We start from the raw sequence: 57,154 nt of genomic DNA, 5'->3' as shown, positions 1-57,154 counted from the left end.
CAAGGGGTGCAATGCGGCGATGGCAGGGATGAGGTCCCGGTTTCCGGCTTTCCTCACTTTCGTCGCTACCGATCTGAGTGGCCAGCCCTTCTGCGATACAAACACAGATCGCAAGCCGGTGAATGTCTCCGGGCGTCCCTACTTTGCGGATGCGTTGAAGACGGGTGCGTTTACGGTGGGACAATTCTCGATCGGTCTGTCCGTCGATCGGAAACTCATTCAGTTTGCGCTGCCTTTCTACGGAGATGATGGTCAGCCAGGGGGCGTCATCATTGCGCCTCTCGGCCTGGACTGGTTAGCGGACTACATCGCGCGCGCGGGTGTTCCGGCGGGAGACGCGCTGGCCATCACCGATCGCAACGGCACCTACCTTGCCCGCTATCCGGACAATGACCGATTTGTCGGTAAGAAATTGGTTCGCGCTGGTGATGAGAGGCAGTATGGCGACGGTCTCGCAGCCGACCTGGTAGATGTCGACGGCGTCGAGAGGATCGTGGGTTTCTCGGCTCTCGGGCCCGATTCTGGGGGACTTCGGGTCAGCTTCGGCCTCGACAAGGCGAACGCCTTTGCCGAGATCCAGAGCCGGACCCGACACGACATCTTCCTCATCGCCCTCAGCGCTATGATGGTGCTGGGCCTGACGCTGCTCGGCGCCCGGCAATTCATCCATCGGCCGCTCGGACTATTAGTTGACGCCGCGAACCGATGGCGCCTCGGCGACTATGCTCGCCGTGTGAACATCCGCGGCAGTTCTGAAATCGCAGGCGTAGCCGGCGCCTTCAACACCATGGCCGATGCGCTGGATCGCCGCGAGCAGGAATTGTCCGACGCAAAAGAGAAGGCCGAGGACGCCGCGGCCCGGCTTACGATGCTCTTCGAAAGCACGACAGACAGCGTCGTGATCGTCGACCACGATTGGCGGATCAGCTTCTTCAACCAGAGGGCCTGGTCTCAGATCGCTCAGGGGCGTGATCTGATTGGAATGCACCTGCAGGCGTCGCTTCTGGATGCCGCCGATACGGGAATCGTCGAGCAGCTTCGGGAAGTCATGTCGGACCGCCGTCCGGTTTCGTTCGAAGCGCACTGTCCTCGTCGTGCCGCATGGTATGCGATCAACGCGTTTCCTTCTGGCGAAGGGATCGCGATCTTCTTTCGAGACGTCACCGAGCAAAAGCATGCTGTGGAGGCGCGCCAGCGCATCGAGGAGCAGCTTCATCAGAGCCAGAAGATGGAGTCCGTCGGACAGCTCACGGGCGGTGTTGCCCATGACTTCAACAACCTGCTTGCCGTCGTTTCGGGAAACCTTGATCTCATCGAGCGCGCGGCAAATGACGGCAAGATCCGGCGCTTCGCCGCGACTGCGCGGCGTGCCGCCGACCGGGGGGCGAAGCTCACCGCACAGCTCCTCGCTTTCTCTCGACGGCAAAAGCTCAACCCTAAACTGATTAATGCCAACGAGCTGATCTCCAACTTCCAGGGGCTCGTCCGTCAGGCGGTCGGCGCAGAATGCGAGGTTAGGCTGAAGATCGACGAGCGATTGTGGCTCTGTCAGGTGGATCCATCCCTGCTGGAGACTGCCCTTCTCAATCTAGCGCTGAACGGCCGCGATGCGATGCCGGGCGGCGGAGTGCTCGAGATCGAGGCGCGGAACGTCGTTCTGGATGGGGAAGTCGTCGCTGGATGTCCGGCCGGATCATATGTGAGGCTGTCCGTCTCGGATACGGGGCAGGGGATGTCTCCCGAGGTGCGAGACCGGATTTTCGAGCCCTTCTTCACTACCAAGGAAGTTGGCAAGGGCACTGGCCTCGGTCTCAGCATGGTGTATGGCTTTGTCCGGCAATCCGGTGGCTATATTTCAGTCGAAAGTGCCCCTAACGCCGGCACCACGATCTCGCTGTACCTGCCGAGAGCCAATCAGGAGGCTCGCGACGAGGTGGAAACTGAACAGACCCGGGCTATGCCGGGAGGTTCCGAGCGAATTCTTTTGGTCGAGGACAATGAAGATCTGTTGGAAGTCGTGTCTGCAATGCTGACGAGCTTTGGCTATCGGATTCGCCTTGCTCACAACGGTACCGAAGCCATCCGAATTCTCGACAGCGATCAGGGGTTCGATCTTCTGTTCAGCGATGTCGTCATGCCGAATGGTCCCAATGGCGTCGAGCTTGCTCGCGAAGCAAAGCGGCGGAACAGCAGGATCAAGATATTACTTACGTCGGGCTACGTGGGAGACGTGCTCGCGCGTCACGGGGCGACAGACGAGTTCCCGATTATTCACAAGCCCTTTGGCGTGTCCGAACTCGCTCAACGTCTGCATTCTCTTCTTCAGAAAGAAGATGTTTAGGCAGGCACGAAGCCAGACGGCATCGCCGTCCATAGCGACAATGCGTATTCGTCTCTAGAGCCAGCCATCTCACGGTTCTTGCGGATCAGGTCGAGGCAGCCGTGCTCGAACGCAAAGTCCCTGACGTCGCGAGGGGCACCAAGACCGAGGGACTTAAGAGCGTGCTTGCAATGTTTAGTATATAGTGTTTCACTAAACAAATCGAGCTTGGCTGAATCCCTAAGAATCCAGGCAGGCGCGAGGAAACGTCCGTTTAGTCGTTCAGCCCGTGAAGGACTGTATCGCTCTGCTCGAAGCATTCGAGCGGGTTGGAGAGTCGCGCCATGTCGATGGCCGGCCCCACTGGGAGGGAAAGCGTTATGAAACAGACAGTAAAGGCGCTTCTTACTACGTTCGGAGTTCTCGCATCCGCGCTCGGTGTCGGAGTGGGGACTACTCCTGCGCATGCGCAGGCCAAGACCATCACGCTGTGCTGGGCCGCGTGGGATCCTGCCAACGCCTTGGTCGAACTGTCGAAGGATTTCACCGCCAAGACCGGCGTCGGCATGAAGTTCGAGTTCGTGCCGTGGACCAACTATGCCGACCGCTTCCTGAACGAGCTCAATTCGCATGGCTCGCTGTGCGATCTCATCATCGGGGATTCGCAATGGATCGGGGGCGCCGCCGAGAACGGTCAGTACGTCAAGCTCAACGATTTCTTCACAAAGGAAGGAATCAGCATGGACGACTACATGCCGGCGACAGTGGTCGGCTATTCCGAGTGGCCGAAGAACAGCCCGAACTATTGGGCGCTGCCCGCCATGGGTGACGCGGTGGGCTGGACCTATCGCAAAGACTGGTTTGCGCGGCCTGAGATCCAGGCGGATTTCAAGGCCAAGTACGGCCGCGATCTCGCCGTGCCGAAGACGCTCGATGAACTGCGCGACATCGCAAAATTCTTCCAGGGCCGCGAGATCGACGGCAAGAAGGTCTATGGCGCTTCGATCTATACCGAGCGGGGCTCGGAAGGCATCACCATGGGCGTGTCGAACTACCTCTATGATTACGGCTTCCAGTATCAGGATCCGAAGAAGCCGTATTCAATGGACGGGTTCGTCAACTCGCCCGGCGCCGTGAAGGGGCTCGAGGCCTACAAGGAGCTCTACAAGTGCTGTACGCCCCCCGGCGCCTCCAACTCCTACATGTCCGAAGGGCTTGATGCGTTCAAGTCGGGGCAAGTCGCGCTGCAGATGAACTTCTTCGCCTTCTTCCCGGGCCTCTACAAGGATCCGAACGTCGGTGGGGACAAGATCGGCTTCTTCAGCAATCCCGCCGGCCCCGCGACCCGGGCGACGCAACTCGGCGGGCAGGGCATCTCGGTCGTTTCTTATTCCAAGAACCAGGCCGAGGCGCTGCAATATATCAAATGGTTCTCCGGTGGAGATGTGCAGAAGAAGTGGTGGGCGCTGGGCGGCTATTCCTGCGCCAAGTCAGTGTTGAACGATCCGGGCTTCCCGAACAGCGCGCCGTTTGCCGGCGAGTTTTTGAAGTCGATGGGAATGGTCGTCGACTTCTGGGCCGAGCCTTCCTATGCCCAACTCCTGCAAGCCGAACAGAAGCGCGTGCATGACTACGTGGTGGCGGACAAGGGCACCGCGCAGGAAGCGCTCGATGGCCTGGTCAAGGACTGGAAGGCGATCTTCAAGGAAGAAGGCAAGAAGTTCTAGGGCAAACGCCTGGAGCGCACGCCGAGCGCGCTCCAGGCTCTCTTCGGTAGAACCCGTAGGCGTCGCATAGTCGACAATCGCGACGCCAGGATTGACCAAGGCCATGAACGATTTGAGCACTTCGTCGCAGATCACCTACCGGGCCGTCCCGATCCGACCAGGCGTGATACGTCGTATCCGCGGCCTTTCGGACCAGGCGCTCGCATGGCTCTTCATCACACCGACGATCGTGCTGCTGCTGGCGATCAATATCTTCCCGCTGGTATGGACGATCTACCTGTCATTTACCAACTACCGCGCCAATCGGCCGAACGCGCCGACGCTATGGCTGGGGACCGATTGGTACCAGTCGATCCTGACCGATCCGGATATCTGGGCGGCAATGCAGGTCACGGCGCATTTCGTGGTTTGGACCGTGCTGATCGAGACTGTGCTCGGATTCGGCCTTGCGTTCCTGATCGACAAGAAATTCCGTGGCCATGGCCTGTGGACCACGATCATTCTGTTGCCGATGATGCTCTCACCAGCGGTTGTCGGCAATTTCTGGACCTTCCTCTATCAGCCGCAGATCGGGCTGTTCAACTACGTGGTCGCCTTCTTCACGGGGCGCGGCGCTTCGTCGTTCCAGATGCTGGGAGACGTGACCCTCAGCCCGTGGGCCATCGTCATCGTCGACGCCTGGATGTGGACGCCTTACGTGATGCTGATTTGCCTGGCGGGGCTGCGGTCGATCCCGGATTACATTTATGAGGCAGCGGAGGTCGACCGCGCGTCGAATTGGCGGCAGTTCTGGTCGATCACGCTGCCGATGGCTCTGCCGTTCATCATGCTCGCGGTGCTCTTTCGCGGGATCGAGAATTTCAAGATGTTCGACATGGTCAACCTCCTGACCGGAGGAGGGCCGGGCTCGACCACGGAAGTCGCTTCGATCACACTGAAGCGCGCAGCCTTTGAGAGTTGGCGAACCGGCTATTCCTCGGCCTTCGCGATCATTCTGTTCGTGACAGTGTTTGGCCTTGCCAACATCTACGTCAAGGCGCTGAACCGGGTGAAAAGCAGATGAGCGCCTCAAATGCAGCCCACTCAGTCGTCGAACCGTCGACCGGCACTCGCCGCTTTGCCGGCCTGCTCGTCATACTCTATGCCATCATAACGATGGTTCCGCTGATATGGATCGTGCTCACCTCGTTCAAGTCGCCTGACGATGCGATCTCCTATCCGCCGAAGGTCCTCTTCAAGCCCTCCCTTGAAGGCTATTGCAATGTCTTCACAACACGCTCGCGTCAAACTCAGGAGTTTATCCAGACGCTGGGGCCGCCGCAGGGGCTTTGTGACAACATCGCGCGCAGCCGCAACATGGTTGTCGCCGGGCCGTCGAACTACGTGCCGCGCTTCATCAACTCGCTGATCATCGCCTTTGGCTCGACGGTGCTTGCCGTCGCGCTCGGTACGCTCTCGGCTTATGGTTTTTCGCGCTTCCGCGTGCCTCTCAAGGACGACCTCCTGTTCTTCATTCTGTCGACCAGAATGATGCCGCCAATCGCGGTCGCGATCCCGATCTACCTGATGTACCGGACCGTCGGGCTATCGGATACCCGTCTCGGGATGATCCTGCTCTACACTTCGGTGAACGTCTCGCTCGCTGTCTGGCTACTCAAGGGCTTCATCGACGAAATCCCGCGTGAATACGAAGAAGCGGCAATGATCGATGGCTATACGCGCTTTCAGGCGTTCGTGAAGGTGGTTCTACCGCAGGCGACGACGGGGATCGCGGCGACGGCGATTTTCTGCCTTATTTTTGCGTGGAACGAATACGCCTTTGCTGTGCTTCTGACCTCTGGCAACGCTCAGACCGCGCCCCCATTCATTCCGATCATCATTGGCGAAGGCGGCCAGGATTGGCCGGCCGTAGCCGCCGGCACGACGATCTTTCTTGTGCCGATCGTCGTGTTCACGGTGCTGCTTCGCAAGCATCTTCTGCGCGGGATTACCTTTGGGGCCGTTCGCAAATGAACCTTGATGTGAACACGTCAACGCCGCACGCCAGCCTGACGAGCAGAATGTTGCGGCGCGGTCCGCTCGAGGCCATCGCGACGGCGATCATTGCCGCAGGCGTGGTCATGCTGATGCAGCCGTTTTTTCTAACGCTTTATTCCTGGTCTTTCGCGGTCACTCTCTTTGGGACGGTGATGTTCATGATCGTCTCGAAGGTCCGGGAGTAGCGCTCGATGGCACAGATCAGGGTCGAAGCGCTCAACAAATCCTTTGGAGAGTTTCACGCAGTCAAGGGCGCGAGCTTTACGGTGGATGACGGACAGTTCCTTTGTCTGCTTGGGCCGTCCGGCTGCGGCAAAACGACAACGCTACGGATGATTGCAGGACTGGAATTGCCGACATCCGGCACGATCAGGCTCGACGGTGAGGACGTGACGATGAACCGTGCCTCGGCGCGAGATATCGCCTTCGTCTTCCAGCTATTTGCGCTCTATCCGCACATGAATGTCCGGCGCAATATCGGCTTTCCGCTTAAATGCGAGGGCATCGGAGCCGCGGAGTGCGACCGGCGCGTGGTGGAGGCCGCTCGGATCCTGCGTATCTCCCACCTCCTTGATCGGTCGGTTTCGACCCTCACCGGCGGCGACCGTCAGCGCGTCGCGCTTGGGCGGGCGATCGTCCGCAAGCCGAAGTGCTTCCTGATGGACGAGCCGCTCGGAGCGCTCGATACCGAGATGCGCGAGGCGATGATCCAGGAATTGCGCGCGCTGCATGACCGGCTTGGCGCGACCACCGTTTACGTCACGCATGATCAACTGGAGGCCATGGCAATGGCGGACCTGATTGCGGTGATGAACAACGGCGTGGTCGAGCAGATTGCGAGTCCGCGCGACATTTATGACCGGCCTGTTTCGCTCTTCGTCGCGGACTTTATCGGTTCTCCAGCGATGAATTTCCTGCCGTTTCGCGGCAGCCTGCAAGCCGGGGCGCAGGCGATCCGGCTCGGGGATCGCGACGTTGCGATACCCACCGCACGCGAGGCTCTGGTGGAGAGCGACCTTGTCCTGGGCGTCAGACCCGAGCATGTGCGTTTTTCCGATAGCGGCATGGTGCGGGGCGAGATCTATGGGTCGGAATATCTCGGCACGACGCAGATCGTGACGGTGACGACGCCTTACGGCGCTCTCAAGGCCCGCTCGCCCGCCAGCATGCCCTTTCGGATTGGGATGAATGTCGGGCTCGATTTTCGGCCCGATACGTTGTCGCTCTTCGACCAGGGGTCGGGACGGGCAATACGCACCGCATTGCACGAGGGAGGCAAGCATGGCTGACGTCGAGATCGGGGCGGTCTCCAAGGCGTTTGGCAAGACGCAAGCCGTCGTCGATCTGTCCCTCACCATTGGAGATGGCGAATTCGTTGCGTTGCTGGGGCCGACCGGCGCCGGCAAGACAACGACGCTGCGTCTCGTTGCCGGATTAGAGGCGCCCGACAGCGGCTCGGTCCGCATCGACGGACGCGATGTGACCAGTGATGCGCCGGCGGATCGTGACGTCGCCTTCGTATTCCAGCAATATTCGTTGTACCCGCATCTGACCGTGTTCGAGAACATGGCCTTTGCGCTACGCGCGCCGACTCGGCGCCTGCCGGAGGCCGAAATTCGCGCAAAGGTTGAACAGGTTGCGCGTCTTCTCCATATCGAGGCCAAGCTCCACAGCAAGGCGACCCAGTTGTCGGGCGGGCAGATGCAGCGCGTTGCGATTGGCCGCGCTCTGGTGCGCTCGCCCTCGATCTACCTGATGGACGAGCCGCTTTCTTCGCTCGATGCCAAGCTGCGCGGTGAAATGCGCCTGGAGCTTAAGCGCATCCAGATCGATCTCGGCGCGACGATCCTCTACGTCACCCACGATCAAACCGAGGCTATGACCATGGCATCGCGCATCGGCGTGATGGAGGCCGGGCGGCTGATGCAGATCGGCACGCCGCGCGAAATTTACGAGAACCCGGTCAACGCCTATGTCGCTGCCCGGCTCGGCCAGCCGATGATCAACCTGCTGCCGGCAACTCTATTTGCCGGCGTTCCGCCCGGCGTTAAGACGATTGGCGCTCGTACCGAGCACCTGGCGATCGCACGCAGCGGCGGGGACGTGTCGGCCACCGTCACGCGGGTCGAACATCTCGGCGACCAGAGCCATGTCCATCTCGATCTCGGTGGCCAACCTGTCGTGACGTTGGCGGACCCTGAGGCGAGGTTAGACGTCGGCGACGTCGTGTCGCTACGCCTTAACAGGCCGCTGTTCTTCGATGCGGCCGGCGGGAGGGTCGCGGCATGAGTCTCGATCGGACCTCTAGGGAGAATCTGGTGCGGGCGCTTGCGGAATCGGTGATCCAGCACGCCGACGAACTGACCAGCCTCGACCAGGCGATCGGTGACGGCGATCATGGGCTGAACATGAAACGCGGCTTCGAGGCCGTGCTCGCGACGTTGCCCGGCCTTGCGGACAAGTCTCTGCCAGAAATGCTGAAGTCGATCGGAATGACGCTGGTCATGAAGGTTGGCGGAGCTTCTGGGCCGCTGGTTGGCACCTTCTTCATGGAGTTGGGCAAGGCGCTTCCAGAGCAGCCAACACGCGCGGAGTTTGTCGCGGCTACGGATATGGCAATCAATGCCGTAAAGGCGCGCGGACGCTCGGAGGCAGGACAGAAAACCTTGCTGGATGTCCTGGTGCCCGTGCAAGCGGTATTGGCTGCAGGCGGCGATGCGCGGGCGATTGCGTTAGAAGCGGTGCAGGCGGCCGATCGCACGACGCCGATGCTCGCTATTCGCGGCAGGGCTTCTTTTCTCGGCGAACGCTCCATTGGTCACATGGACCCCGGTTCGCGCTCAACGTCCCTGTTGATCGGGGCTGCAGTCAAAGTATTGGAATTCGAGGCAAGGTCATGAACAATCCAAATGGCGGCAATGTCGGAATCGTTATCGTTTCACATTCCCCCAAGATAGCGGAAGGCGCGGCAGATATGGTGCGCCAGATGGTGGGCAATGCGGTGCCGCTCGCCTGGACCGGCGGCGATGTCGATGGAGGGCTCGGCACGAATGTTGCTGGAATCCTGGAGGCGATCGAGGCGGCGTGGTCCGCAGCAGGTGTGGCTGTGCTCGTTGATCTCGGTGGAGCGGAGACAAATTCCGAGATGGCGGTGGAAATGTTGGCTGAAGATCGAAGGGCGCGCGTCGTCGTCTGCAATGCTCCGGTGGTCGAAGGAGCGGTGATTGCAGCGACGGAATCCTCGGGTGGCTCATCGCTCGCAGCCGTCAAGCGTAGCGCGGAGGAATTCTATGCATGATGCCCACGCCAGCCGGGCAGGTGAGACGTCGGTGCCGCTGACCGCCTCGGCGGTTCTCGTCAACAAGGTCGGACTTCATGCGCGGCCGTCGGTCAAGCTCACGCAGTGTGCGAAGAGGTTTGCCGCAAAGATCGAACTCGCCCTCTCTGGAGACGGGCCTTGGACGGATGCCAAGAGTCCGGTGAAGGTGATGCGTGTAAAAGCTCCGCAGGGGGCGACGCTGCATTTCCGGGTCGCCGGACCGGACGGAGAGGTGGCGCTTGCTGCCATGCTTGCGCTTGTGCATGACGGTTTTGGTGAGGCTTAACGGCAGTGGCAGAGATCCAACTTATCGGCCGTGCCGCATCGCCGGGCCTCGCGTTCGGGCCGGTCGCCGTGCTGACTGCGGCCGTGGCGGGGCGAATGGCGAGCGAGGATCCGGAGCAGGAGGCTGCAGCGCTGCGGGCGGCGATTGGGGGGGCGAGGGCGCAACTCGCCGAGCAGATCAAGACGATTCAGAGTGAGGCGGCAGACATTCTGGAGTTCCAGGCCGCCATGTTGGAAGACGATGCACTCACAGATACGGCATATGAACTTATCGCGATCGGGATCGCTGCCGACCATGCCTGGCGCCGGGCGCTCGACCTAGAGATCGCCGGCTATCGCGCGGCTGAAGATGAATATTTCCGTGCCCGGGCCGTTGATATCGTTGACATCCGCGATCGCGTGCTTGCGCATCTGGGCGGTGTGGATGTTGTCGCCGGAATCGCGGGCGGTTCGATTGTTGCGGCTGAAGATATCACGCCTTCGACCTTTCTTGCGACTGACTGGTCGCAAGGCGGCGCGATCGCGCTGGCCAGTGGCTCACCTTCCTCGCATGTCGCCATGTTGGCGCGTGCGCGCGGGGCGCCGATGGTCGTTGGATTAGGTCCGTTGTCGTGGCATGGACAGCCACCAGTCTTGGCGCTGGTAGACGGCGACGCCGGAAGGGTCATCTTCGATCCGGAGCCGGAGACCATCCGTCTCTTTGAGCTGCGTATGGCGGCTGCGAAGGCCGAACTGGCTGTCGCCGAGGAGACCAGCCTTGCGCCTGCCTTCGTCGCCAATGGTCGGCGGATAGCGGTTCTGCTCAATGTCGCCGGGCCTGAAGACCTTGCAAACCTTGATTCCGCAATTTGCGACGGCATCGGCCTTGTACGCACGGAATTCCTGTTCGAGGCGGCCCACGGCCTGCCGGACGAGGAAACGCAATACAGGGTCTATCGAGACATTCTCGTCTGGGCCCAAGATAAGCCGGTGACGATCCGGACCTTGGATGCAGGCGGAGACAAGCAGGTTCCCGGTTTGACGGTCGAAGGTGAGAGCAATCCGTTTCTCGGCCTCCGCGGTATCCGCCTCTCGCTCGCGCGGCCGGAGGTGTTTCGCATGCAGCTCCGCGCGCTCTGCCGTGCGGCTGTCCATGGCACGCTGAAAGTGATGTTGCCCATGGTTGCGGTCCCGTCGGAATTGGACCGCGCGAACGAAATACTTGACGCGGAGTTCACAGCCCTCCAAGCGAAAGGAGTTGCCTGTGCTCGCCCGCCGCTCGGCATTATGGTCGAGGTTCCAGCGGCGGCGCTCTGTGCAGCGGATTTTGGCGCTGCATTTTATTCCATCGGTTCGAACGATCTAACCCAGTACACCATGGCGGCGGCGCGCGACATCGGCGCAGTCGCTGACCTCAATGATACCAGCAATCCGGCTGTGCTGGCACTGATAGCCGCGACCGTCGAGGCTGGGCTAAAGCGTGGCGTCGAGGTTTCGCTCTGTGGCGACGCCGCGGCCAACACTCACCTGACGGCGGCGCTGCTCGCGACCGGATTGACAACTCTGTCTGTGTCGCCGATTGCCGTCGCACGGCTCAAGGCCGCAATCGCAAAGGTGAGTTCATGAAGGACGATGTCGGCAAGGACACGCCCGGTGACAAGAATGTCGCAGAATACAAAATAATCCTGCGAAAGGTACTCGACAATCGGCCCTCGGGGACGCGCCTGAAGCTTGCGGCGGCGCTGGGCAAGAATCGTTCGTTCGTGAGTCAAATCACGAATCCGGCTTATCTGGTGCCGATCCCGGCGAAGCATGTCGCGGTCATCTTCGACGTCTGCCATCCGTCCAGCGCCGAGCGTGCGGCATTTCTCGATGCGTATGGCCGCGCGCACCCCGGAAGACTGCGCGCACCCCACCGCGAAGCGCGCACGCGTGTCATTACCGTGACCGTTCCTGAACTTGGTGACGACAAGAAGAATCGTGCGCTCGAGCAGCTCATCGTGGATTTAGCCGCGCAGCTCGCGCGCTTTGCGGAAAGCGTCGGTTAGCCATTGAATCGAACTTTAGACCGGACTGGGAGAACGCTCATGAAAAAGCTGATCAACAGCGCCGATACTGTACTCGAAGAAAGTCTTGACGGCCTCGCCGCAGCGCACGCGGATATCCTGCTTCTCGGCGCCGAGCGCAAATTTGTGCGCCGTCGCACGTTGAAACCGGGCAAGGTCGCGCTGATTTCGGGAGGCGGCTCGGGACATGAGCCGCTGCATGCGGGCTTTGTCGGCCTGGGCATGCTCGACGCGGCTTGTCCTGGCCAGGTCTTCACCTCGCCGACGCCAGATCAGATGATCGAGGCTGCGGAGGCCGTCGACACCGGCGCAGGTGTGCTGTTCATCGTCAAAAACTACGAAGGCGATGTGATGAATTTCACCATGGCAGCCGAGATGGCCGGCCGAGAAGTCGCAAGCGTGGTGACGAACGACGACGTGGCGGTCGAAAAGTCGACCTACACGACCGGTCGTCGCGGTGTCGCTGGAACGTTGATCGTGGAGAAAATGGTCGGCGCCGCTGCCGAGACCGGAATGCCGCTTGCCGCGCTCAAGGCGCTCGGCGATGAAGTCAACCGGCGTACGCGCTCGATGGGTGTAGCTCTATTGCCATGCACTGTGCCGGCCGCCGGACGGCCAAATTTCACGTTGGCCGACGATGAAATGGAAATGGGCGTCGGCATTCATGGCGAGCCTGGCCGGCGCAGGGTACCGTTGGCTTCCGCCGATGCGATCGCCGCCGAGGTGCTCGACGCGATCCTGAAGGATCTTGCGCCGAGCAAGGGCAGTGAAGTGCTGCTTCTCATTAACGGATTTGGTGCGACGCCTCTGATCGAACTCTATCTGATGGTCAATGCCGCAAAGCGGACTCTGGATCGCGCGGGGATCACGGTGACGCGCTTCCTGACCGGTTCCTACGTCACATCCCTCGACATGGCCGGTGTCTCGATCACCGTATCTGTGCTCGATCGCAAAGCCACGGCATTATGGGATGCCCCGGTGCAGACCGCAGCTCTGCGTTGGGGCGTCTGATTTCCGCGCGCGGCTCATTTTTTGCTGCAATCGCAAATCTGCGTCGTGTGGGGAGAGGCGTTAGCGGTCTCCTGACTCGTACCCTGACGCCTCATCTTGTCGGTTCTCGCGAGCCGGTCCGCCCGTGCCGGGTGTGCCCGCCGCCTCCCGTTGTGCCCGGAGCGCCGTCATCCGCTATCCGTAGCGGCTTGCCTGTCCCGCGCGACCGGGCGCATCCTCTCTCGCATGGGCAGCAATCGTTCGAGTAGAGGAGCAGAACAGATGAGCGACCTTGTCGTAATTGCATTTCCAACCGAGGCGAAGGCGGAGGAAGTTCGTCAAAAATTGCTGGCCATGCAGAAGGAGTATTTGATCGAACTCGGCGATGCCGTGATCGCGGTGAAAGACAGCAACGGAAACATCAAACTAAATCAACTGATCAATACCACGGCTGCTGGTGCGGCTACTGGCGCCTTTTGGGGCACGCTGATTGGCCTGATCTTTTTGATGCCGCTTGCTGGTGCTGCCCTTGGCGTCGCGTCCGGCACACTCAGCGGATATTTAACGGATGTCGGCATCAACGATAAATGGATGAAAGAGACCGCTGCCGCCGTTCAACCCGGAACCGCAGCGCTCTTCGTACTGGTGCGCAAAGTCACGGCAGACAAGGTTCTTGAGAGGCTAAAAGGCGAAGGCGGCACGGTGCTAAAGACTTCTCTCGACCACACTAAGGAAGCCGCCTTGCAAGCGGCGCTGGCGGAGGTCAAAGCGGCGGTACCGGCGGCTTCGCCTCCTGATTTGCCGGGCGCTTGAAACGATGGCGACCGCCTGCCGACGACCGCTCTCGGCATTACCGCAGCCCTCTCTGGCCCAGTGACGCCGCGCCGGGTGCGGTCATTGGTGCAGTTCCGGGTCCTTTGTGAGGGCCAGAGGCAAGTGCCGGGACCGCGCGACCGCGCCGTATGAATATATTTGCAATTCATCATACCGCGTTAAATTTAGTGCGATCCGTTCACGTGCCTGAGCCCGAGGCACAGCGTTGACCTAGATCAAACCATTGATGGCGGTGACGTTCTTCTGAACGGAGAGGGCCGCCGGGTGAGTGTTCGGCTGGGCTTGTTCTTTAATTCCCAGGATTTTGATCTATTTCGCCAAATGCGTGAGGGATGCAGATGTCGGACAATCCCATCGACGTGATCGAAGCCGCCATTCGCTCCGCCTTCACCAGTTACCCAAAGGAAGACGACCCGGATTGGAGAAGTCCGCACTGGATCAAGTCTGAAGAGTGCACGCACTTGGCACAGGGCATACTGCTGGAATTGCACGCAAACGGATTTGAAATCGTGAAGAGGCAGACCTGATAGATCGGCGGCGGGCCCGCGCAATTGGTCATTTGAAGTGACCAGATCTCGCGACGTGACACAGGCTCGACCCAGGCGGCCAAGGCGCGCCGCTCGACCGGCACCTTGCGGGCGTTACCATTCTTGCCCGTGCGCTTCCCAACTGCGACAGATGTCGCAGTTGATTTCTTTCGCTCGAACCTTCGTTGCGGCATCGCCTCTGCGCCAGTGCCGCCGGCCGCACCGCCTCGACCGCCTCGATCACGCCAGCGGCGCGTGGGAAAGGGAGGGAGAGCTTAAATGGAGCGGGGCTGATGGCAAGAGCGGTCAGACGCGAACCAACGATGCCCCTATTTGCTTTCCGGGGTCCCTCGGAGACCAGGGCCAAACCGGGGGTGATCGATTGTCGCACTTGCGCCACATCGCGCGCCGCCTTTGTGTACGGGACCGCATAAAAATTAAACCAGGAATGCGCGATGGCAAAAATCCTCGTTGGCGTTGTTGCGATGCGCCGAACAACGTACGCTCGGCGAGCGGCTCAGGCTGTATGTCGAAGAGAACTTCCATAATGCTTGAAGAAGTTATCAAGCTTCACTGGTTCGCCGGTATCTCGCCAGAACAGTCTTTTACCGAGGCTGGCCGCCACTGCGAGGCGGTGGTGGCCGCCGATTAAAGTATGGTCATCGGATGCTGTTGCGATGATCTCGCCGTCTTCGTCCACGATTTTCATGTGCTGCCTCCAATCCAGCGTGCGGCCAGGCCGCCGCGATGGTGCGCAATCTATCTAACCTTTTGCGGGCTCTGGGCGTTCCAACCCATGAAGATCACGGCTTCCGTATTCGACATGCGCCACATCGCCGCCCTTTGTGTACCAACTGGCAAGGTACCAACTGGCAAGGCCCGATTGCGGAGGGCGCGCGCCAGCACTCGACGGTCCCGGACCTGGAAGCCGCCCGGCGATGACAAATGGGCAAATTGTTTGTTGTGGATCAATTCCAAGGTGCCCAGACAGTCGTACGCTGCGCCGAAAACGAGGGAGGTTCCACATGGCATCAATCTTCTCGACGCCCCATCCAGAAAAATGCCCTCAATGTGGTTCTGGGTTGGTCCATCTAGAGTGGCGTGAGCGCGTCAATGCCCAAGAAATCCATGACCTTTGGCGCTGCTTTAACTGCAAAAGCGAGTTTGTCACCGCCGCCACTCCTGATGAGAGAGAACCCTCGGTCGTCGAGATAACCAAGCCCTTCTTTACGAGCCTAATAGTCTAATCGACTGGCGTGGCTCGCGCTTTACTTGACGCCTTGACCGCCGACGCGCGCCGTTCGGCGGAGATCGTGCGGCGTGAAGCGCTTGAGGCCCAATAAATCACAGAGCCGGGGCGTCTTGCTCTTGTCCTCGTTCCGGCGCCAAACGCCACTCTTTGCGACGATTGGGCAAATAGGTCCTTGCCGTTACCTACTGTGAGCTTCGTCAGGCAGGATGCGAACGAGCAAGCGCATCCGGTCCTCCACTGGCCCAGGAAACAGGCTAAGGTCGCAGCCCCCATCAAGGGTCAAAAGGACAAGCTCGATGACCACAATCAAGTTCTTGGCGACTGGATTGATCGCGATCACCGTCCTTACAACGACCGCCGTGGCTCGCGAGAAATTCGCAGCCGGGCCAACGCGCATCACGGTGTACGGCAAGCCCTGTCATATATTCAATACCGGCCCCGGCGGCTGCTGGATTGTCTGGGAGGGCATTCCAATATGGTTCGGTCCGTCGGTCCGGGGCGTGCCCGGTCGCATTTGCGACAATGGCGACAATCCGAGGATATGTTGAGATGCGGACGATAGGAGGTGCGCAGCGGTATCCGAGGCAATCGCTGCGCGGTTCGGCCCTCGGCGGCGTCGGTCAGCGCGGTGGCGGCGAGAAGTACGCGCGGGTGCTTGTGCTCGCGTTTTGGCACCGTCTCGCTGAAGTGCCGGATCGCATCGGGCAACGTGATGAGCTCGGTGCCGCTGGGCAGCACGATCCGAGTGTCAAAGCGGCGTAAGCAACCATCGGATTCAGCCATGCTGACGCCAGTCCGACGGTATCCGTTCGCCGCAATCAAAGCGCGCGTATTTCTCGCGAGTCCACGCCTCATGAACGCGCGAGGCCCGGAAATTGGCCTCTGTGCTTTTGGGCAGATATTCGCTCCATGCCACCTCGAACGCCGCACGGGAGCCGCCTCGAACGACGGCGCCGAGCCTTTGCAGTGCTCGCCGGGCTTCGAGCCGGGATAGAAGCCGCACTGCCATTGCCAAACCTCGGACGAGTCTGGGGTTTCCGACGGCTTTGCTATGCTGCCGACGTGATGTCGTCAGAGTGGATGTGCCAGCAATCGCTGCGGTGCGGATCGCGCCGGCGGGTGAGGACGGGCATAGGCGCATTTAAGCGGGGCCGGCAAGGTGCGGCGACCCGGATTGGCCGCGCCCGCTACTGGTCGAACGGCCCCTTCCAATCTGTAAAGTCGTATACGGCCCACCATCGATGCAGTGTCTGCCCGCACGCTTTGCAATCGAAGCGCCCGCTTGCCACGACCGGCCGCCTTATTTGGATAGCGCTGTGAAGCGCCCCGCAAAACAAGCAACTAAAAAAGACACGCATTGGTCATCGATCCCCGGTCGAAGTGCACCCCGTGCGTTGGGCCAACTGGGTCGCCATAGTAAAAAGGGCAGTTTGTATCTTGGCAGTTCAGGCCAAATATTTGTGAGTTCGCGCCAACGAGGGTCCTTGGTCGCGATGCGGCGCGGTGGGCCCAGGGTGCAGTGAGTGCACATAATTCACAAAGGACAAAAGGCCCGGCTGGGCCGGGCCCCATTGCACGCCACTCGCGTCGGTGACTTGTGAATTCAGAGGCCAAAGGACCAACCGATTGCGAGACGCTGGCTCACTGGCGAATCAGTACCGTAATTTGTCGACACAATTGAGGCCAACGACGGTCGTCCCCGAGCATCTCAAGCTCGGCACTCTGCGGCAGTCGCGGCCATGGCAGCGATCCTCACGGCCTATCCCTTCGGCGGCTGCAATTCCCCAGCAAACCACCTGGCGACCTCGGGCGACGTGATCGGATCGGCTTCCTCGCAATGCAAGCATGTCGGCCGGAGTGGGCCCTTGCCATCCGGTCGCGCTATCAGGACTAGCGGCTTGCCGCAACGCGCACAATTTAAGGTTTTAGATATCCCGTCCATCGCCTCATTATGGCGCGTGGAACCGGAGAGTCCAGATATTGATGGCGAGCTCCGCGACTGACACGCACACAAATTCGCGAACGCCTCATCAGGCTACCGCATCGTCCAGCCACAGTTCGAGCAGCGCGCGATCTGCGTCGCATCCCCTCGGCCGCCAAGAGCACCTGGGCGCGCGCAGGCGCGGCATGCACCGGCGGCAGGTCGGTGCCGGCGAGCGGCGGCACGGTTTTCGGCAACGAATACTTTCCTGACCTCTCGGCGAGCAGGAAGTCGATCCGTGTCCGAACCGCAAACGAGGAAATTGAACTTTGTCTGATACTACAATTTAGCGAGTTTACCTTTAGCTAGAGTGTACGCGAATGGCGGAGCCTAAGCCGACCTCGCCGAAAGAAAGCTGCCACAAAATGAAGACTGCTTCGGACTCATACTCCTGCAGGAGGTGATTTTGGCAACTACACTTGGGGATGTCCTCTACAGGTTTTTCTGGGCGGTAGAGCAAGCATGGATGACGCTTATTGCGGCTGGCTTCGCCTGGGATCGAATCAACATCTATCTAGCAATGGTTGGCCTGGGCCTAGCGGCGGCGTCTTGGCTGATCGGGTACGCGCTTCGATACGTTCTCACGGGCGGAGATGATGTCATGTCGAAATTGAAGAGAGACAGTTGAATAAAGGCCACTTCAGTTGGTAGCTTCTGGACGTCGCCTGTTGGCGGCCCTTAGAACGAGCTGACACCGGCCTCAAACGGCAAAGCGACGCGGATCACTCCATCCGGAACAGCCTCGAAGCCTCTTCTGCGCCGAAAAAGGCCAACTTGGAATGATCACATCAGGTTCACGCGCCTGAAGCTTTACTGGGCCATTGCCGAGGTGTTGCTCTTGCGAAGTCTGTCGAGGTCCTCATCAACCGCCAGAGCCATCGGCGTATTCCGCGGCGTCATCCGGTACGTCTGCAAAGAGGGTGCGGCCGCGACCAAAGCGGGCCACGCCGCCTCGGCGTCGGCGGCATGGCCGGTACGAATAAGCGACGATAGCCAGACCGCCTTGCAGACACCTATCGCAGGTGTTCGATCCATACATTCGCGGGCGAAACGCAGCGCATCCTCGTAATCCTGCACGGAATAGCGCAGCCTTGCCCCGTAGAGCGCGTAGTGTGCTGGGCGTACCGGGTTCCAGGAGATCGCCTTCTCGAAGGCTTCAATCGCTGCCTGGGTTCGACCGGCATAATGCAATGCACCGGCAAGGACGACCCAGTTGTCCGGATCGCCAGGGCCGAGCTCGATCGCCCGCTCGGCCGCGCTCACCGCTGACTCAGGGTCCTGACCTGCGTCGGTTACTAAGGAAAGCACTCGCCACGAACTGGCACGCAGCGGGTCCAGCGCAATCGCGCGCCTGACGTCGGCGATCGCCTGCGGCAAGTCCTGATGACTGAGCCCAGGATCGTGATGGCCAAAAATCAGCATCTTCTTCACCAGTCCGAGTCCCGTCCACGCGGGCGCGTAGTTCGGATCAAGGCGGACCGCCAGTTCGAGTTCCTGCCGCGCTTGGCGGAGGCTCTCGGAACTTGGTGCCATGGTCAGCGCAAGCGTGCGCAGCACGCGCGCATGCACATCAAGCGAGGCCGGCGCGCGGCTCCGTAACGCCGCCCGGTCCGACTCGCGCACGGTTGCACCAAGCGAGGCGCTGATCCGAGAGATCAACGTTTCAGTAACGTCGGGCAGGTCCTGCGCAGTGGGCTCGAACCGGCCGCTCCAGACGATGCGGTTGTTGCCGGAATCGATCAATTGCACGTGGAGCTGCAGCCGGTCGCCGCGTCTCTCTGCGCTGCCATCCACAAGGTAGCGAGCGCGGGTCATCGCGGCGATCTGGGCCGGCGACAGGTTCTTGCCGCTAAGCTCGGCTGTGGCGAGGGTTGAGACGATGTGCAGGTCGGGGTTGCGCGCAAGTTCGGAGGCAATCATGTAGGCTAATCCGTTGCCGTCCGGACTGCCTTCCTGAGAGGTGTTGAGTACGCGCAGGGGTAGAACCGCAACGTCGGCCACCATCCTGTTGTGTACCTTGGGGGGCCCGGAGCCGGCGCCGAGCAGTAGAAGTTGCCAGACCAGCACGATCGCGACTGCCACCATCGCAAGAGCGGCGGCCAGGCGATAGAATCTTCGCACATCGCGCGGCGCCGTGTCGGCTGCGTCAACGATCAGAAGGTAACCACGTCGTGGCATCGTCCGCACGACTTGCTGCCGGCTGTCACCGAGCGCGCGCCGGATCTCGACCACGCATTGCACGAGCGAGTCGTCGGTGACCGAAACGCCCGGCCACACTCGCGCACCGAGATCGAGTTTTGTAACCAGCTCTCCGGGACGGCGCCCCAATTCAAGCAACACTGCCAGAGCCTGAGGCCGCAGCTCAACGGCCTGGCCGTGCCGGTCAAATAACTGCGCCTGATCCAAATTGAGCGTGTATCCGTTCAGCCGCAGGCAGGTCATGCGCACACCTCCCGCCATTGATCTTAGCGGACCGGAAAGTGCGTCTCAAGGCAGCGGCAGAGCCCGATTTCGTCCTTTATCGTGCCTTTTCGTACGGTTTTCCCGCAGACCTGCACTACGTTGACAACCGGAGAGCCGCTGCCCTGAGCCCGCGGTAACCGAATAACGCGATGCCGAGAAAGCTGCACCGCGCTCACAGGGCGCGAAGTGTGTGTCCAGTGCGCAACAGTAAACGGTGGTCTCTTTCTTCTCGCGAGATTGCAAATGCGGAAGAGGTTTTCGATAGCCATCACAGCGGGAAGGGCGCATTGCGGCGGAGTCGACCGTCATTCGCGCGCGCGCCGGGGCAGCCGTTACTTCGTTGTGGCGATACTGTGCGCGGCCTGCATCGTTCAGTTCGCAACCAATCCAGCGCGGGCTCAATGCACGGCTCGCGATGTCTTGCAAAACCAGCTGAAGCTCAAGACGCGCCCCGCCGAAGTGTCCCAGCAACTCATTCAGTCCGGCCGCGATGTGGCGACATGGAAGACCATCACCATTGGTACCTTCGCTGATCCGCTTGGACTGCGCAATAAACTGGACGGCATGGGCTGCGGTATCGGTGGGCAGGCCGCTGAAATACTTGCTCGACCGACATTCATGCTTGGCTCTCGCACGACAGACGTGGAGCTTGTCCTCGTATCGCCAGCCCAGCTTGGATTCACGTCCGATACTGTGACCTTGGCCGATGTTTACGCGCGTGCTCGACAGCTCGGCTTCGAACTCGCGGCAGCCGAAGTCGGTCCGCAATTGCGCATCCAATATCTTGACCAGCCTATCGGCGAATTTCTCATCATCGGAATGGAGCCAATCAAGACGTGGAGTGGCGAGCCGATGGTTCTGAATGTAGCAAATGGCGGCGCCGGATTGATCCTCATCGGCCAGGACGGCAAAGCCGCCTCCGAAATACATGTGACATCTCGGTTCGTCTTCGCGCGCTCGCATCAATCCGCACCCGGCACTGGACCGATCGATCAGGCAGCGGCGTTTCTGCCACCATGAAGAGGAACCAGCAGCGAGGCCACCATGCTTCATCGTGTCTCCATCGCAGCGGCATTGATCGCCGGAGTGATCGCCGGAGGTGAAGTCGCCAACACGGCCGCCCTCAATTCGGGGTACCGAGTGGTTGCCGGCAGCGAGCAGCCATCGGTTGATGTCGAACTCGTTCTTGCTGTTGATGTCTCCTATTCAATGGATCCTGGCGAGCTTTTGCTTCAGCGCGAGGGTTACGCGGAGGCCATCGTTTCCAACGAATTTCTCCAGGCGCTCAAGGCCGGGCCGAACCGAAGGTTGGCCCTGGTCTATGTGGAATGGTCTGGACCGAACGATCAGAAAATCATCGTGCCGTGGAGATTGATCGACAGCCGCGAATCTGCAGCTGTGGTGGCGGCGGAAATCGCGAAAGCGCCGGTTCGCACGGGCTCACGCACCTCGATCTCTGGCGCGATAAATTTCGCATTGCCGCTGTTCGATGCGGATCCGTATCGTGGACTGCGGCGTGTGATCGACGTTTCCGGCGATGGCGTGAACAACGACGGAAGCCCAGTTACCATCGCACGTGATGCGGCGCTGGCAAGGGGCATTACCATCAACGGATTGCCGATCATGCTCGAAGGAAGGCTTCCGTCGCAAATGGACATCGACGACCTCGATCTCTATTACGAGGATTGTGTGATTGGCGGGTCAGGCTCGTTTATGGTGACGATCAGAAGCCGTGATGGGTTCAAGGAGGCGATCCGAACAAAGCTCGTGCTCGAGGTTGCCGGCGGCGTGCCCAGGGACCGGATCGTTTCGGTGACCGAAAGGGAGCCGCGAATATCCTGCCTTATTGGTGAGGCAATATGGGCGAAACGAAGCCGGTGGTGAGCGCTTCGGTACCTTTTGGAAGGCGCACAGTTCGATCCGCGTTGAACGAGCGTAGTACGTCTGCTCATGGCCCTCAGCCGACATAATTGGCGTTATGGCTGACTTCCGCTTTACCGGAGATGTCCGACTTCATCATCAAATGCGGAAACCGCTTCCGTCGACCGGAAAGGCAAGGATCGTGGATGCTGTCACCTCCCACTCATCAGCAGGCGAGCTTGCCTGACACCCTCGCGGGCCGTGCACGAACGAAAAGAGCACGTATCCGGTGTGGTCGTCGCGCTGGGGGTAGCGAAGCACGCTCCGTGCTGTTGTATTGGCGCGGCAGCTTCGGGCCTGGTGACCCGGAACGGACCTCGTCAAGCGAACGCGGCCGTTGCAGACGATCGGTACAGCGCGTACCGTCGCCGATGCCGATACAAGGAGCCCCAATGACTGATCGAGAAAAGATTCTGATTGCCCTTGGCGAAAAGCCTCTGAAGGTTTTCGAAATCATGAAGCGCGTGAACATAAAGCATGAGGACGATTGCCAATCGCTCTTGTTGAAGATGCGTGACGACGGCGCCGTGAAGTTCGATATTCACAAGGGATATTGGCTCGCTGTCTGACAATTTTCGCTTGATCACCAGCGGCTGGTAGAGTTGCTTGCAAGTTTCCTTAGCGAAGAGAAGACTAGCCGCGTTCAACGACACTCTGAGTCAATGTGGCGCCAGTTTCGACTGAGGCATGGCGCGTGGAACATCACCGACGTCGTCAAGATCGGGCGCCTGGCCGTAGCCCATGCGTTTCATCTGTTCGTGGACCTGTGCCATTTCGGTCTCGCTGAGGCGCGGAGGTTCGCCGATCGCCAGCGCGTGGACATACATCTTCGCCAGGGTCTCCACCTCCACGGCAAGCCAAAGCGCCTTTTCAAATGTCTGCGCCGTTACGATCAAGCCATGATGGCCGAGCAAGCAGGCATTTCGTCCTTCGAGCGCATCGACGGCATAATCCGACAGCGCTTGTGTGCCGAAGCAGGCATAAGGCGAACAACGGATATCGTTGCCACCGGCTACCGCGACCATGTAGTGGAAGCAGGGAATGCCACGCTCGTGCACGGCGAGAATGGTGCTGAAGGTGGAATGCGTATGAAGCACGACGTTTATGTCGTCCCGCGCTCGCAGAATATCGCGATGAAAACGCCATTCTGAAGAAGGGCGATGGTTGCCCTGGTAATTCGCGGCAAAATCCATCGCGACAATGTCTTCTGGCCGCATGTGCTCGTAGGGCAAGCTTGTCGGTGTGATTAGCATGCCGTTTGGAATCCGGTGCGAAAGATTGCCGGAAGTCCCTTGGTTGAGACCGTTTCGGTTCATCTCCTTGCAGGTATCGACGATGCCCTGGCGGAGATCGGCATGATTGCGGTCTGTCATGATGGGTGCTCCGAAAAAGAAATCCAGGATTGATAGGCGGCGGAAAGGGTGCGTTTGCACTCATCCTCGCCGAGCGGCGTGACAGCTTCAAGCACCACGCTCGAAACCGGAATCGTACGCGAAAATCTCCGCCACAGCAGCGCCGCGCCGAGCGCCGTTCCATCCCGAGATTGGCTCACCGAGACGCTCTGCGATGGCCGCAACGCGGCCAGAGCGCGCGCGAAGGGCAGGTTGGCGGCGAAGCCACCGTCGATGACGATGTGTTTCGAGCTGCCAAGCGCATCTAGACAGCGGTTTGCACTGAATGCGGCGTAGAGGACTGCCAACCCCTGCCATTCGGCTGGCGTCTCGGGCCGCGGTCCGATAATGCGTCCGCGGTGAGCTGCACCGGGGAACAGTCCGTCATCCCCAACGAAGGAGGGGAGTGCCAGGGTTCCAAGGGCCAGTAGACTCGGCAATGCGGTGAGGACGGCTGCATCAGAAGCGTCGTGGTCTCTGCTGATCAAGTCGTATTCGCGGCCTGTCGCGATCAGCGTGGAGGGTACGTTCTCACCGTCGACATCGATATTGAGCACCATGCCGCGTGTGGCGTCGAGCTTGTCTAGCGCGAGGCCGCGCTGAAAGCCGATCATCCAGGTGCCGGTTGATAGGATCGAGGTATCGGCCATGCCGGCGGCCTTGTAGCGGAACAGGTTGGCGTTGGAATCATGCACGCCGCAGAGGATTTCGGTCGAGCGCGCCAGGCCGGTACGCTTGGCTACGGCCTCCGAAACCCTCCCTAGCACCGCACCGGCGGATGCCCGCTCCGGCAGAAGACGGTCCCAGCCGCGCTTGCGCATCAGGGAGGAAGGCTGATGGTGGCAAAGGTCCCAGATATGGCTCTGAGCCGCGAGCTGTGAAATTTCACTTGCAGCACACCCGCCGAGCCGCAAGGCGAAATACTGCGCAGTCGTAAGATAGATTTTCGCGCGGGCGAATTCGGCGGGATATGCGCTTTCCTGCCAGAGCAATTGCTTGCCGAGCCGCATCGCGCCGCTGATACCGCAAAACACTTCATCATAGGCAGGCGCAATCCGGGCGTAGGCCTGGTCGATCTCAGGCGGCGAGACCGCATCATAGTCCATCATCGGCAGCACTGGCTCGTCACCTTCGACAAGAACGGCGCCACACCCATGCGCGGTCGCGATCACCGCGCCGATGGTGTGGCGTTGCGTCACCACGGCCAAAGTGTCGAGGAACCACTCTTCCAGCCCGGCAAGATCATAGGCGAGGTATGGTCCTGCCGTGGTCGGCACATTCGGGATCGAAAGTGTTTCGAGCGGCCAGCCGTCCTCACTCGCGACCAGCAGTTTCAGATTCGTCTTGCCAATGTCGAGAACCGCGATCCGGGGAGAGGCTTCCGATCTTGTCATCGTTGTCTACCGGGGCGCTTTGCCGCCCAGATGAGGAACCGCAGCAACGGCAATCAGGATGCCACCCCAGATCGCCAGAGTGAGGAACTGGCTGAGATTGAGGAGGTTGAACGCCGAGGAGATCACCTGAAGGATTATCAGCGCAAGCAGCAATCCGCCGACTTTGCCAAAGCCGCCAAATGGATCGACGCCACCGAGCACTGCTGCAAGAATGGTGACGAGCAGATAGCTCTCGCCATATGCCGCGTTGGCTGAATTGAAACGTGCCAGCATGACGACCGCTGCGACACCGGCGAGCAGGCTCGAGAGGACATATAGCTTGAGCAGGACGGCGCGGGTATCGACGCCGGAGTAGCGGGTTGCCTTCTCGTTCGAGCCGATCATGTAAACCCTTGCCCCGAAGGGCGTTGCGTTTAGCATGAGCGCGACCGGCAACGCACAGAGCGCCAGCACGATCAGGGCAAAAGGCACCCCGAGAACCGTTCCATTGCCGATGAAAACAATGGGCTCCGGAAATCCGGAGATGACATTGCCGCGCGTCAGGCCGATCGCAAGTCCCTTGCAGAGTGTCATGGTGCCGAGGGTTGCGAGGATCGGCGAAACGCCGAGATAGGCGATGACAAATCCGTTGACAAGGCCGACCAGCGCCGCGACGGCAAACCCTGCCGCAATCGCCAGCACCTGTACGCCGGCCCAGGCAATGCCCTGAGTGCCCGGAATGTAGTGCGTCAGCAGGAAGGCAATGGTCAGTCCGGAGAGATTAGCGGTGGCGATGATGGAAAGGTTGAGGCCGCCAGATAACAAGGCCAGCATCATCGCAAGCGAAAGGATGCCGAGCTCCGGCATCTGGAAGGCCATCGATTGCAGCGTGTTGACGGAGAAAAACCGGTCGCCGATGGTAATGGCGAACACCAACCAGAGCGCGACCAACAACAGCATCAGGGTTGCGATCGTCCCGCTGCCGGCAAAACGGATCAGGCGTCCGCGAAGGGCGAGGGTGGACTCATTTCTCATGGCCGCGCGCTCCGGGGCCGCCGTTCTCGCTGCGACCAGGCTGTTGCCGAGACCGAGATCAGAATGACCAACCCGACAAAAAATGGCGACCAGTAGGACGAAACGCCCAGCAAAATGATTCCATTCTGCAGGATGGCGAGCAGTGCCAACCCCAGAAACGTGCCGAGAACGGTGCCGACGCCGCCCATCAGGCTGGCGCCGCCGAGCACGACGACTGCAACCACATCGAGCTCCTTGCCCACCAGCACCGTCGGAGCGACGGACTGTGCAAGCTGCGCCTGGACCAGTGAGGCGATACCGGCCATGACCCCCATGTAGCAATAGACCAGCATGTTGAGGCCGAAGACATGGAAGCCGAGTCGCTGCGCGGCATCGGTATTGCCCCCCATGGCGTAGATTTGACGACCGATATTGCTACGATTGAGCAGGAGCCAGGTGAAGAGAAATGAGAACCCGAGCGCGAGGATCTGCAGGTTGACGCCGTAGGACGTATCCTTGCCCCAATCGAACTCGAACCAGAATATCCCGGTCGCGAACCAGTCGGGTAACGAATAGATATATTTACCGCCCGTGAAGAAAATCAGCAGCCCATAGAAAATGTTCAACGTTGCGACGGACACGATGATTGATGGTATCCGAAGCTTCTGGATGAAGATCGCGTTGAGGGCGCCGAGCGCACCGCCAATGCCGATCGCGATCGCAAAAACGCAGATCCAGTTCGCGCCGTATGCGTTCGCCACCGTAAGCGTGACATATTGCGCCACCGATGCCGTCGCCGTGAAGGAGATGTCGATTCCGCCGGCGATCAGCACCACGAGCAGCCCGAGGGCGAGGATGCCTACGAATGCGTAGGAGGTCAGCAGGTCGAACAGATTCTGCATGGTCAGGAACTGGCCGTTCGCCGCGCCCAGGCTGGCGCAGAGCACGAGGATCACGATCAACAGCCAGAACTCATGGCTGCGCCGAAACCTGCCAAATGAAGCAAACCGCGATTCAGGCATTGACTGCCTGCCGAAGCGCATCTTCGGAGGTGTCTGCGGCCATCACGTCAGTAGTCAAACGCCCTTCGCGCATCACCAGCACGCGATGGCTGTGATAAAGCACCTCGGGGATTTCGTCTGATATCATCAGCACTGCGACGCCCTCGCGGGCCAGCCGCCGGATGATCTCATAAATCCCATCCTTGGCGCGGATGTCGACACCGACCGTTGGGCTATCGAGGATAAGCACCCGCGGGTTGGTCGCCATCCATTTGGCGAGCACGATCCGCTGCTGATTGCCGCCGGAGAGCGTCTTGACCGGGTTGTTGGGATCAGAGACCTTGATTCCGAGTTCGGCGACCCATCGCGCAACATGGCTTTGCCGCGCGCGTGCGCCAATCAGGCCGAACGCGCCAGCGAGACGTTCCAACACAGTCAGCGTGACGTTCGAGGTGATCGACTGGTCAAGGATGAGGCCAAGTGTAAGCCTGTCCTCAGATACGTAGGCGATGCCTCGACGGATCGCGTCTGCATTCGTGTTCAGCGCGATGCGGTGGCCGTCAAGCGCCATGGTGCCTCGATCGGGTGGGTTCATGCCGAACAGCGACAGTGCGAGCTCGGTTCGGCCCGATCCAAGCAATCCGGTAAGGCCCACGACTTCTCCGGCGCGTAATTGCAAGCTCACATCGTCGTAGTCACCATCGCGGGTAAGGCCCTGGACTTCGAGAACAACGGCACCCACGGCAAGGTCGGGCACCTGTTTCTGATACTCGAAAGCCTTCCCGGTCATCAGGTGACTGAGTTTGCTGCCGTCGATGGTCGCTGCGGCAAAGGTGCCTACCTTGGCGCCGTCCCGCAACACCGTCACGCGTTCGGCAATCTCAAGCACCTCGTCGAGGCGATGGCTCACGAATACGACGCAGATACCGCTTCTTTTCAGGTCGCTGACGAGCTTGATCAAGGTGTTGACCTCGTGGCGGGTCAGCGACGCCGTCGGCTCATCCATGATAAGAAGTTTGGCATCCGCCGCCAAGGCCCGGCAGATCGCGACCAGCTGGCGTCCGGCAATGCTGAGTTCGGAGACTTTTGTTTCTGGATCGACCTCAATGCCGACCTTCGCCATTGTGGCCATGGCGATGGCCCGCATAGAGGACCAGTTCACCGTGTGGACGCCGCCAAGATGGTGCGCCATGGCGATGTTCTCGACGACGGTGAGGTTGGAGAATAGCGATAGATCCTGATAGATGACCTGAATGCCGCAATGGGTGGAGTAGACCGGGCTTAGTTTTGGGTACTCCTTGCCGGAAATGACGATCCGGCCTCCTGGTTCCGGCGCCTCGACGCCGGAAATGATCTTGATCAGCGTCGACTTGCCGGATCCGTTTTCGCCGACAAGGCAATGCACCTCTCCGACCTCCAGCGTCAGATCGACGTCGCGAAGCGCATGCACGCCGCCGAAACGCTTTGATATGCCGGACATCTCCAGGAAAGTCGTCAAGGCTTCGTCCTGTAATGGGACCGCTTGTCAAGCGATCGCCTCGACGCGGATCGCATTCCCGGCCGGAAAGCCGGGAATGCAGCGCGACGAGGCGGCTGGGACTGGTGTAGTTCTAGAGTCCTCCGGCGATCAGTCCGTCGATGGTTTCTTTGTTGATCCGCATGATCTTGTCGACCTTGATCTGCTTGCCGGCCACATCGACCGCAGCCTTGCCGAGGCCGGGAACATCGACGCCATCCGTGATTGGCTTGCCATCAAGCACGAGCTTGGCAACTGCAACCATGGCGTAACCTGCATCGGTGGGATTCCACAGGAAACCTTCGCGGATGGTATCATCCGCGATGAGCGATTTCGCCTGGCTCGGCAGCACCGTGCCGACCACGGCGATCTTCTTGCCAAGGCGTTGCTGACGCACCGCATTGCCGGCCCCGATCGGCCCATTCGAGCCGAAGCCGAGAATGCCGCGCAGGTTCGGATAGGCCTTGATCACGTCAAGCGTCGTGCGCTGGCTGGTATCGATCTCGTCGGCGCCGGGGAAACGGTCGGCGACGAGCTTCATTTTCGGGAAATTCTTCTGCTGATAGGCAATCGCGGCGTCGGCCCATTTGTTGTGAAGCGGCGTCGTCAACGTCCCGACATAAACCACGTAATCGCCTTCGCCGCCCATGTCCTTGGCGAGACGCTCCATCTGCACTTCACCGAAGCGAACGGAATCGATCAATTCGACATTCCAGTCACGGCCTTCTTGTTCGGGGCCCTCATGGGTGATGACTTTGATGCCGGCCGCCTGGGCGCGCTTGAGCACCGGCTCGCACACTTTGACGTCCAGCGGCACCAAGCCGATCACGTTGACCTTTTTGGCGATCAGGTCATCGAGCAGCTTTACCTGTTGTGCCGGATCGACGTTCGCCGGTCCAACCATGGTGGCATTGATGCTGAAGTCCTTGGCGCCCTTCTGGATTCCCTTTTCAAGAGCGTTGAACCACGGAATGCCGGCGATCTTCACGACCGTGACCATTTCCTTTTGAGCCTGCGCAAAAGCAAACCCCGGAAAACCGGTACCGGCGATCGCCGCCGCACCACCAAGCATTTTGATTGTCTGGCGTCTGTCCATTGTTCCCTCCCAGGAAGCTATTTTTAGCCTCTGCTCCTTTACCCGGCACTCGCCTGGCGGAGCAGTTGGCCTTATTCTTGATTGGCGGCGAAAATTTCGCCTCCAGCCTCAGGACTTGCCTGGGGATTAGAGACCAACGCTACGAGAGGTGTCAAGCAAGCGACATGTCAGCCAGCCCCGCCTGTGGCGATGTCCGGGCATGGCCGATTTTGTCGCAAAAGTCGGCTGTAACCGACGGATGTCTTTCGGCCATTCGGTAAGGCCGACCGGCTTTGATCCGCCGACCCTAACGCGCGAGGCGCCTCAGATTTTGAGCGATTGCAGCAAGAACAAACTCGTCCTGGGCGCCCCGTGGGCCACGAAGCCGAAGCCGACCAAGCCTCAGGATGCGCTTCAGGTGCGCAAACCGCATCTCGATCTTCTTGCGCTGACGTCGCGACGTCTCGAATCCCTCGGTGCCAGCGAACGACCGGGCGACGTCCCGGGCGTGCTCATGTATGTTGCGCGGGATCTTGCGCGATGGTTCTTTTGGACAGCACTGCGGTTTAAGCGGGCATGCGTCGCAGTCGAGCTTGCTCGCACGATACAAAAGCGTTTTGCCCCCGTGCACGGTGCCGCTCGTCCCGAGCCGCTTTCCGGCCGGGGCAGTGGTAAACGTCGCTGGTCGGATCATATCGAAAGTCGCTGCGCGAGAAGGTACCGTCATCTCGCTTCGACTTGTCGAACACGGGGATATGTGGTGCGATGCCCTTCGCCTCGACCAGCCAGTTCAGCATCGGAGCAGCCCCGTAAGCGGTATCCCCGGCAAGCCGCTCCGGCTTGATACCAAAGCGCTCCTCTGTTCATTCGATCATTGTCCTCGCCGCTCCGACCTCGGCCTGGCGAATTCCCATCCGTCCGGCTCGCCACGAGCCTTGCGGGCACACTTCAGGAAATCAGGCAGATGGTCTAGTGAACTGATGTCGCTGCGCCGTTTTTCGAAATAATTCGGCTTGGCCGACAGCATCTGGCAGGAAGTCTGCGCCTATCGCGCGGACTTAATCGGCATGTGAAAGATCTCGCCACTCATGAGGAGGGCGATCTCGGCGGCGGGCAGCGGCTTCTGACATTCGGACAACGGATTGAGCCAGAAATTAGAGTCAGGCAACATTTCGAACAGATTGCGCGCGGCGGCGCCAAGGCACACCTCAGGCTGCTTTATATAGTCGTAGATGCGCTTCTTTGAGGTGAAGGTGGGGTGCCATTTCATGTTCTGGAAGTCGACCGTTGCAACGTTGATCTCCTCCTGAAATTTGAGCGAGCGACGGCGTCCAGGTTTCATCGGCGCTTCCGGCGTCAGAATGTAGATCTCCGTCTCGAGCAACGCGCGATAGAATGCTGGAACGATGCTGGCGTCCCTTGCGGCAGCCTGCATCAGGGCTTCGAGACCGTTTTCCGGTTCAAACATGGCGACACTCCCAATTGAACCCGACGAGGGGCTGGGCTTCAGCGCCTCCAGTTACAGCCGGATCGCGCTGCCGCCGCAGAGCCTTCGCCACGATTGTGCTAATCCTTGTTGCCGCGCAGGGCACGATAGATCGTATTGCGCGACACGCCCAGGCGGCGCGCGGTCTTGCTGATGTTGTTGCCCGTTTCCGCATACGCGGTCAGCACATGCGAGCGCTGAATCTCATGCAGATTGGCCTTGAGCCCACCACCCACCGCCTTGCCGGTCAGGCGCTCGCCGCCTGAATGTGCAAGTACGGACTCGACCGATGTCTCGTCGATCAGATCTCCCGGCTCGGCCAGCGACAATCGGGAAAGCACGTTGCGCAGTTCGCGGATGTTTCCATCCCAATCGAGTTCGGCCAAACGATCGATCGCCCCTGCGGTCAAATCCATCAAGGGGTCGATCTTGTGGATCAAATGGCGCGCGATCTCGGCGAAATCGGAACGCTCGCGCAAAGGCGGTAACGTCACCTCCAGCGTGTTGAGGCGAAACAGCAAATCGGATCGGAACCGGCCCTTCGCAATCGAGTCGTCGAGATTGGCATTGGTGGCAGACACCAGGAGAACGTCGACCTGACGTTTGGTGCCACCGACCGGCCGGACAGTCCAATCGTCCAGAAAGCGCAGCAGCACGGCCTGCAACGTCACCGGCATGTCGCCGATCTCGTCGAGGAAGAGCGTTCCGCCGTCCGCTTCCTTGAACAGTCCCGCAGCCCCGCCCTTTTTTGCTCCCGTGAAAGCGCCTTCGGCATAGCCGAACAGCTCCGCCTCGATCAGGCTGTCAGGGAGCGCTGCGCAATTCACCGGGACGAAAGCGCCGGCCCGTCCACTGGCGGTATGAGCATGGCGGGCGAGTTGCTCCTTGCCGGTGCCGGTTTCGCCACGGATCAGGATCGGCATCTTGCGGACCGCCGCGACTCCCACCCGTTGGACAACGGAAGCGATCGCCGGATCGGCGGAGACGAACTGGGTGGGGACGTCCTTGGGCGTCGACGGCCGAGGCCGCGAGATGGCTTGCATCATCGAGAACTGGCGCGCGTTCTCGATTGTTGCGACGAACTGGCTACCGACCTCGTCCTCGAGGCGCTGGCGTTCCTTGCGCCGGCCTTCATCGACAAAGGCGTTGAATTTCGTACGAAAGACGTCGGCGAAGCGACGACCCGGCAAGGCTGGCAGGCCATGCAGCAGGACGCTTGCGGCCCTGTTGGCTGCAAGGATCCTGCCCTCGTTGTCGACGGCCAGCAGGCCCGCGCTCAACGTATGCAGATATTCGCCGCGGCTATGGAAAGCGATCAGGATGTTTCCGCGGTGATGTTCGCGGAACAGACCATTCTCGATCTGGGTTGCCGCCATCGCGACGAGCGCCTGGGTATGCGCCTGCCTCGACATGCAATCCGATGACGCATCCAGTATTCCGGCCAGTTCGCCATCGGGCGCGAAGATTGGCGCCGCGATGCAAGTAAGATTGTGGTAGCGCGAGAAAAAGTGCTCGCCCCCGTGAACGACGATGGCCCGCTTGAGATACGCGGCGGTGCCGAGGCCGTTGGTGCCGCAAATGGCTTCAGTCCAGATAGTGCCGGGCCGAATGCTAGCTGCGTTCGAGGCATCACTGAAGCTCGAGTCCGAGATGATGTCGAGCAGCAGGCCGTTGGCATTTGCAAAGGCGATCATGAAATTGGAGCCGGCAATCTGCTGATGCAGCGTGTGCATCTCCGCGAGCGCCAGGCCGCGAATCAGTGAGCAGCGCTGCTGCTCCTGGCGCAAAACGGCGGTGCTCACGAACTCAGGCGAAGGAGGGCGCAATGTATCGAGACCAAGCGAAATGCAGCGCATCCAGCTGTCGTAGATATCGGCCGATAGCAGCTCTGCCGGCGGCGCGCCGCGCTGATCGAGCGTCATCCAAGCATTGTCCATGCGTCGGCTGGCGGTCAGCATCATAGCTCCTCCGGGAGTCGCTGCTTGGCGATTTCCTCTTGGTCGTAGCCCGGTTCGGGTCGTTCTCGCGTGTGGCGCGGTTCTCACGATCATAGATCAAACAATCAAAAATCCAAATTTCTGCTCACCCGCTGTTGCTGCCGTCGAACTGTTCCGTCTCGGAACAGTCGCGCGCAAAGTCTGCTCCGAGGCGGATCGGCGCGAGCACTCCCGAGATCGCAAGAACAATAGAAAGATCAGGCCGTTGTGCGCTTGGCACAGCCCTTGCTCAACCGTTCAGCAAGATGGCGATCGCGTCAGATCGACAGAATAATAATTTTGCCGGGGAGGCGTTTAATGAAAGCGGCGGTGCTTCATGAGTTCGACGAGAAGCTGACGGCGAAGGAGTTCGTCAAGTTCGATGACGTAACTGACCCGAAGATCTCGCGCCCGATGGACGTGATCGTGCGCATCGGTGGTGCCGGCGTCTGTCGCACCGATCTGCACATCGTTGAGGGCATCTGGCGCAGCAAGGTCGACGTCAAGCTTCCATACATCATGGGCCACGAGAACGCCGGCTGGGTCGAAGCGATCGGCCCGGGTGTCGAAGGGATCAAGGTTGGCGACAGCGTAATTTGTCATCCCCTGGTGACCAGCGGGCATTGTCTCGCGTGCCGGCGCGGCGACGACATGCATGCGCTGGACAGCTCGTTTCCCGGCATCAATGCCAATGGCGGCTATGCGCAGTATCTGCTGACGGGGCAGCGCTCCCTGATCAAGCTGCCGAAGTCGCTCGCACCGAAGGATGTTGCTCCCTACACCGATGCCGGGCTGACGGCTTATCGCGCCGCGAAGAAGGCATCCCGTCATCTGTTGCCCGGCGAACATGTCGCGGTGATCGGCGCCGGTGGGCTGGGCCATATCGGCATCCAGGTTCTCGCCGCGCTCTGCGCGGCAGAAATCATCGTGGTCGATCGCGCCGAACAGTCTCTCGAACTCGCCAAGAAGTGCGGTGCACATCATGTCGTGAAGGCAGACGGCAACGAAGTCGAGGCGGTGCTGGCGCTGACCGACGGGCGCGGCGCGGAGGCCGTGATCGATTTTGTTGGCGAGGGTGACGCTATCGCCAAGGGCCTGTCGATGACGGCGAACGCCGGCTACTACTACATCGTCGGGTATGGTGGGAAGATCGATATCCCGACCATCGACATGATCACATCGGAAAAGACCATCGTCGGCAACCTGGTCGGCACATACGCCGAGCTGGTGGAGCTGATGGCGCTCGCGGATCGCGGCCTCGTCGAACTCCACACCAAGGAATACAGGCTGAGCCAGGCCAATGACGCGCTTCACGATCTGCATCATGGACGCATTCATGGCCGCGCGGTCCTGATCCCGTAGGGCATGTGCCGCGACATGCAAAGCCTCGGTCCAGATCATCGAACGAGAGTGGCGCGAGTGACAAAGGACAGCCGATGCCGGCCACCGATCACCAGCGAGGAAGCCGCTGAATTGCAGCGCGCCCGTGATCGGATGATTGCCCGGGACAGGCTGATCGACGAGATGGTCGATAACAACGAGATGCAAATCAAGAATGAGTACGCGCGCGGCGGAGCCGAAATCGAACTCGCGTGCGCCGTGCGTGGCGCGGCGCGCGCCGACGCCGGAAGCGACGCGCGTGCCGAACTGGAGCGAGCGATCGCGCGCCTGGAGATGCTCCGGGAGGAGCATCGACGCCTGGTGGCCGAGCGTGAATGGCTCGACACGTCCCTGCTGGAGATCGACAACGGTCCTTCGTCCGGCGACCACCAACGTTCGGGGCACGCATGATGAGCAGGAACAACGCAACCATGATTGCATCAAAGCAACAGGCACAAATGCCGTCTCCGAAACCGGACATGAGCGAGGAAGCCGGGTCGAAAGACGCCTTCTTCATTCAGCTGGCCGAGATCGCGGAGGCCATGATCGCCGCGCACGGCAGGGATTTCGCTACTGGAGCGCTGGTCCTCTCGGCGAAATTCGTCGCCGAAGGCAAACCTCTCATCAAACGAGCCAACGGAGGTGACGAGACCGTCAGCGCCGAGAAACCGGGCTGACGCGAAACGATGAGTCAGCAGATCAATCAATCCATTTAACGGACTCAAAGTGTGTTTTGCAGCTGAGAATTTCAACAAAGCGATCCAGGGGTTTGACCCGGAACCGAAGCGAGAATGCCGAAGATAACGCAACGTTCAAAGGAGCTGGAAATGTCTGCAAGTCTGACACTGAACAAGATCACCGCGCAGAAGGGGATCAGCATCGCTGAAGCGGCCAATCGCGTCGCGGACCTTGGTTGGACGCCAAGCTACGTGCAGGAGGCGATGACTTTCCCAACCGACTACAAGATCTCGAAGACACCGCGCGACCCGATGAAGCAGGTCCTGCGGTCATATTTCCCGATGCAGGAAGAGAAAGACAACCGCGTCTATGGCGCGCTGGATGCGGCGTTGCGCGGCGACATGTTCCGCAATGTCGAGCCGCGATGGGTCGAGTGGATGAAGCTGTTCCTGGCGATCATCCCGTTCCCGGAGATCTCGGCGGCGCGTTCGATGGCGATGGTCGGGCGGTTGGCGCCCGGCGAGGAATTGCGCACCGGCTTCACCATGCAGATGGTCGACGAGTTCCGGCACTCGACGATCCAGATGAACCTCAAGAAGTGGTACATGGAGAATTACATCGATCCAGCCGGGTTCGACATCACGGAAGCCGCGTTCGGCAAATGCTATGCGACCACGATCGGCCGCCAGTTCGCCGAGGGCTTCCTGACCGGTGACGCAATCACCGCGGCCAACGTCTATCTGACGGTCGTCGCCGAAACCGCCTTCACCAATACCCTGTTCGTGGCGATGCCGTCGGAAGCGGCGCGCAACGGCGACTATGCATTGCCAACCGTGTTCCTGTCGGTCCAGTCGGACGAATCCCGTCATATCGGCAACGGTCACTCGATGCTGATGGCGATGATCAACGATCCGTCGAACCACCAGTTGCTGGAGCGCGATCTGAAATACGCCTTCTGGCAGAATCACGCGATTGTCGATGCCGCGATCGGGACGTTCATCGAGTACGGCACGACCAACCGCGACAAGAACAAGGAGTCCTACGCCGAGCTCTGGCATCGCTGGATCTACGAAGACTATTACCGGACTTACATGCTGCCGCTCGAGAAGTACGGCATCAAGATCCATCACGATGACGTCGCCGCCGCCTGGGATCGGATCGTCAAGAAGAACTATGTCCACAAGACCGCGCAGTTCTTCACGGTTGGATGGTCGGTGAACTTCTGGCGTATCGAGGCCCAGACCGAGCGTGATTTCGAGTGGTTCGAGCACAAATATCCGGGTTGGTACGCCGAATTCGGCGATTTCTGGAAATGGCACGCCAAGCTCAGCGTGCCCGGCGAGACCAACATCCTCTTCAACAGCGAGGTGGGCTATTCATACCCGCATCGCTGCTGGAGCTGCATGGTCCCTTGCCTGATCCGCGAGGACTTCGTCTGCGACGAGGTCGACGGCAAGATCTACACTTACTGCTCCGAAGGTTGCCGTTGGACCCACAAGGTGGCGTTCGCCGCGGAATACGAGGGCCGCGCGACGCCGGCAATGGGCCGCTTCAGCGGTCGCCGTGAATGGGAGGACTGCTATCACGGCTGGGACGTCGCCGACGCGATCAAGGATCTCGGTTTTGTCCGGCCCGACGGCAAGACGATGATCGCGCAACCGCATCTGCGCTTCGACTCCAAGGACATGTGGACGCTCGATCACGTGCGCGGACACACGCTTGGCAGTCCGTTGCGTGGCTTCAGAGCGCTTTCGCCGATCGAGCGCGAGGTGGCGACGGCCGAATACCGTAAGGGCTTCAAGATCAATCCCTGCCACTAAAGAGATGATGAGGGGGGCCGCTTTCGGCGGCCCCTCTTGCCGGGACCGGCAAACGGTTTGCCGATCGTTCTGTACAACTGCCACGACGACAGGGCCGGGATAATGACGGACGTGCGGGTTCACAAGGTTCGTTTCGAGCCAGTGGGTATCGAGATGGAAGTCGAAGAGGGCGAGACCGTCCTCGATGCCGCGTTTCGTCAGGGCATCTCGCTGATGCATGGCTGCAAGGAAGGTCAGTGCGGCAGCTGCAAATCAAGGCTGGTCGAGGGGGACATCGAGCTTCTGAAATACTCGACCTTCGCTCTGCCGGATTACGAGAGCGAGACCGGCCACGTCCTGCTGTGCCGGACGCATGTCTACAGCGACATCGGTGTTGAATTACTCAACTATGACGAAGACCTGCTTAGCCGTTCGATCGCGGTGAAGGCATTTTCCGGCCGCGTGGCAGGGATTAGCGCGCTGACGTCAGACATCAGATTGCTGGAGATCGAGATTGAGAGGCCGATGAAGTTCTGGGCCGGCCAGTACGTCGATCTGACGCTTCAGGATGGCACCATCACCCGCGCCTTTTCGATGGCGAACCCGCCCGGAGAAGGCATCAATCTCCGCTTCATCATCAAGAAATATCCGAACGGGGCGTTTTCGTCCCAGCTTGATGGGAAGTTGGCCGTCGGCGACGCCGTGATCGCCAAGGGGCCGTATGGCACCTGCTTCCGGCGCGAAGAACGTCCGGGGCCGATGCTGCTGATCGGCGGCGGCTCGGGCATGTCGCCGTTGTGGTCGATCCTGGCCGATCACATCGGGAGTGGCGAGCAGAGACCGGTCCGGTTTTTCTACGGAGCGCGTACCCGCGCCGACTTGTTCTACCTCGATGAACTCGCGGCCATCGCGGCGCGGCTGAACGATTTCAAATTCGTGCCGGCACTGTCGCATGCGGAGACGGGTGACGGCTGGGACGGCGAGACCGGACTGATCCACGAGGTCGTGCTGCGCCATCTGCGCGAGGAGAAGCTGAGCGGCGCCATCGACGCCTACGCGTGCGGGCCGACGCCGATGATCGACGCCGTATTGCCCGTGCTGCAAATGAACGGCGTCGAGCCGGACCACATCTATTTCGACAAGTTTACGCCGGCGGTGCGATGACGGCGTTCGAGGTTCGTCGCAGAACAGAATGGCAGAAAGGGAGTAAGCAATGAGCGCGCAAACGAGCAGAGCAGCAGCGACCAAGCCTGCGGCGATCGTCAAATCCGGAGCCGCGGGGGCAGCGGTTTTCCCGGGCTCCGACAGCCGCAAGTACAACTACTTCGAACCGAAGGGGCGCAAGGCGACCCATTACGAAGACATGACGGTCGATGTTCAACCCGATCCGGAGCGCTATCTGCTGCAGGATTGGATCATCTCGTTCCCTGACGGAACGCCGACCTATTCCAAGGACTGGACGGCGGCAAAGAGCTCGAACTGGCACAAATTCCGCGCTGTCGACCAGGAGTGGGAGCGTACCCATTACCAGCGCCAGTCGACGATCTGCGGCATGGTGCAGAACACGATCGAGAATGGCCGGAAATCGGGCGCGCCGACCCGCTTCGATCCCGCTTGGGTGAAGATATTGCAGAACCATCTCGGAGCCTACAAGCATGCCGAGTTCGGTCTCGGCACCTCGACGATGCAGGCGCAACGTTACGGCTACACGCAGATGGTCAACAATGCGATCTTGACCAACTCGTCCTACAAGCTTCGCTTCGCGCAGGACATCACCCTTTATCTGAGCGAAATCGGCCTCGACCTTCCAGGCTTCGACATTGCCGCCGGCAAGAAGCACTGGCTGGAAGATCCGATCTGGCAAGGCGTGCGCAAGTCGGTTGAATCAGTGATGGGTTCAAACGACTATCTCGAGCAATATTTTGCGACCAATGCGGTGTTCGAGCCGCTGGTCGGCGAACTCTTCCGCTCAGGCTTCCTGATGCAGGCGGCGTCTGCGCAGAACGACTTCATCACTCCGGCTGTCGTCTCCGCTGCGGAGGCCGACTATGAGCGCAATCTCGCCAACACCGTCGAGCTGTTCCACATCCTCGGCACTGATCCGACCTTCGGGGCGCAGAACCTTGCGTTGTTCAACAAATGGTTGGCCAATCATGCCGATCTCGCGCTCGATGCCGCCAATCATTTGCAGCCCATCTGGTCGCAGCCTCGGGTCAAGGTCGCGGCTTTCGCCGATGCCATGGCGCACGCGAAGAATCGTATCAGGGGTATCGCCGCCGAGCTTGGCCTGACGGTTCCGGCCGGACTGGCGTCGTAATCGGCATCGCTTCACGCCCTCACACTCAATCCTTCTGGAGACCGACATGCTGCACGAGAATGACAACATCTTCAAATCGATGAAAGACATCACGTTCGAGGACACGGTGTCGCATCAATGCGGAGTGACAATGAACGATAGCGTCGAGGCGCGCGCTATCGCCGAAGTCATGAGCCGTCATGAACACATCAAGGTGACCTACATGCCGGCGATGATCCGTATCGATGGCGACGGCAAGATGGAATTCAAGATGGATGAGATTTCCGAAGAGTTGGGCCGCGTCATGACCCCGCATCTCTTCGAGATTTCAACCTCGACGCATTACGGCCGCATGGTCATGACGGACGACAACACCGTCATGCTGTTCGGCGACATGAACGAGATGATGAAATACATCGTTTAATGATCGCCAGCGAACCAGCCTGGCCGGCACAGCGCCGGCCGGGCTCAATCGACGACATCAATCGCGCCTCACAACAATACGCAATATCCAGCGGAGCGGGAGTAACGCCATGTACAGGACGGCCAAGGGTGAAGAGATTTTTGTCATCGATGGGCATACCCATTTCTGGGATGGTAGCCCGGCCAACCAGAAGAACATCCACGGCAAGCAGTTCATCGAGTGCTTCTACGCCTATCACTCGAATCTGAGCCCGCCGTCGGAGAAATGGGAGAAGGAGAAGTTCGAGAAGTACGACGCCAAGACGATGTTCGACGACCTGTTCGTCACCGGTTACGACGACATGGCGATCCTTCAGCCGACCTATCTCACCGATTTTTACAAGAACGGCTTCAATACCACCGAACGAAACTCGACGATGAAGAAGAGCCATCCGGACCGCTTCATCCTGAACGGCGCCTTTGATCCGCGTGACGGTACCAAGGGCATCGAAGACCTTCATGCGCTCTCCGAGAAGCACAAGCTGAAGGGCGTCAAGCTTTACACCGCCGAATGGCGTGGCGAGTCGAAGGGCTACAAGCTCACCGACAAGGCGTCCTACCAGTATCTCGAGGCGGCGCAGAAGCTCGGGATCAAGAACATCCACGTCCACAAGGGGCCAACGATCATCCCGCTGAACCGGGATGCGTTCGATGTCGCCGATATCGATGACGTCGCCACCTCGTTCCAGGATTTAAACTTCATCGTCGAGCATTGTGGCTTGCCGCGCCTTGACGATTTCTGCTGGATCGCGACCCAGGAAACCAACGTCTATGCCGGCCTCGCGGTGGCGTTGCCCTTCATCCATTCGCGGCCGGGGTACTTCGCCCACGTCATTTCCGAACTGCTATTCTGGGTCGGACCGGACAAGATCCTTTACGGTAGCGATTATGGCATCTGGACGCCGAAATGGCTGATCGACAAGTTCATGGCATTTGAAATCCCGGCCGACGTCACCAAGGAGACCGGTTCGGTGCTGTCGATGGAAACGAAGACCAAGATCCTCGGTCTCAATGCCGCGCGCATCTATGGCATCGATGTCGAAGCGCAAAAGAAGAAGATCCAGGCGGGCGGCGGTTATGCCCACTTGCCCGAAGCCGTTCACGCGCCGAGGTGATGGCCATGAAGCGTGGCGTTGAGGGGAGGGAGCGGCCGAGAAGCCGCTCGTCAGATGACAGGCAGGCGCAGATATGGGCCTGCCTGCGAGACGTGATGGACCCGGAACTCGACGAGTCCGTCATCGACCTGAATTTCGTGACCAGGGCCGATGTCGACGCGAAGGATCGGGTCCACATCGAGTTCCGCTTGCCGACCTATTGGTGCGCTGCCAATTTTTCGTTCCTGATGGCGGACGACATGCGCCGGTCCATCAGCGCGTTGGACTGGGTCAAGGGCGTCAGCGTGGTCTTGGGTGAGCACATGTATGCCGACAAGATCAATGCGGGCCTCGCGCTGGGGCGCTCGTTCCAGGAAACGTTCGGCGCCGAGGCCGATGGCAGCCTCGATGATCTGCGTCAGACATTCCTCGTCAAGGCGTTCCAGCGCCGGCAGGTTGCGCTACTCAGTCACCTCATCGCGCTGGGGCAATCGCCGGCAGAGATCGTGAGCCTGACGTTGACGGAGCTCGGTTGCCTGCCGCTCGACGATGCAGGTGAGGCGCTGATTCAGCGCTATCTCGAGCGACGTGCCGTCGTAGGTCCGGCAAGCGGTGGTGAACCCGCCTTTGTCGATGCGAACGGAGCGCGGCTGAAAGCCGACGGCCTTGCCGCATACCTGTCGAATCTACGGCGCGTGGGCATCAATGCTGAATTCAACGGCGCACTGTGCCGCGGCCTGCTTGCCGCGCGGTTCGACCTCGATACACCGTTCGTACCGAAATCGAGGACGATGCCGGCGTCGCCGGACACGTAACAGGTGCCGTGATGCGGGTGCGCAGCATCGACAACAAGTCCAGACCAGACGACCTCAAGGCAAAGTCGGGGATATAGAATGCCGAAGATCATGTTGCACGATGAAGCTGCGCGGGCCGCGCTGGGCCGGGGCGTCGCCAAGCTCGCCAAGGCGGTACGCGGAACGCTGGGTCCGAGGGGTATGAACGCGATCATGGACCGACCGATCGGCACACCGATCGTGTCGCGCGATGGCGTCAGCATTGCCAGCGAAATCGAACTTGAATGCCCGTTTGAGAATATGGGCGCGCAGGTGTTGCGTGAGGTTTCAGCGCGAACCAATGAGGTGGCGGGGGACGGCACCACCACGGCGACCGTGCTGGCGGATGTTCTTGTGCAGGAAGGCCTGAAATGTTTAGCGGCCGGCGCCAATCCGGTCGAGCTGGTTCAAGGGCTGGAGCTGGCGGTTAGTGAGACCATTACGGCGTTACGACGGTCGGCGAGACCGCTGCAGGGGCCTGCTGGCCTGCGGGCTGTTGCGAGCATTGCCGCCAACGACACAGCGCTTGGCGACATGGTCGGCGAAGCCTTCGAGCGCGCCGGCAATCACGGAATCGTCGCGGTGGAATTTGGCAACACGGTCGAGACGACGCTGGAAATCGTTGAAGGCATGGCCTTCGATCGCGGCTATCTTTCACATCATATGGTCACCGATGTCGAGAAAATGCAGGTGGTTCTCGACAGTCCGTTCATCGTCATGACCGATCTCAAGATCCAGACCGGGGAGCAACTGGCTGGTGTGATCTCGCTCATCGAGAAGAGCGGGCGACCTTTGCTGATCATCGCCGAGGAAGTGGCGCCATCGGTCATCATGCAATTGCTGGCGCGTCGGGAGAAATCCAATTTCAAGGTCGCCGCGATTCATCCGCCGGAGTTCGGCCATTGGCGCAAGGCGATGCTCGAGGATATCGCGATCACGACCGGAGGGCGCGTTATCTCGGCGGATCTAGGCGGAAGGCTCGAGAAGGTGGAGCTGCACGACCTTGGGTCCGCGCGCCAAGTGCGCATTTCCGCCTCGAAGACCCTGATCACGGCGGGAAGTGGCGATCAGAAGGCCATCGCGGCGCGACGCGAGCAGGTGTTGCGCCAATACGATGCCGCTCCCGAAAATATTGAGCGGGACAAGTTCCAGGAGCGCATCGCAAAACTGTCCGGCGGCACAGCGATGATTCTTGCCGGCGGCGCGACGCCGGTCGAGCAAAAACGCCGGACCCAGTTGATCGAGGATGCGATCAACGCGACCCGCGCCGCGATCGAAGAAGGCATTGTGCCGGGCGGGGGAGTGGCCTTGCTCAGGATCGCTGCAAGGCTCGACGAATTGATCAGTCGTCTGGACGGAGGCGCCAGGCAGGGCGCCGAGCTGCTGCAACGCGCGCTCAGTCGGCCGCTTTTCTACATTGCCGCCAATGCCGGTCTGAACGGAGAGGCGGAAGTTGCGAGAATTGCCAAGGCCACGAATGGCCACGGGCTCGACGTGCGCAATGGTTCGGCGGTCGATCTTGTCGAAGCTGGCATTATCGACCCGGTCAAGGTTTGCTACAGCGCGGTTCGCAATGCGGCATCGGTGGCCGGACTGATCCTGACGACTCAGACCTTGATCGCCAAGAAGCCGGATGACTACGATCCGACCGCCGGCCCGGCCCGAGGTGGTGGCGCTGAGCTGCTTTGAACGGAACAATCATCGGTTCGAAGCGACCGGCGCTCTGTCCATAGTTGGGCATGCTGCGATACTCGCAGCATCGGCGCTTCGAGGCACTATGGCATCACTCGGGCTTCTTCTGCCCCAGTGCGCGATAGATGGTGTTTCTTGAGACGCCGAGGCGTCGCGCGGTTTCGCTGACGTTTCCGGCGGTCTCGGCATACACAACAAGGATTCGCGCGCGGTGGATGTCGTGGAGCGATCCGGACTCCGCTCCGGAGTGTTGAACGATGCTCTCCGCGCTGGCTTCGTTGATAGAGCCGTCCGCAGCGGCAAGGGTGAATCGCGCCAGAACGTTGCGGAGCTCGCGGACGTTGCCAGGCCAGGGACGTGCGGCGAGATGCGCAATGTCCGTCCGCGTGATCTCGCAATTCGGGTCGATCGCATTGAGCAGATGGCGAACGATGGCATCAAAGTCGTTGCGATCCCGGAGCGGTGGCAGGTTGACCTCGAGCGTATTGAGACGATAGAGCAGGTCGGATCGGAACCGGGCTTCGGCGATGGCCTTGTCCAACCTGGCGTTGGTGGCGGAGATGAGAAAGACATCGACCTTCGATCTGACGCCGCCGACGGGGCGCACGGTCCAGTCGTCGAGCAGGCGCAGAAGCACCGCCTGCAGCGCGACGGGCATGTCGCCGATCTCGTCAAGGAACAGCGTGCCGCCGTCGGCCTCCTTGACCAGTCCAATCGCGCCGCCGCGCCGCGCCCCGGTGAATGCTCCGGCGGCATAGCCAAACAGCTCGCTCTCGATCAGGCTTTCCGGCAGGGCGGCGCAATTCACTGGAACGAACGCGCCGGTCCGCCCACTCGCCATATGGGCGTGGCGGGCAAGCTGTTCCTTGCCGGTTCCGGTCTCGCCTCGGATGAGGATGGGCATCTTGCGTGCTGCCGCGGTCTCGACTTGACGGACGATGGCTCGGACCGCGGGGTCGTCCGCAACGAAGCCGGCGGCCATGCTCTGAAGAGACCGTGGTTCCGGCTTTGAATCCTTTCGGGCAGATGATGAGCTCGCGGTCTCGCGACCGTCAGATTCGGATCTCGATTTCTGGACATCGCGATGCGTGATCAACTGGCGTCGTCGCGCGTGCAGCACCACGATGGCGCCGATGCCGGAGCGTTCGTTCTCGACGAAGTTGAAGCTCGCGTTGGGAAGCAGCTCCTTCAGCCTGCTCGGCCACTCATCGAAGGGAACCGTCTTCAAAAAGCGGGTTGGCGCGTCGTTGTGAATGCCGTGGCGATCATGCTGGAGTGCGTTCAGAGCACGCTCGGTGGCGTGGAGGATCATGCCACGACGATCGAGCACGATGCATTCATCGTTCGCCCATTGCGATCTCCTGCCGAGAAAGCGGCACAGCAACTCCTCGTGTTCCTGTCGGACCGATTGGGCCAGAACGCTTTCCACGTGATGGCCGACCGCGACGGCCAAAGCCAGGCTCTGCGGATTGAAGGTGCTTGCAGGACCCGAGATGTCGACCACGCCAAGCAGTTCGCCATCGGTCGGGTCATGAACCGGGACGGCAGCGCAAGTCCACCGCTGCACCTCCGAGCAGAAATGCTCTGTACCGTGAATTTGGACAGGTTTCGATTCCGCTATCGCGGCGCCGATCGCGTTGGTGCCGATGTCGGCCTCGCTCCAGCGTCCTCCGTGTTCGAGATGGACTGCGCGGCCGGCGTCGATGACCCTGTCGTCGCCCTGCGTATCGATGATCAGCCCACTCGGATCGGTGAGGATCATGATTGAGTTTGCATCGCGCAGAAATGTTTTTGAGTTCTCGAGAGCGCAGCGGGCGGCATGACGGAGCGACGCGTATTTGGAGCGATGACGAAACAACTCGGCGTCCGCGACGAGCGGCGCTCGCGCACGGTCGACGGTGACGTGATGGTTCCTGGATCGCTGCCACGACGCTGCGACCGATGATCTCAAGTCGGATGACAACGCTCCGCGCTCGACGAACTTCTCCCACGCCGCCAGCACTTCTCGTTGGTCCATCCCGGCTCCTCCGACGTGAAAGGTGCTGGACCGCTCATGACGGGCCCTGCGATCATTCACCTGAATGCGGGGGAGTGCCTGCCGCAACTGCCGGTTCGCTCACGCAAAAGTCCGACGGTAAGACCCTTCCAGGCCGCCGTGACGGCCGTCTGAATCGGATTCCATATCCGTCGCACCCGCCGTGAAGACGACCGCGCCTTCCGATCAAGCAACCCCTTCAGCGTCTCACGTCCCGAACGTCCCGGGCCTTTCTCTCAAGCCCGTTGACCGGATCAGCCTATACATTTTGAATGGTTCTAGCAAAGGTAGCGATCGAAGTTCCGCTGGGCCGCGGCTCGATCTGTTCGAAAATCTAGGCTAGGCGCGCAGTAGTGCGGCGCAGCATCAGGGAATTGGGCGGTGCGGGCTAGTATCTTCGGCCATCCACACGGGCCGCAGCTATGGACATCGGGGGCCGCATCCGATCAAGCGTGGAGGCGATCCAGAGGGGCAACCGGGAGACAACGGCAGCGGACAGAATGCCGTCGAAAGTGACTTGCGTTCAGGATCCAGGGGTTACGTCAGTCAAAAGTGGTGGCGTCAGTCAAATCGCAACCTGGACCGAATGTCGGTATCGGTGGTTGCACGTCCCCGATTTGAACCTACCGCTCGACACGCTTCTGAGTCTAGGCGGACGACCGGAGGAAATATCGCAGATTTGCGTCGTGTGGGGGAAGGCGATAGCGCTCTCCCGCTGCCAATCATTTCTTCAAGCGAACATCGTGCAATGTTGGTACCTGCAAAGGCTTTACGTCCGACGCGGACCTCTGGCCGCGGTAGCATCGCTTGAACGGCGCGACGAAGGTTGCCGGTAACCGCTACTGGCTTTTGGTAGCGTAGCGCTTGCAGATCAACTCAAGCCCTTGCCGTTCGGCTGCGACCTTGTTGACCTGTGCGATGCCCTGTCGCGCACCGAGTTGCCAGAATTGCGGATAGTCGGCTTTGAGTTTCGCCGCGGTTCTGGCCATCTCGGGATGACGTTGCTCGAACGTCGGCATTTCATAGCCCTTTGGCAGGCAGAGCGAGCGAATGTGTTCGTAGCCCTCGCAGGTCTTGCCGGCACTAGCCGCGGCCCGTTGCGTCTCTTGTAGCGGAGTGGGGATGATTGTCTCTGCCTGGACGGGGATTGAGATGGCGAGGGCGATCGATAGAACGAACGGCGACTTCACGGCAGAACTCCAGAAGTACATTGTACGTAGGGTAGAGCACTTGCGAAACCTATCATGCTTCATCGTCGGGCAAACTCAGTTGGGTTTCGCTGCGCTCTACCCATCCTGCAAGACTGCTGTCTGACAGGTCGATGTTGCGCCGTCAGCGCGGGCCGCTCTGTCCATCGTCCGGATCGCTCTCCGGCTCTCGGATCAGCACCACCGGCTCGTCATATCCCTTGCGGCTGCTGTAAAACACCAGTGCCATCAGGCCGACGCCGACGACCAGCGAGAACACGACGCCGAGCACCAGCGCGACATAGCCGGACGCCGGCACGCTGGTATCCGTGCTGGTCCAGCCGAGATAGCCGAGAACGCTCGCGGCGACGAGCATCGCGCACAACGCCGCGATGACCAGCCATCGGGCGAGCTTGCTGTCTTGCGCCTCGGGCGGCGCCGGTTGCCCGCTGGTCACGTTCATGAACCTCTCTCCTCGCGCGGCCGTCGCGTCGCGCTTACGGTGCAGTGGCCTTGGTCGCGATCGCATGCAGTGCGGCGGTCATCGCGCCGATGGCGGTCTTGGCCGGCTCGCCGACGCCGTGACGGCCGGCGAGATAGGCCGGATCGTTGTACGACAGCCAGGTCGCGCCTTGCTCGTCCTGCCAGACCAGCGCCTTCAGCGGCAGGTCGATGCCGGCGGTCTGCGCCTGCTGCATCAACGGCGTCCCGCCCTTGGCGTTGCCGAAGATGAGCAGATCAGTCGGCCGCAGAGTCATGCCGACGGCGGCAGCGCCCGCGGCGTGATCGACATGGGCAAACACGGTGAGGCCTTTGGCCTTCACCTCGGTCTCGAGCCGCGTCATCGTGTCCTGCGGGCCAAAATTGCTCTTGATGGTGATAAGTCCGTCTGTAGCCATTGCCTGTGTCTCCCAGAAACATGTCGCGACCAGTGCGAAGATCCGGACCAGTGTGAAGAGCCTCATGATGTCAGGCTCACTTCTTGCGGAATAATCGCGCCGGGTCGAATTCCGGCTCCGGAATGAAGCCGTCGCGATTGGGCATCCTGATCTTCGGCAAGGACTCCTTGTCGACCTTGCCGTCGGCGGGAACGATGCCGTTGAGGCTCAAGATGTAGGCGGTGACGGCATAGGTCTCGTCGGTGCTGAGCGAGCCCGGCGTCGGATATGGCATCGCGCGATGAATGTAGTCGAACAGGGTCGTCGCATAGGGCCAGAAGCTGCCGACGGTCTTGACCGGCATATTGGAGGCGAGCGTGCCCTGTCCGCCGGCGAGACGATCCTTGATGCCGCCCTGGCCGTTGTCGCCATGACAGGCCGCGCAATTGTCGGCAAAAATCTGCTTGCCCTGCACCGCCGTGCCGCTGCCGTCGGGCAGACCCTTGCCGTCGGGACCGATGTCGATGTCCCACAGCTTGATTTCCTGCGGCGTTGCCGGACGGCCGAAATCGAACGCCAGCGCGGGCGCGGCGAGCAGGCCGGCGGTGAGGATGCCGGCGAGAAACAGCTTGTCATGCGAGGACATTGCGGACCCTCCCGGCTTCGTCGATGCTCCAGGTCTGCTGGGCGTTGTAGTGAAACAGCGCGTTGGTCCCCATCGCGGCGATGAAGGACTGCCGGTCCGGCTGAACGTTGCCGTGGTCGTCGGTCGAGCGGCTCACGATTTTTGTCGGCTTGCCGTCCCAGACCCAATCCATCTGGAAGCGCACCTGCGCCTTGGACAGCACCGGCTGGCTCAGCTGCGCGGGCTTCCAGGTCCTGGCGCCGTCGGTGGAGATCTCGACCTTGGCGATCTTGCCATGCCCGCTCCAGGCAAGACCCGAGATGCGGTTATAGCCGGGCTGGATCTGCATCATGCCGGAGGGCTGGGTGATGACGGAGTTGGTTTCCATCCGCAGCTGAAACTGCCGCGCCTTGCCGTTGGCCAGCAGCTGCGTGTAGCGGGCCGTCTCCCAGCGCGTCATCCATGGCTCGCTGCCGAACTTGAGGCGGCGCAGCCATTTGATGTTGAGGTTGCCTTCGAAGCCCGGCATCACCAGCCGCATCGGAAAGCCGTGCGCGGGCCGCAGCGGCTCGCCGTTCTGGCCGTAGGCGACGAAAGCCTCGTTCACGATCTCGTCGGTGAGGGGAATGCTGCGATCGACGCCCGCGCCGTCGCCGCCCTCCGCCAGCATCCAGTTCGAGCCCTTGTCCTTGGCGACGAGGTCGATCAGGAATTTGAGCGGAACGCCGGTCCATTCATTGGTGCTGACGAGGCCATGCGTGTTCTGCACCGTCACGTCAGGATCGGCCTTTTTCCAGTTCTCCCATCCGTTGCCGGTGCATTCGATGAACACGACGCGCGTCACCGACGGCATCCGCTTCAAGTCCTCGACGTTGAGCACCAGCGGCTTGCCGACCATGCCGTGGATGAGCAGCCGGTGCTGCGCGGGATCGATATCGGGCACGCCGGAATGGCTGCGCTCGTAATGTAGATCGGTCGGCGTGATGTTACCGACGAGCTTCTGATGCGGCGTCTTGGAATTGATGGCATCGCCGGGATCGACGTTGCGCTTGCCCGGTGTCGCCTCGGGGATGCGATCGAGTTTTGCAAACCGGGAGCGTTCGCTGTGCGCGCTGAGATCGGCGCCGGGCCCGCGATCGGGGACGTCGGCGAGCGTCTCGGCGCCCGCCGCCTCGGACGCCACCGCGCCAAGGATGCCCGCCGACAGGCCTCCCACGAAGCCGCGGCGCGACACATTCGCAGGCCGTGGCAACAACTCGACTGGCGTCTTGGACGTCATATGATCTCCCCTTGATAACCCTGTTTTTTGGAAATCCCTGCCGCCTTCATGCCGTGACATTACCGAACGCCGTGAGGATTGCTCGTTAGGATATGTTAAAAGCCATGAGTACTGGTCCACTCATGCGCGGGACGGCCCGCTCATACGTTAGATGCGCTTGGCTGTTCCATGGAATGGCCGGGCGGCTCGGAGACATGTCCGGGCGGATCAAGGGGAGAGGGATGTCGGAGGCGGACGCGGCGGAATTGTTGAAGGCGATGGTGCCGCTGTTCAGGATCCGTCCAATATTCGAGGATTCCTGCAAGTTCGGCGGCAGCTGGGAGTCGCTACACGCGCCGAACGGCAAGGGATGGGCGCAGTTCCACATGGTCACACGCGGCGCTTGCGTGGTCGAGCGGCCGGGCCTGGGTCCGCAGCGGCTGGAAGCCGGAGATATCCTCCTGCTGCCGCACGGCGACAGTCACGCGGTTCGCAGCCGGACTGGCGGCGCTATCGGGCGTGTTACGACCGAGGTCCGAAATGGCGTCCGCCAGCGCGCGACGGTCGAGGCCGAGGTCGATACCGAACTGCTGTGCGGCCGTTTCCTGTTCGAGACGTCGGATGAGAATCCGCTGATCGCCGCGCTTCCAGACGAGATCATCCTGCGCACGGCGGAGGAGCCGCTGCTGGAACGGTTTCGGCGCCTGCTGATCGACATCCGCGAAGAGCTGGACGCGGGACGGGTTGGATCGGAGGTGGTCGCGGCCGACCTCGCGAGAGCGTTGTTCGTGATGATGCTCCGCGATCATCTTTCGGACGATGCCTCCGGGAATGGGACGGTGTCGCTGTTGCGCGACCGCATGACGGCCCGTGTGGTGTCGGCGATCCTCAACGATCTTGCCCGGGACTGGACGCTCGACGACATGGCGGCGGTGGCGATCGCCTCGCGTGCGACGCTGGTGCGCGCTTTTCAAAAGCGCGCGGGGGTCGCGCCCATGACGTTCCTGTCCGATCTGCGATTGACGGTCGCGCGCAAGCGGCTGGCCGGCACCTCCGATCCGATCGCCAAGATCGCCGGCGAGGTCGGGTATGCGTCCGAGGGCGCGCTGAGCAAAGCGATCATGCGCAGATACGGCATGCGGCCCGGCGCTTTGAGGGAGCCGGGTCCTCAGGCGCCGGTTGTCAAACCCGATACCAGCTCCCCAGATTCCAGGTCGTGACGTCCCAGCCCGAGATGTCGGCCATGAGGCTATTGACGCCGGCGCCAACGATGTTGCGGGAGAGCAGCGGCACGAGAATATTGGCTTCGCAGAAGATCTCGTTGACCTTGATCAGGAGCGCGGCGCGCTTGACCGGATCGAGCTCCTGCTGCGCGGTCTTGTAGGCCTTGTCGGCCTCGGGATCGGACCAGCGCGAGATGTTTCGGCCGAGCCACTTGTTCTCCTTGTTGGCGATCTCCCAGGAGACGCACTGGTTCAAGAACCGCTCCGGATCGGGCTGCGGCTGCGTCGTGTTGTACATCTCCATGTCGCAATAGAGTTTTGAGTAGGTGTCGGGGTTGCCGACGTCAGACGAGAAGAACACCGATGCGGTGACCGACTTCAGCTCGATGTCGATGCCGGCCTTCTGGCAGGCCTGCTTGATGATGGCCTGCGTCTTCTGGCGCGGGCCGTTGATCGAGGTCTGGAACACGTATTTGAGCTTCTTGCCGTCCTTCTCGCGGATGCCGTCCGCGCCCCGCTTCCAGCCGGCCTCGTCGAGGATTTTGTTCGCCTTGTCGACGTCGAACGCGTAGGTCAGCTTGCCCGACTTGAACTGCTGGGGCTGGTTGACGAAGCTCGCCGTGGCGATGCCGCCGCGGCCATAGATGAATTTCTGGATCGCCTCGCGATCGATCAAGAGGTTGAACGCCTGGCGGACGACCGGATCGGACAGCGTCGGGTGCTTGGTCTTGACGCTGGAGCGCTCGCCGTCGACCTCGGTCCAGGGGTCCGTCGTGTTGAGGATGATGAACTCGACGTTGCCGGACGGCGTGATGTCGACCCTGCCTTTGCCGCTGGCCTCCATGCGCTTGAGGACCTCCTCCTCCACCAGCAGGTTCCAGGCATAGTCGTACTCGGCGGTCTGGAGCACGGTGCGCGCCGCGGAGACCGCGTCGCCGCCGCCCTTGACCTCGAGCGTGTCGAAATGCGGCTGGTTCTTGACGTGATAGTCGGGGTTGCGTTCGGCCCGGATCAGGTCGCCCGGCTTGAACTCGACGAATTTGTACGGGCCGGTGCCGACCGGCTTCAGATTACCCGGCGCCTCGCGCGACTTCGCGCCGGCATAGTCGCCGAAATGATGCTTCGGCAGGATCTGGCCGACCGAGCCGACGAAGGGGTCGGCCCAGAACGGGGTGGGGGCCTTGAACAGCACCTTGACGGTGTGGTCGTCGATCTTCTCGACGGTGATGTCCTTGTAGGATCCCGTGCTGTAGGCGGCGGTCGCGAGGTCCGCTGCGTAGGCCCAGGTGAAGACGACGTCGTCGGCGGTGAAGGGCTTGCCGTCATGCCACTTCACGCCCTGCTTCAGCTTCCAGATGACGCTCATGCCGTCGGCCGCGAGGCTGCCGTTCGCCTTGGTCGGAATCTCGGCGGCGAGGCAGGGGATGAGGTTGCCGTCCTTGTCCCAGCCGGCCAGCGGCTCGAAGAAGATGCGCGAGGCGACCTGATCCTTGGTGCCGATCGCGAAATGCGGATTGAGCAGGGTGGGGGCCTGCCACAGCAGGATCTTGAGCGGGCCGCCGCCGCCGGCCTTGGTCGGCTTGTATTGCAGCGTGGCATCCGCCATCGCGACGTCGTTCCAGAGCAGGATCTGGCTCGCGACCGGCGCGGCGATCCCGGCCGCAGCCATGGTCCGGATGAACGAGCGTCGCGACAGCGTGCCTTGCTTCACCTCCGCGATGGACTTGCGTATCTCGTCTTCGTTCATCGAATGACCCCCACCTCGAAGAAAAATCGTCTTCGGCACCCCATCATGTTGCATCATGCACGAGGCGGCAATGCCGGCGAGGCCGCAAGGCCCTGCGACGAAATGGCGAAGTGGAGGTGGGCAGCTTCTGCCGGGACATTGTTGCCGGCGTGAAGGGGATGCCGGCCGGATTTCGCGATAAGCCCTTGATGGCAATGAGGCTCTCATCTGGCATGCGCATTGCACGCAAAGCGTGCGTTCGCAATGACAGTGGAGTGCGGTATGAGCGTCAGCAGCATGAGCAGCATCGGTGGAAGCGCGGCGGGGTCGCCTTCATCCACCAGCCAGTCGAAATCAGCGGGTTCACAAGACGGCGCCTCGATGTTCTCGTCTCTGCTGGAGAGCGGCACGCCCTACGACGAGGTCAAGGTGAGCCTGCCGAACGGTATGTCGATCGGCATCGTCCATTTCGGTGGCGGCGGCTTCGACAGCAGCGCGCTCAAGTCCATCGAGGATTTCGTGCAGAAGCTCGCGAGCCAGCAGATTTCTGGTGATCCGGCGTCCGGCGCCGACCAGTCGCAGAACGGCGACACGCCCGACGCCGTCGGGATCGACAAGGTTCATGTCGATCTTCCGAACGGAATCTCGTTCGAGGTGCTGCATTCCTCCGGCGGCCACGCCACGGACAGCGACGCCGTCCTGAAGGAGCTCACCGAGGCCGCCGAAGAACTCGCCGAATCGCTGTCGCACTATTCGCCGGCCTCGGCCGCGGCTTCCGCTTATGCCTCGCAAGCAAGTTCGTCCGGCCGCAGCAGCCAGCTCGACGCGAGGAGCTGAGCAACACGCAGGCCGCCCTGAGCTAGGACGATCCGGTGCGAGCAGAGGGGCGAATGCACTAGCACCCCTTCGCGAGCGCCAGCGCAGCTTCCACCGCGTTTTCGAGAATCTCCTCCGACAATTGCCTGTCGCTCACCGCGCGCGACAATTGCAGCGCGCCGACCATGGTGGCGTAGGCCGCGATGGCGCGGCGGCGCCGTTCCGCCGGGGTGCCCCCAGGCATTTGCGCCGCCATCAGCGCGAGGATGTCGGACATCTTGCCGGTGAAGGCCTCGCGCGTTGCCTTCGGATGCCGCGCGATCTCGGAGACGAGGGCCGCGGTCGGGCAACCGGTCGCCGCGCGATCGCGATGCTTGGGCGAGAGATAGTCGCGGATCACGGTCTCGAGCGCGACGCCGTTTTCGAGATTGTCCCTGTGCCGCTGCTCGCGCCGCTCCAGCGCGTCGAGCAGCACCGCGCGCACCAGATCTTCCTTGGAGGCGAAGTGCGTGTAGAAAGCGCCGTTGGTCAGGCCCGCCTCCGCCATGATGCCGGCGAGGCCGACTGCGGCGATGCCGCTCTCGCGGAACTGCGATGATGCGACATCGAGAATGTGCCGCCGTGTCGTGTCCCTGTGTCCCTTGTCGTAGCGCGCCAATTCCGCCTCCTGCGAACCCGCCGCCCCCTATGCCACAAAATCGTGAGGTCTGTCCTATTGCATTACGGTCATACTAATACATTATTACCATAATGCAATGGGCGGCCGACCGGGCGGTCCGAGGGAACCACAGGATCGAACCCATGTCCGTCGAAGATGCCGCCGCGCCGGCCTTGTCCGCCGCGCCATTCGTGGCCCACACCGCGGCCCCGCTTCGCCAGGCGGCTACGCCGGCCCCAGGCGCAGCTGAGCAAAGACGCGCCGCGCTCCTGACCGCGCCGATCTTGCCCACGCTACTCAAGCTCGCGCTACCGACCGTCACCGTCCTGGTGGCACAGACCGCGGTCAACATCGCGGAGGCCTATTATGTCGGCTATCTCGGCACCGATGCGCTCGCCGGCGCCGCGCTGGTGTTCCCGATCTTCATGCTGATGACCATGATGTCGAACGGCGGGTTCGGCTCCGGCGTTGCGTCCTCGGTGGCGCGCGCGGTTGGAGCCGGCCGCCGCGCCGATGCCGAGGCGGCGCTGTTTCATGCGGTGGTGCTCGCGATCATTGCCGGCGGCGTGTTCACGCTCGGCGTCGTCCTCGGTGGTCCGCATCTCTATCGCGCCCTCGGCGGCACCGACGGTGCGCTCGCCGCTGCCACCACCTATTCCAACTATCTGTTCGCCGGCGCCATCCCGGTGTGGATCGTCAACCTCCAGGCTGCCGCGCTGCGCGGCGCCGGCAACGTCAAAGTGCCGGCCCTGGTGACTCTGGTCGGCGCCATCGTGACCATTCCGGTCTCGCCGGCACTGATCTTCGGGTTCGGGCCGATCCCGCGGCTCGGCATCGGCGGCGCCGGCATAGCCTTCGGCCTCTATTACGGCGCGGCGATGCTGTTCCTGCTGCACTACATGTCGACGGGCGCGACTGGCCTGAAGCTGCACATCGTGCCGTTGCGCGCAAAGATCTTCGGCGACATGCTGAAGGTCGGCATCCCCACCGCGTTCAACGCGGTGCTGACCAACCTCACCGTCATCCTCGTCACCGGTGCGGTCGGGCTGTTCGGCACGTCCGCTCTCGCCGGCTACGGCATTGCCTCGCGGCTGGACTACATCATGATCCCGCTGCTGTTCGGGATCAGCACGGCGACGCTGACCATGGTCGGCGTCAACATGGGCGCGGACCAGACCGCGCGGGCACGAAAGATTGGCTGGATCAGCGGCGTGGTCGGCATGATCATGACCGGCACGATCGGCTTGCTGGTTGCGATCTTCCCGACAGCCTGGCTGCACCTCTTCAGCCATGACGCGGACGTCGTCAGCGAGGGCATGACCTATTTGCGCATCGTCGCGCCCGCCTATGCCGCGCTCGGCTTCGGTTTTGTCAGTTCGTTCGCGGTGCAAGGCACCGGCCGAGCGATGGGGCCGCTCGCTTCGTCCTTCGCGCGCATCCTGATCGCGGCTGGCGGCGGCTGGATCGCGGTGGCGAGCTTTGGCGCGGGCATGGCGGGTCTCGCCACCATGGTCACGCTGTCGCTCGCCGTCTATGCCGCGATCTGTGTCCTGATCATGCTGTCACCGTGGACGTGGCGCTCCGAGTAAACAGGCATCACTGGATGCCGGCAGCGCCGACAGCAGCAGCAAATTGCTCAGCAGCTTGAGCGACGACGCGCTGATCAGCTTCATCGTCAGCGCGACGCCGGAATTGAACGGCACGCCCTGGAGCAGGGCATAGAGGCTCCGAGGCGCTTCCGGCTGGCGAACTTCGGGGCGGCGAGGGCGGTCATGGCTAAGCTCCTTGCTGGCCTTGCTGCTAATCTCGCATCCGGGGTGACACTTTGCCGTGATGCCCATCACGCTTACGGAACGCGCCGTCGTAACTGCGAATTCCTTTCCTATTTTGCGCCGAATGGAGAAGGTGTTCCTCGCAACAGGCCGGCAATATGGATTTCCATTTCATTGATTTCGCCTCGCGGAGAAGCGAATACGGTTCCAATCATTTTCGCTGAGTTTTGGAGACCAAGATGTCGTTTCGCCTCCCCTTGATCCTCGCAACCGCGCTTGCCGCCTGGTCGGCCGCAGCAACCGCCGAGACCATCAAGATCGGTGTGACGCCGGGCCCGCATGCGCAGATCTTCGAGGCGGTGAAGCCGATCGCCGCCAAGCAGGGCCTCGACATCCAGCTGATCGAGTTCTCCGACTACGTCGTGCCGAATGCCGCGCTCGATGCCGGTGAGATCCAGGCCAATTCGTTCCAGAACCAGCCTTATCTCGACAACCAGAAGGCCGACCGCGGCTACAAGATCGAATCCGTCGGGCTGACCGTGAACTTCCCGATCGGCGTCTATTCGAAGAAGCACAAGGCCTTCGCCGACATCCCTGAAGGCGGCAAGGTCTCGATCCCGAACGATCCGACCAATGGCGGCCGCGTGCTGCTGCTGCTGCGCGACAAGGGTGTGATCAAGCTGAAGGACGGCACGGGCTTCAAGCCGACGGTGCTCGACGTCACCGAGAATCCCAAGAAGCTGAAATTCATCGAGGTCGATGCGGCGCAGGCGCCGCGCGCGCTCGACGATGTCGATGCTGCCGCGATCAACACCAATTATGCAACCCAGGCGGGCCTCGATCCCGTCAAGGATCCGATCCTGCGCGAGGACCCGAAGGGACCCTACGTCAACCTGATCGCGGTACGTGCCGCCGACAAGGACAAGCCCTGGGTCAAGATCCTCGTCGACAGCTACCACACGCCCGAGGTGAAGGAGTTCGTCCTGACCAAGTTCAAGGGCGCGGTGCTGCCGAGCTGGTAGGCAATCTGCCTAACCAAGGTCCAGCGCGGGGGCGATCCGGCGGGCAGCCTTGCGCAATGCCCGCTTGTCTGGAGCTGCGGCAACCGACATCATCGGGGCCCATCCTCGCCCGACAGGGGTCGTATGAAACGCTTTGCAAACCTGAAACGACTGGGGTTCTTCACGCGGCTCCTCGATGAAGCCCCGCCAGCGGAGCGCTATCGCTTCGCCGCCGAGCAGATCGTGCGCGCTGAGAAAGCAGGCCTCGATTCCGCGTGGATCGCGCAGCATCATTTTCACGAGCGCGAGGGCGGCCTGCCGTCGCCCTTCACCTTCCTCGGCTACGTCGCGGCGCAAACCTCGCGCATCCGTCTCGGCACCGGCATCGTCACCCTGCCGCTGGAGAATGCGGTCCGCGTTGCGGAAGATGCCGCGGTGCTCGATCTGCTCTGCAACGGCCGCTTCGAGCTCGGCGTCGGCACTGGCGGCAATCCGTCGGCCTTTGCCGCCTTCGGCCTCGACAGTGCCCAGCGCAACGAGATCTTTGCCCGCAATCTTGACGTGGTCCGCACCGCCCTGGTCGGCAAGCCGCTCACTGGTGGCGATACGCTCTATCCGCAACGGCCCCAATTGGACAAGCGGATCTGGCAGGCGACGTTCTCGGTCGCCGGTGGTGCGCGCGCGGGCAAGGCCGGCGATGGCCTGCTGCTGTCGCGCACCCAGCCCCGGACCAAGGAGGCGCCGAAGGCCACGCTCGCCGAGATCCAGAATCCGGTCATCGATGCCTATCTTGAAGCGCTGCCGCCGGGATGCGAGCCCCGGATCATGGCCTCACGCAGCGTCTTCGTCGCCGACGACCGGACTGAAGCGATGCGCCTTGCCGATATCGGGCTGCGGCGCGCGCTGCCGCAGTTCCTCAAGGGCGGTCATGCCAGGCCTGGCGAGACGCTGGAGGAGATGATCATCGCATTCGACACCCATGTCGGTGCGGCCGACGACGTCATCGCCTCGCTCCGCGCCGATGCCACGCTGGAGCGGGTGACCGACCTCGTCTTCCAGGCGCATTCGGTGGACGCGCCGCATCCCCATATCCTGCGCTCGATCGAGCTTGTCGCGGAGAAGGTCGCGCCGGCGCTGGGCTGGACCCGGACGGCAGCTGACGTGGCTCTGGCGGGCTGATCGGAGTGAAAATGATCGCGTTGCACGAGG

51 protein-coding genes and 3 pseudogenes (1 of these 54 only partly in view) are annotated in these 57,154 nt (G+C 61.2%); 33 read left to right on the top strand and 21 right to left on the bottom strand.

Features of this window, described 5'->3' with window-relative positions:
• The 15 genes from AB7245_RS37370 to AB7245_RS37300 form a co-directional block, all read left to right on the top strand.
• Positions 1-2,341: the 3' portion of an ATP-binding protein gene (locus tag AB7245_RS37370; RefSeq protein ID WP_354080116.1), read on the top strand. Its footprint begins 230 nt before the window's first position; 2,341 of the gene's 2,571 nt are visible here — the last part of the coding sequence; its start codon lies beyond the left edge, outside the window; it ends in the stop codon at positions 2,339-2,341.
• 359 nt (positions 2,342-2,700) lie between these two features.
• A complete protein-coding gene (locus AB7245_RS37365) occupies positions 2,701-4,047 on the top strand; it encodes an ABC transporter substrate-binding protein (RefSeq protein WP_063981213.1) in 1,347 nt (448 codons plus the stop codon).
• A gap of 103 nt (positions 4,048-4,150) precedes the next feature.
• A complete protein-coding gene (locus AB7245_RS37360) occupies positions 4,151-5,110 on the top strand; it encodes a carbohydrate ABC transporter permease (protein WP_014492573.1) in 960 nt (319 codons plus the stop codon).
• The gene (locus AB7245_RS37355; protein WP_028150087.1) at positions 5,107-6,060 is read left to right on the top strand and encodes a carbohydrate ABC transporter permease; all 954 of its coding nucleotides are present in this window, start codon (positions 5,107-5,109) and stop codon (positions 6,058-6,060) included. The genes AB7245_RS37360 and AB7245_RS37355 overlap by 4 nt, the downstream gene beginning before the upstream one ends.
• Positions 6,057-6,269 carry a hypothetical protein gene (locus AB7245_RS37350; protein ID WP_085400589.1) on the top strand — a complete coding sequence of 71 codons (213 nt, stop codon included), beginning with the start codon at positions 6,057-6,059 and terminating at the stop codon, positions 6,267-6,269. The genes AB7245_RS37355 and AB7245_RS37350 overlap by 4 nt, the downstream gene beginning before the upstream one ends.
• Before the next feature lie 6 nt (positions 6,270-6,275).
• Entirely contained in the window at positions 6,276-7,373 is a 1,098-nt protein-coding gene (locus tag AB7245_RS37345; RefSeq protein ID WP_063981215.1) for an ABC transporter ATP-binding protein, read from the top strand.
• A complete protein-coding gene (locus AB7245_RS37340) occupies positions 7,366-8,373 on the top strand; it encodes an ABC transporter ATP-binding protein (RefSeq protein ID WP_354080112.1) in 1,008 nt (335 codons plus the stop codon). The genes AB7245_RS37345 and AB7245_RS37340 overlap by 8 nt, the downstream gene beginning before the upstream one ends.
• Entirely contained in the window at positions 8,370-8,984 is a 615-nt protein-coding gene (dhaL, locus tag AB7245_RS37335; protein WP_063981217.1) for a dihydroxyacetone kinase subunit DhaL, read from the top strand. The genes AB7245_RS37340 and dhaL overlap by 4 nt, the downstream gene beginning before the upstream one ends.
• Positions 8,981-9,382 (top strand): dihydroxyacetone kinase phosphoryl donor subunit DhaM, encoded by a 402-nt coding sequence (dhaM, locus tag AB7245_RS37330; protein ID WP_028150082.1) that lies wholly within the window; start codon positions 8,981-8,983, stop codon positions 9,380-9,382. The genes dhaL and dhaM overlap by 4 nt, the downstream gene beginning before the upstream one ends.
• The gene (locus AB7245_RS37325; protein ID WP_028150081.1) at positions 9,375-9,689 is read left to right on the top strand and encodes an HPr family phosphocarrier protein; all 315 of its coding nucleotides are present in this window, start codon (positions 9,375-9,377) and stop codon (positions 9,687-9,689) included. Before dhaM ends, AB7245_RS37325 begins: the two co-directional genes overlap by 8 nt.
• Positions 9,690-9,694: 5 nt before the next feature.
• Complete coding sequence (ptsP, locus tag AB7245_RS37320; RefSeq protein ID WP_063981219.1) at positions 9,695-11,293, top strand: phosphoenolpyruvate--protein phosphotransferase; 1,599 nt, start codon at positions 9,695-9,697, stop codon at positions 11,291-11,293.
• The gene (locus AB7245_RS37315) at positions 11,290-11,715 is read left to right on the top strand and encodes a hypothetical protein (protein ID WP_038932448.1); all 426 of its coding nucleotides are present in this window, start codon (positions 11,290-11,292) and stop codon (positions 11,713-11,715) included. The genes ptsP and AB7245_RS37315 overlap by 4 nt, the downstream gene beginning before the upstream one ends.
• A 39-nt stretch (positions 11,716-11,754) precedes the next feature.
• On the top strand, positions 11,755-12,744 hold the full coding sequence (dhaK, locus tag AB7245_RS37310) for a dihydroxyacetone kinase subunit DhaK (protein ID WP_085400593.1): 990 nt from the start codon (positions 11,755-11,757) through the stop codon (positions 12,742-12,744).
• Between the two features lie 261 nt (positions 12,745-13,005).
• Positions 13,006-13,536, top strand: coding sequence for a DUF1269 domain-containing protein (locus AB7245_RS37305; protein ID WP_028150077.1), 531 nt, complete (start codon positions 13,006-13,008; stop codon positions 13,534-13,536).
• Between the two features lie 359 nt (positions 13,537-13,895).
• Positions 13,896-14,084, top strand: coding sequence for a hypothetical protein (locus tag AB7245_RS37300; protein WP_223153873.1), 189 nt, complete (start codon positions 13,896-13,898; stop codon positions 14,082-14,084).
• Between the two features lie 517 nt (positions 14,085-14,601).
• Here AB7245_RS37300 and AB7245_RS37295 read toward each other — a convergent pair.
• Complete coding sequence (locus AB7245_RS37295) at positions 14,602-14,793, bottom strand: hypothetical protein (RefSeq protein ID WP_028150075.1); 192 nt, start codon at positions 14,791-14,793, stop codon at positions 14,602-14,604.
• A 3,334-nt stretch (positions 14,794-18,127) separates the two neighbouring features.
• A complete protein-coding gene (locus AB7245_RS37290) occupies positions 18,128-19,759 on the bottom strand; it encodes a winged helix-turn-helix domain-containing tetratricopeptide repeat protein (RefSeq protein WP_161495776.1) in 1,632 nt (543 codons plus the stop codon).
• Between the two features lie 264 nt (positions 19,760-20,023).
• Between AB7245_RS37290 and AB7245_RS37285 the strand changes: the two genes are divergently transcribed.
• From AB7245_RS37285 to AB7245_RS37275, 3 genes are all read left to right on the top strand, one after another.
• Positions 20,024-20,800, top strand: a complete 777-nt coding sequence (locus tag AB7245_RS37285; RefSeq protein ID WP_085399572.1) for a hypothetical protein — start codon at positions 20,024-20,026, stop codon at positions 20,798-20,800.
• A gap of 24 nt (positions 20,801-20,824) precedes the next feature.
• The gene (locus AB7245_RS37280; RefSeq protein ID WP_085399573.1) at positions 20,825-21,664 is read left to right on the top strand and encodes a DUF1194 domain-containing protein; all 840 of its coding nucleotides are present in this window, start codon (positions 20,825-20,827) and stop codon (positions 21,662-21,664) included.
• Positions 21,665-22,092: 428 nt separating this feature from the next.
• Positions 22,093-22,269, top strand: coding sequence for a hypothetical protein (locus tag AB7245_RS37275; protein ID WP_166102911.1), 177 nt, complete (start codon positions 22,093-22,095; stop codon positions 22,267-22,269).
• Between the two features lie 90 nt (positions 22,270-22,359).
• Here AB7245_RS37275 and AB7245_RS37270 read toward each other — a convergent pair whose 3' ends face one another.
• The 9 genes and pseudogenes from AB7245_RS37270 to AB7245_RS37230 form a co-directional block, all read right to left on the bottom strand.
• On the bottom strand, positions 22,360-23,073 hold the full coding sequence (locus AB7245_RS37270; RefSeq protein WP_085399574.1) for a class II aldolase/adducin family protein: 714 nt from the start codon (positions 23,071-23,073) through the stop codon (positions 22,360-22,362).
• Positions 23,070-24,485: an FGGY-family carbohydrate kinase gene (locus AB7245_RS37265; RefSeq protein ID WP_085399575.1), complete on the bottom strand. Its 1,416-nt coding sequence runs from the start codon at positions 24,483-24,485 to the stop codon at positions 23,070-23,072. The genes AB7245_RS37270 and AB7245_RS37265 overlap by 4 nt, the downstream gene beginning before the upstream one ends.
• Positions 24,486-24,491: 6 nt before the next feature.
• Positions 24,492-25,499: an ABC transporter permease gene (locus tag AB7245_RS37260; protein ID WP_028150070.1), complete on the bottom strand. Its 1,008-nt coding sequence runs from the start codon at positions 25,497-25,499 to the stop codon at positions 24,492-24,494.
• The gene (locus AB7245_RS37255; RefSeq protein ID WP_439035778.1) at positions 25,496-26,500 is read right to left on the bottom strand and encodes an ABC transporter permease; all 1,005 of its coding nucleotides are present in this window, start codon (positions 26,498-26,500) and stop codon (positions 25,496-25,498) included. Before AB7245_RS37255 ends, AB7245_RS37260 begins: the two co-directional genes overlap by 4 nt.
• The gene (locus AB7245_RS37250) at positions 26,493-27,977 is read right to left on the bottom strand and encodes a sugar ABC transporter ATP-binding protein (RefSeq protein ID WP_085399576.1); all 1,485 of its coding nucleotides are present in this window, start codon (positions 27,975-27,977) and stop codon (positions 26,493-26,495) included. Before AB7245_RS37250 ends, AB7245_RS37255 begins: the two co-directional genes overlap by 8 nt.
• Positions 27,978-28,089: 112 nt before the next feature.
• The gene (locus AB7245_RS37245; RefSeq protein WP_028150067.1) at positions 28,090-29,091 is read right to left on the bottom strand and encodes an autoinducer 2 ABC transporter substrate-binding protein; all 1,002 of its coding nucleotides are present in this window, start codon (positions 29,089-29,091) and stop codon (positions 28,090-28,092) included.
• Positions 29,092-29,377: 286 nt separating this feature from the next.
• Positions 29,378-29,978, bottom strand: a pseudogene (locus AB7245_RS37240) (transposase); the annotation flags it as partial.
• A 137-nt stretch (positions 29,979-30,115) separates the two neighbouring features.
• Positions 30,116-30,538, bottom strand: coding sequence for an SseB family protein (locus AB7245_RS37235; protein ID WP_085399577.1), 423 nt, complete (start codon positions 30,536-30,538; stop codon positions 30,116-30,118).
• Positions 30,539-30,636: 98 nt separating this feature from the next.
• The gene (locus AB7245_RS37230) at positions 30,637-32,514 is read right to left on the bottom strand and encodes a sigma-54-dependent Fis family transcriptional regulator (protein ID WP_085399604.1); all 1,878 of its coding nucleotides are present in this window, start codon (positions 32,512-32,514) and stop codon (positions 30,637-30,639) included.
• Between the two features lie 336 nt (positions 32,515-32,850).
• Between AB7245_RS37230 and AB7245_RS37225 the strand changes: the two genes are divergently transcribed.
• The 10 genes from AB7245_RS37225 (at position 32,851) to AB7245_RS37180 (ending at position 42,763) form a co-directional block, all read left to right on the top strand.
• A complete protein-coding gene (locus AB7245_RS37225; RefSeq protein WP_085399578.1) occupies positions 32,851-33,894 on the top strand; it encodes an NAD(P)-dependent alcohol dehydrogenase in 1,044 nt (347 codons plus the stop codon).
• Between the two features lie 57 nt (positions 33,895-33,951).
• On the top strand, positions 33,952-34,323 hold the full coding sequence (locus tag AB7245_RS37220; protein WP_094183935.1) for a hypothetical protein: 372 nt from the start codon (positions 33,952-33,954) through the stop codon (positions 34,321-34,323).
• A gap of 68 nt (positions 34,324-34,391) precedes the next feature.
• On the top strand, positions 34,392-34,589 hold the full coding sequence (locus AB7245_RS37215; RefSeq protein WP_049807666.1) for a hypothetical protein: 198 nt from the start codon (positions 34,392-34,394) through the stop codon (positions 34,587-34,589).
• A 150-nt stretch (positions 34,590-34,739) separates the two neighbouring features.
• Positions 34,740-36,410 carry an aromatic/alkene/methane monooxygenase hydroxylase/oxygenase subunit alpha gene (locus AB7245_RS37210; protein ID WP_028156528.1) on the top strand — a complete coding sequence of 557 codons (1,671 nt, stop codon included), beginning with the start codon at positions 34,740-34,742 and terminating at the stop codon, positions 36,408-36,410.
• Between the two features lie 102 nt (positions 36,411-36,512).
• The gene (locus AB7245_RS37205) at positions 36,513-37,553 is read left to right on the top strand and encodes a 2Fe-2S iron-sulfur cluster-binding protein (protein WP_085399579.1); all 1,041 of its coding nucleotides are present in this window, start codon (positions 36,513-36,515) and stop codon (positions 37,551-37,553) included.
• A 49-nt stretch (positions 37,554-37,602) separates the two neighbouring features.
• Positions 37,603-38,706, top strand: coding sequence for an aromatic/alkene monooxygenase hydroxylase subunit beta (locus AB7245_RS37200; RefSeq protein ID WP_063981232.1), 1,104 nt, complete (start codon positions 37,603-37,605; stop codon positions 38,704-38,706).
• Positions 38,707-38,752: 46 nt separating this feature from the next.
• Positions 38,753-39,109, top strand: a complete 357-nt coding sequence (locus AB7245_RS37195) for an MmoB/DmpM family protein (RefSeq protein WP_028150059.1) — start codon at positions 38,753-38,755, stop codon at positions 39,107-39,109.
• 109 nt (positions 39,110-39,218) lie between these two features.
• Positions 39,219-40,262 carry an amidohydrolase family protein gene (locus AB7245_RS37190; RefSeq protein ID WP_085399580.1) on the top strand — a complete coding sequence of 348 codons (1,044 nt, stop codon included), beginning with the start codon at positions 39,219-39,221 and terminating at the stop codon, positions 40,260-40,262.
• Positions 40,262-41,056 (top strand): metal-sulfur cluster assembly factor, encoded by a 795-nt coding sequence (locus AB7245_RS37185; protein ID WP_085399581.1) that lies wholly within the window; start codon positions 40,262-40,264, stop codon positions 41,054-41,056. Before AB7245_RS37190 ends, AB7245_RS37185 begins: the two co-directional genes overlap by 1 nt.
• Before the next feature lie 78 nt (positions 41,057-41,134).
• Positions 41,135-42,763 carry a molecular chaperone GroEL gene (locus AB7245_RS37180; protein WP_354080098.1) on the top strand — a complete coding sequence of 543 codons (1,629 nt, stop codon included), beginning with the start codon at positions 41,135-41,137 and terminating at the stop codon, positions 42,761-42,763.
• Between the two features lie 94 nt (positions 42,764-42,857).
• Here the strand turns inward: AB7245_RS37180 and AB7245_RS37175 are convergent.
• The 7 genes and pseudogenes from AB7245_RS37175 to soxC form a co-directional block, all read right to left on the bottom strand.
• Positions 42,858-43,739 (bottom strand): annotated as a pseudogene (locus AB7245_RS37175) (sigma 54-interacting transcriptional regulator); the annotation flags it as partial.
• Positions 43,740-44,246: 507 nt separating this feature from the next.
• Positions 44,247-44,528, bottom strand: a pseudogene (locus AB7245_RS37170) (GAF domain-containing protein); the annotation flags it as partial.
• Positions 44,529-45,640: 1,112 nt separating this feature from the next.
• A complete protein-coding gene (locus tag AB7245_RS37165) occupies positions 45,641-45,991 on the bottom strand; it encodes a hypothetical protein (protein ID WP_144030656.1) in 351 nt (116 codons plus the stop codon).
• A 142-nt stretch (positions 45,992-46,133) separates the two neighbouring features.
• Positions 46,134-46,451 carry a hypothetical protein gene (locus AB7245_RS37160; protein WP_085399584.1) on the bottom strand — a complete coding sequence of 106 codons (318 nt, stop codon included), beginning with the start codon at positions 46,449-46,451 and terminating at the stop codon, positions 46,134-46,136.
• A gap of 34 nt (positions 46,452-46,485) precedes the next feature.
• Positions 46,486-46,887, bottom strand: a complete 402-nt coding sequence (locus AB7245_RS37155; protein WP_434057386.1) for a DUF302 domain-containing protein — start codon at positions 46,885-46,887, stop codon at positions 46,486-46,488.
• Between the two features lie 76 nt (positions 46,888-46,963).
• Positions 46,964-47,512, bottom strand: coding sequence for a c-type cytochrome (locus tag AB7245_RS37150; RefSeq protein WP_085399586.1), 549 nt, complete (start codon positions 47,510-47,512; stop codon positions 46,964-46,966).
• Positions 47,499-48,770: a sulfite dehydrogenase gene (gene soxC, locus AB7245_RS37145; RefSeq protein ID WP_085399587.1), complete on the bottom strand. Its 1,272-nt coding sequence runs from the start codon at positions 48,768-48,770 to the stop codon at positions 47,499-47,501. Before soxC ends, AB7245_RS37150 begins: the two co-directional genes overlap by 14 nt.
• Before the next feature lie 221 nt (positions 48,771-48,991).
• On the opposite strand from soxC, the gene AB7245_RS37140 reads away from it, so the two are divergent.
• The gene (locus AB7245_RS37140; RefSeq protein WP_354080092.1) at positions 48,992-49,969 is read left to right on the top strand and encodes an AraC family transcriptional regulator; all 978 of its coding nucleotides are present in this window, start codon (positions 48,992-48,994) and stop codon (positions 49,967-49,969) included.
• Here the strand turns inward: AB7245_RS37140 and AB7245_RS37135 are convergent.
• A complete protein-coding gene (locus tag AB7245_RS37135) occupies positions 49,932-51,719 on the bottom strand; it encodes a peptide ABC transporter substrate-binding protein (RefSeq protein WP_085399589.1) in 1,788 nt (595 codons plus the stop codon). The two genes, AB7245_RS37140 and AB7245_RS37135, sit on opposite strands and share 38 nt — an antisense overlap.
• Positions 51,720-51,980: 261 nt before the next feature.
• Here AB7245_RS37135 and AB7245_RS37130 point away from each other — a divergent pair, with 261 nt between their 5' ends.
• Positions 51,981-52,535: a hypothetical protein gene (locus AB7245_RS37130; protein WP_354080090.1), complete on the top strand. Its 555-nt coding sequence runs from the start codon at positions 51,981-51,983 to the stop codon at positions 52,533-52,535.
• A gap of 58 nt (positions 52,536-52,593) precedes the next feature.
• Here AB7245_RS37130 and AB7245_RS37125 read toward each other — a convergent pair whose 3' ends face one another.
• The gene (locus tag AB7245_RS37125) at positions 52,594-53,172 is read right to left on the bottom strand and encodes a TetR family transcriptional regulator (RefSeq protein ID WP_085399591.1); all 579 of its coding nucleotides are present in this window, start codon (positions 53,170-53,172) and stop codon (positions 52,594-52,596) included.
• Positions 53,173-53,315: 143 nt separating this feature from the next.
• Here AB7245_RS37125 and AB7245_RS37120 point away from each other — a divergent pair, with 143 nt between their 5' ends.
• Entirely contained in the window at positions 53,316-54,761 is a 1,446-nt protein-coding gene (locus AB7245_RS37120) for an MATE family efflux transporter (RefSeq protein ID WP_085399592.1), read from the top strand.
• Here AB7245_RS37120 and AB7245_RS37115 read toward each other — a convergent pair.
• The gene (locus AB7245_RS37115; protein WP_085399593.1) at positions 54,735-55,013 is read right to left on the bottom strand and encodes a hypothetical protein; all 279 of its coding nucleotides are present in this window, start codon (positions 55,011-55,013) and stop codon (positions 54,735-54,737) included. The two genes, AB7245_RS37120 and AB7245_RS37115, sit on opposite strands and share 27 nt — an antisense overlap.
• A 170-nt stretch (positions 55,014-55,183) precedes the next feature.
• Between AB7245_RS37115 and AB7245_RS37110 the strand changes: the two genes are divergently transcribed.
• On the top strand, positions 55,184-55,966 hold the full coding sequence (locus AB7245_RS37110; RefSeq protein ID WP_038944047.1) for a MetQ/NlpA family ABC transporter substrate-binding protein: 783 nt from the start codon (positions 55,184-55,186) through the stop codon (positions 55,964-55,966).
• A 123-nt stretch (positions 55,967-56,089) separates the two neighbouring features.
• Positions 56,090-57,124 carry a putative FMN-dependent luciferase-like monooxygenase gene (locus AB7245_RS37105; protein ID WP_085399594.1) on the top strand — a complete coding sequence of 345 codons (1,035 nt, stop codon included), beginning with the start codon at positions 56,090-56,092 and terminating at the stop codon, positions 57,122-57,124.
• The last annotated feature ends 30 nt before the right edge of the window (positions 57,125-57,154 follow it).

Origin of the sequence: Bradyrhizobium sp. 604_D8_N2_3 (assembly GCF_051810765.1) — a bacterium.
Classification (GTDB): Bacteria; Pseudomonadota; Alphaproteobacteria; order Rhizobiales; family Xanthobacteraceae; genus Bradyrhizobium; species Bradyrhizobium barranii.
This window is presented reverse-complemented; position numbering and strand designations above follow the sequence as displayed.

What these genes read in the sequence shown, in the direction of transcription:
- AB7245_RS37365 (WP_063981213.1), top strand. Translation starts at nt 2,701, where the DNA reads ATGAAACAGACAGTAAAGGCGCTTCTTACTACGTTCGGAGTTCTCGCA.
- AB7245_RS37360 (WP_014492573.1), top strand. Translation starts at nt 4,151, where the DNA reads ATGAACGATTTGAGCACTTCGTCGCAGATCACCTACCGGGCCGTCCCG.
- AB7245_RS37355 (WP_028150087.1), top strand. Translation starts at nt 5,107, where the DNA reads ATGAGCGCCTCAAATGCAGCCCACTCAGTCGTCGAACCGTCGACCGGC.
- AB7245_RS37350 (WP_085400589.1), top strand. Translation starts at nt 6,057, where the DNA reads ATGAACCTTGATGTGAACACGTCAACGCCGCACGCCAGCCTGACGAGC.
- AB7245_RS37345 (WP_063981215.1), top strand. Translation starts at nt 6,276, where the DNA reads ATGGCACAGATCAGGGTCGAAGCGCTCAACAAATCCTTTGGAGAGTTT.
- AB7245_RS37340 (WP_354080112.1), top strand. Translation starts at nt 7,366, where the DNA reads ATGGCTGACGTCGAGATCGGGGCGGTCTCCAAGGCGTTTGGCAAGACG.
- dhaL (WP_063981217.1), top strand. Translation starts at nt 8,370, where the DNA reads ATGAGTCTCGATCGGACCTCTAGGGAGAATCTGGTGCGGGCGCTTGCG.
- dhaM (WP_028150082.1), top strand. Translation starts at nt 8,981, where the DNA reads ATGAACAATCCAAATGGCGGCAATGTCGGAATCGTTATCGTTTCACAT.
- AB7245_RS37325 (WP_028150081.1), top strand. Translation starts at nt 9,375, where the DNA reads ATGCATGATGCCCACGCCAGCCGGGCAGGTGAGACGTCGGTGCCGCTG.
- AB7245_RS37315 (WP_038932448.1), top strand. Translation starts at nt 11,290, where the DNA reads ATGAAGGACGATGTCGGCAAGGACACGCCCGGTGACAAGAATGTCGCA.
- dhaK (WP_085400593.1), top strand. Translation starts at nt 11,755, where the DNA reads ATGAAAAAGCTGATCAACAGCGCCGATACTGTACTCGAAGAAAGTCTT.
- AB7245_RS37305 (WP_028150077.1), top strand. Translation starts at nt 13,006, where the DNA reads ATGAGCGACCTTGTCGTAATTGCATTTCCAACCGAGGCGAAGGCGGAG.
- AB7245_RS37300 (WP_223153873.1), top strand. Translation starts at nt 13,896, where the DNA reads ATGTCGGACAATCCCATCGACGTGATCGAAGCCGCCATTCGCTCCGCC.
- AB7245_RS37295 (WP_028150075.1), bottom strand. Translation starts at nt 14,793, where the DNA reads ATGAAAATCGTGGACGAAGACGGCGAGATCATCGCAACAGCATCCGAT.
- AB7245_RS37290 (WP_161495776.1), bottom strand. Translation starts at nt 19,759, where the DNA reads ATGACCTGCCTGCGGCTGAACGGATACACGCTCAATTTGGATCAGGCG.
- AB7245_RS37285 (WP_085399572.1), top strand. Translation starts at nt 20,024, where the DNA reads ATGCGGAAGAGGTTTTCGATAGCCATCACAGCGGGAAGGGCGCATTGC.
- AB7245_RS37280 (WP_085399573.1), top strand. Translation starts at nt 20,825, where the DNA reads ATGCTTCATCGTGTCTCCATCGCAGCGGCATTGATCGCCGGAGTGATC.
- AB7245_RS37275 (WP_166102911.1), top strand. Translation starts at nt 22,093, where the DNA reads ATGACTGATCGAGAAAAGATTCTGATTGCCCTTGGCGAAAAGCCTCTG.
- AB7245_RS37270 (WP_085399574.1), bottom strand. Translation starts at nt 23,073, where the DNA reads ATGACAGACCGCAATCATGCCGATCTCCGCCAGGGCATCGTCGATACC.
- AB7245_RS37265 (WP_085399575.1), bottom strand. Translation starts at nt 24,485, where the DNA reads ATGACAAGATCGGAAGCCTCTCCCCGGATCGCGGTTCTCGACATTGGC.
- AB7245_RS37260 (WP_028150070.1), bottom strand. Translation starts at nt 25,499, where the DNA reads ATGAGAAATGAGTCCACCCTCGCCCTTCGCGGACGCCTGATCCGTTTT.
- AB7245_RS37255 (WP_439035778.1), bottom strand. Translation starts at nt 26,500, where the DNA reads ATGCCTGAATCGCGGTTTGCTTCATTTGGCAGGTTTCGGCGCAGCCAT.
- AB7245_RS37245 (WP_028150067.1), bottom strand. Translation starts at nt 29,091, where the DNA reads ATGGACAGACGCCAGACAATCAAAATGCTTGGTGGTGCGGCGGCGATC.
- AB7245_RS37235 (WP_085399577.1), bottom strand. Translation starts at nt 30,538, where the DNA reads ATGTTTGAACCGGAAAACGGTCTCGAAGCCCTGATGCAGGCTGCCGCA.
- AB7245_RS37230 (WP_085399604.1), bottom strand. Translation starts at nt 32,514, where the DNA reads ATGCTGACCGCCAGCCGACGCATGGACAATGCTTGGATGACGCTCGAT.
- AB7245_RS37225 (WP_085399578.1), top strand. Translation starts at nt 32,851, where the DNA reads ATGAAAGCGGCGGTGCTTCATGAGTTCGACGAGAAGCTGACGGCGAAG.
- AB7245_RS37215 (WP_049807666.1), top strand. Translation starts at nt 34,392, where the DNA reads ATGAGCGAGGAAGCCGGGTCGAAAGACGCCTTCTTCATTCAGCTGGCC.
- AB7245_RS37210 (WP_028156528.1), top strand. Translation starts at nt 34,740, where the DNA reads ATGTCTGCAAGTCTGACACTGAACAAGATCACCGCGCAGAAGGGGATC.
- AB7245_RS37205 (WP_085399579.1), top strand. Translation starts at nt 36,513, where the DNA reads ATGACGGACGTGCGGGTTCACAAGGTTCGTTTCGAGCCAGTGGGTATC.
- AB7245_RS37200 (WP_063981232.1), top strand. Translation starts at nt 37,603, where the DNA reads ATGAGCGCGCAAACGAGCAGAGCAGCAGCGACCAAGCCTGCGGCGATC.
- AB7245_RS37195 (WP_028150059.1), top strand. Translation starts at nt 38,753, where the DNA reads ATGCTGCACGAGAATGACAACATCTTCAAATCGATGAAAGACATCACG.
- AB7245_RS37190 (WP_085399580.1), top strand. Translation starts at nt 39,219, where the DNA reads ATGTACAGGACGGCCAAGGGTGAAGAGATTTTTGTCATCGATGGGCAT.
- AB7245_RS37185 (WP_085399581.1), top strand. Translation starts at nt 40,262, where the DNA reads ATGGCCATGAAGCGTGGCGTTGAGGGGAGGGAGCGGCCGAGAAGCCGC.
- AB7245_RS37180 (WP_354080098.1), top strand. Translation starts at nt 41,135, where the DNA reads ATGCCGAAGATCATGTTGCACGATGAAGCTGCGCGGGCCGCGCTGGGC.
- AB7245_RS37160 (WP_085399584.1), bottom strand. Translation starts at nt 46,451, where the DNA reads ATGAACGTGACCAGCGGGCAACCGGCGCCGCCCGAGGCGCAAGACAGC.
- AB7245_RS37155 (WP_434057386.1), bottom strand. Translation starts at nt 46,887, where the DNA reads ATGGCTACAGACGGACTTATCACCATCAAGAGCAATTTTGGCCCGCAG.
- AB7245_RS37150 (WP_085399586.1), bottom strand. Translation starts at nt 47,512, where the DNA reads ATGTCCTCGCATGACAAGCTGTTTCTCGCCGGCATCCTCACCGCCGGC.
- soxC (WP_085399587.1), bottom strand. Translation starts at nt 48,770, where the DNA reads ATGACGTCCAAGACGCCAGTCGAGTTGTTGCCACGGCCTGCGAATGTG.
- AB7245_RS37140 (WP_354080092.1), top strand. Translation starts at nt 48,992, where the DNA reads ATGTCGGAGGCGGACGCGGCGGAATTGTTGAAGGCGATGGTGCCGCTG.
- AB7245_RS37135 (WP_085399589.1), bottom strand. Translation starts at nt 51,719, where the DNA reads ATGAACGAAGACGAGATACGCAAGTCCATCGCGGAGGTGAAGCAAGGC.
- AB7245_RS37130 (WP_354080090.1), top strand. Translation starts at nt 51,981, where the DNA reads ATGAGCGTCAGCAGCATGAGCAGCATCGGTGGAAGCGCGGCGGGGTCG.
- AB7245_RS37120 (WP_085399592.1), top strand. Translation starts at nt 53,316, where the DNA reads ATGTCCGTCGAAGATGCCGCCGCGCCGGCCTTGTCCGCCGCGCCATTC.
- AB7245_RS37115 (WP_085399593.1), bottom strand. Translation starts at nt 55,013, where the DNA reads ATGGGCATCACGGCAAAGTGTCACCCCGGATGCGAGATTAGCAGCAAG.
- AB7245_RS37110 (WP_038944047.1), top strand. Translation starts at nt 55,184, where the DNA reads ATGTCGTTTCGCCTCCCCTTGATCCTCGCAACCGCGCTTGCCGCCTGG.
- AB7245_RS37105 (WP_085399594.1), top strand. Translation starts at nt 56,090, where the DNA reads ATGAAACGCTTTGCAAACCTGAAACGACTGGGGTTCTTCACGCGGCTC.